Annotated in this window: 58 protein-coding genes, 1 tRNA gene, 1 other RNA gene and 1 pseudogene (1 of these 61 running past the window's edge); 26 read left to right on the forward strand and 35 right to left on the reverse strand. The window is 46.3% G+C overall.

Annotated elements, in window-relative coordinates; all coding sequences use genetic code 11:
• Both D829_RS0113215 and D829_RS0113220 read left to right on the forward strand, forming a co-directional pair.
• Positions 1-55, forward strand: the 3' end of a protein-coding gene (locus D829_RS0113215) for a MerR family transcriptional regulator (RefSeq protein ID WP_017689377.1). Its footprint begins 374 nt before the window's first position; only the last 55 of its 429 coding nucleotides appear in the window; its start codon lies beyond the left edge, outside the window; its stop codon occupies positions 53-55.
• 28 nt (positions 56-83) lie between these two features.
• Positions 84-764: a zinc metallopeptidase gene (locus tag D829_RS0113220; protein WP_017689378.1), complete on the forward strand. Its 681-nt coding sequence runs from the start codon at positions 84-86 to the stop codon at positions 762-764.
• A gap of 38 nt (positions 765-802) precedes the next feature.
• Here D829_RS0113220 and D829_RS0113225 read toward each other — a convergent pair whose 3' ends face one another.
• Together D829_RS0113225 and D829_RS0113230 are read right to left on the reverse strand one after the other, a co-directional pair.
• Positions 803-1,714: a LysR family transcriptional regulator gene (locus D829_RS0113225; RefSeq protein WP_017689379.1), complete on the reverse strand. Its 912-nt coding sequence runs from the start codon at positions 1,712-1,714 to the stop codon at positions 803-805.
• Between the two features lie 69 nt (positions 1,715-1,783).
• Positions 1,784-2,410: a rhomboid family intramembrane serine protease gene (locus tag D829_RS0113230; protein WP_017689380.1), complete on the reverse strand. Its 627-nt coding sequence runs from the start codon at positions 2,408-2,410 to the stop codon at positions 1,784-1,786.
• Positions 2,411-2,558: 148 nt separating this feature from the next.
• On the opposite strand from D829_RS0113230, the gene tpx reads away from it, so the two are divergent.
• Positions 2,559-3,077 (forward strand): thiol peroxidase, encoded by a 519-nt coding sequence (gene tpx / locus D829_RS0113235; protein WP_017689381.1) that lies wholly within the window; start codon positions 2,559-2,561, stop codon positions 3,075-3,077.
• A gap of 72 nt (positions 3,078-3,149) precedes the next feature.
• Here the strand turns inward: tpx and D829_RS0113240 are convergent, their stop codons facing one another.
• From D829_RS0113240 to D829_RS0113250, 4 genes are all read right to left on the reverse strand, one after another.
• Positions 3,150-3,542 carry a DUF1499 domain-containing protein gene (locus D829_RS0113240; RefSeq protein WP_017689382.1) on the reverse strand — a complete coding sequence of 131 codons (393 nt, stop codon included), beginning with the start codon at positions 3,540-3,542 and terminating at the stop codon, positions 3,150-3,152.
• 182 nt (positions 3,543-3,724) lie between these two features.
• Positions 3,725-3,916, reverse strand: a non-coding RNA gene (gene ssrS / locus D829_RS32915) — 6S RNA.
• A 51-nt stretch (positions 3,917-3,967) separates the two neighbouring features.
• Entirely contained in the window at positions 3,968-4,780 is an 813-nt protein-coding gene (locus tag D829_RS0113245) for a DUF624 domain-containing protein (protein ID WP_017689383.1), read from the reverse strand.
• A 218-nt stretch (positions 4,781-4,998) separates the two neighbouring features.
• Entirely contained in the window at positions 4,999-6,603 is a 1,605-nt protein-coding gene (locus tag D829_RS0113250; protein WP_017689384.1) for a DEAD/DEAH box helicase, read from the reverse strand.
• 305 nt (positions 6,604-6,908) lie between these two features.
• Here D829_RS0113250 and D829_RS0113255 point away from each other — a divergent pair, with 305 nt between their 5' ends.
• The 4 genes from D829_RS0113255 to D829_RS0113270 all read left to right on the forward strand — a co-directional run bounded on the left by D829_RS0113255 (position 6,909) and on the right by D829_RS0113270 (position 10,997).
• Complete coding sequence (locus tag D829_RS0113255) at positions 6,909-7,730, forward strand: YitT family protein (protein WP_017689385.1); 822 nt, start codon at positions 6,909-6,911, stop codon at positions 7,728-7,730.
• 174 nt (positions 7,731-7,904) lie between these two features.
• Entirely contained in the window at positions 7,905-8,093 is a 189-nt protein-coding gene (locus tag D829_RS34040; RefSeq protein WP_029880762.1) for a hypothetical protein, read from the forward strand.
• Positions 8,094-8,256: 163 nt separating this feature from the next.
• Positions 8,257-9,438 (forward strand): putative glycoside hydrolase, encoded by a 1,182-nt coding sequence (locus D829_RS0113265; RefSeq protein ID WP_017689387.1) that lies wholly within the window; start codon positions 8,257-8,259, stop codon positions 9,436-9,438.
• 206 nt (positions 9,439-9,644) lie between these two features.
• Complete coding sequence (locus D829_RS0113270; protein ID WP_036660967.1) at positions 9,645-10,997, forward strand: MATE family efflux transporter; 1,353 nt, start codon at positions 9,645-9,647, stop codon at positions 10,995-10,997.
• Positions 10,998-11,080: 83 nt separating this feature from the next.
• On the opposite strand, the gene pfkA is transcribed toward D829_RS0113270, so the two are convergent.
• Together pfkA and D829_RS0113280 are read right to left on the reverse strand one after the other, a co-directional pair.
• Entirely contained in the window at positions 11,081-12,052 is a 972-nt protein-coding gene (gene pfkA / locus D829_RS0113275; RefSeq protein WP_017689389.1) for a 6-phosphofructokinase, read from the reverse strand.
• A 53-nt stretch (positions 12,053-12,105) separates the two neighbouring features.
• Positions 12,106-13,185, reverse strand: a complete 1,080-nt coding sequence (locus D829_RS0113280) for a tetraprenyl-beta-curcumene synthase family protein (protein ID WP_017689390.1) — start codon at positions 13,183-13,185, stop codon at positions 12,106-12,108.
• A 179-nt stretch (positions 13,186-13,364) separates the two neighbouring features.
• Between D829_RS0113280 and D829_RS30990 the strand changes: the two genes are divergently transcribed.
• Positions 13,365-14,705, forward strand: coding sequence for a hypothetical protein (locus tag D829_RS30990; RefSeq protein ID WP_017689392.1), 1,341 nt, complete (start codon positions 13,365-13,367; stop codon positions 14,703-14,705).
• A gap of 40 nt (positions 14,706-14,745) precedes the next feature.
• Complete coding sequence (locus tag D829_RS0113290; protein WP_017689393.1) at positions 14,746-15,918, forward strand: MFS transporter; 1,173 nt, start codon at positions 14,746-14,748, stop codon at positions 15,916-15,918.
• Positions 15,919-16,073: 155 nt separating this feature from the next.
• On the opposite strand, the gene D829_RS0113295 is transcribed toward D829_RS0113290, so the two are convergent.
• Positions 16,074-16,271 (reverse strand): cold shock domain-containing protein, encoded by a 198-nt coding sequence (locus D829_RS0113295; RefSeq protein WP_017689394.1) that lies wholly within the window; start codon positions 16,269-16,271, stop codon positions 16,074-16,076.
• Between the two features lie 162 nt (positions 16,272-16,433).
• Between D829_RS0113295 and D829_RS0113300 the strand changes: the two genes are divergently transcribed.
• The 5 genes from D829_RS0113300 to D829_RS0113320 all read left to right on the forward strand — a co-directional run bounded on the left by D829_RS0113300 (position 16,434) and on the right by D829_RS0113320 (position 20,528).
• Complete coding sequence (locus tag D829_RS0113300; RefSeq protein WP_017689395.1) at positions 16,434-16,667, forward strand: hypothetical protein; 234 nt, start codon at positions 16,434-16,436, stop codon at positions 16,665-16,667.
• 3 nt (positions 16,668-16,670) lie between these two features.
• The gene (locus D829_RS0113305; protein ID WP_017689396.1) at positions 16,671-16,856 is read left to right on the forward strand and encodes a hypothetical protein; all 186 of its coding nucleotides are present in this window, start codon (positions 16,671-16,673) and stop codon (positions 16,854-16,856) included.
• Positions 16,857-17,072: 216 nt separating this feature from the next.
• On the forward strand, positions 17,073-18,863 hold the full coding sequence (pepF, locus tag D829_RS0113310; RefSeq protein ID WP_017689397.1) for an oligoendopeptidase F: 1,791 nt from the start codon (positions 17,073-17,075) through the stop codon (positions 18,861-18,863).
• A 131-nt stretch (positions 18,864-18,994) separates the two neighbouring features.
• Positions 18,995-19,375 (forward strand): lipopolysaccharide assembly protein LapA domain-containing protein, encoded by a 381-nt coding sequence (locus D829_RS30995; RefSeq protein WP_017689398.1) that lies wholly within the window; start codon positions 18,995-18,997, stop codon positions 19,373-19,375.
• Between the two features lie 112 nt (positions 19,376-19,487).
• Positions 19,488-20,528 carry a M42 family metallopeptidase gene (locus D829_RS0113320; RefSeq protein ID WP_017689399.1) on the forward strand — a complete coding sequence of 347 codons (1,041 nt, stop codon included), beginning with the start codon at positions 19,488-19,490 and terminating at the stop codon, positions 20,526-20,528.
• Between the two features lie 119 nt (positions 20,529-20,647).
• Here the strand turns inward: D829_RS0113320 and D829_RS0113325 are convergent, their stop codons facing one another.
• The 4 genes from D829_RS0113325 to D829_RS0113340 form a co-directional block, all read right to left on the reverse strand.
• Positions 20,648-21,586 (reverse strand): hypothetical protein, encoded by a 939-nt coding sequence (locus tag D829_RS0113325; protein ID WP_017689400.1) that lies wholly within the window; start codon positions 21,584-21,586, stop codon positions 20,648-20,650.
• Between the two features lie 162 nt (positions 21,587-21,748).
• Positions 21,749-23,677: an ABC-F family ATP-binding cassette domain-containing protein gene (locus D829_RS0113330; RefSeq protein WP_017689401.1), complete on the reverse strand. Its 1,929-nt coding sequence runs from the start codon at positions 23,675-23,677 to the stop codon at positions 21,749-21,751.
• 60 nt (positions 23,678-23,737) lie between these two features.
• Entirely contained in the window at positions 23,738-24,316 is a 579-nt protein-coding gene (locus D829_RS0113335) for a TetR/AcrR family transcriptional regulator (protein WP_017689402.1), read from the reverse strand.
• A gap of 12 nt (positions 24,317-24,328) precedes the next feature.
• Positions 24,329-25,138: a DUF92 domain-containing protein gene (locus D829_RS0113340; protein WP_017689403.1), complete on the reverse strand. Its 810-nt coding sequence runs from the start codon at positions 25,136-25,138 to the stop codon at positions 24,329-24,331.
• 395 nt (positions 25,139-25,533) lie between these two features.
• Between D829_RS0113340 and D829_RS0113345 the strand changes: the two genes are divergently transcribed.
• Entirely contained in the window at positions 25,534-25,941 is a 408-nt protein-coding gene (locus D829_RS0113345) for a hypothetical protein (protein WP_017689404.1), read from the forward strand.
• Between the two features lie 119 nt (positions 25,942-26,060).
• On the opposite strand, the gene D829_RS0113350 is transcribed toward D829_RS0113345, so the two are convergent.
• From D829_RS0113350 to hemE, 6 genes are all read right to left on the reverse strand, one after another.
• Complete coding sequence (locus D829_RS0113350; protein ID WP_017689405.1) at positions 26,061-26,693, reverse strand: fumarylacetoacetate hydrolase family protein; 633 nt, start codon at positions 26,691-26,693, stop codon at positions 26,061-26,063.
• A 46-nt stretch (positions 26,694-26,739) separates the two neighbouring features.
• On the reverse strand, positions 26,740-27,492 hold the full coding sequence (locus D829_RS0113355; protein WP_017689406.1) for a glycerophosphodiester phosphodiesterase family protein: 753 nt from the start codon (positions 27,490-27,492) through the stop codon (positions 26,740-26,742).
• 24 nt (positions 27,493-27,516) lie between these two features.
• Positions 27,517-28,938 carry a CapA family protein gene (locus tag D829_RS31000; RefSeq protein WP_017689407.1) on the reverse strand — a complete coding sequence of 474 codons (1,422 nt, stop codon included), beginning with the start codon at positions 28,936-28,938 and terminating at the stop codon, positions 27,517-27,519.
• Between the two features lie 185 nt (positions 28,939-29,123).
• Positions 29,124-30,548 (reverse strand): protoporphyrinogen oxidase, encoded by a 1,425-nt coding sequence (gene hemY / locus D829_RS0113365; protein WP_017689408.1) that lies wholly within the window; start codon positions 30,546-30,548, stop codon positions 29,124-29,126.
• A complete protein-coding gene (gene hemH, locus D829_RS0113370) occupies positions 30,548-31,498 on the reverse strand; it encodes a ferrochelatase (protein ID WP_017689409.1) in 951 nt (316 codons plus the stop codon). Before hemH ends, hemY begins: the two co-directional genes overlap by 1 nt.
• Positions 31,491-32,555: a uroporphyrinogen decarboxylase gene (gene hemE, locus D829_RS0113375; protein WP_017689410.1), complete on the reverse strand. Its 1,065-nt coding sequence runs from the start codon at positions 32,553-32,555 to the stop codon at positions 31,491-31,493. The genes hemH and hemE overlap by 8 nt, the downstream gene beginning before the upstream one ends.
• 204 nt (positions 32,556-32,759) lie before the next feature.
• Between hemE and D829_RS0113380 the strand changes: the two genes are divergently transcribed.
• Positions 32,760-33,971: an MFS transporter gene (locus tag D829_RS0113380; RefSeq protein ID WP_017689411.1), complete on the forward strand. Its 1,212-nt coding sequence runs from the start codon at positions 32,760-32,762 to the stop codon at positions 33,969-33,971.
• Between the two features lie 106 nt (positions 33,972-34,077).
• Here D829_RS0113380 and D829_RS0113385 read toward each other — a convergent pair whose 3' ends face one another.
• Entirely contained in the window at positions 34,078-35,280 is a 1,203-nt protein-coding gene (locus D829_RS0113385) for a cytochrome P450 (protein ID WP_017689412.1), read from the reverse strand.
• Between the two features lie 486 nt (positions 35,281-35,766).
• On the opposite strand from D829_RS0113385, the gene D829_RS0113390 reads away from it, so the two are divergent.
• On the forward strand, positions 35,767-36,978 hold the full coding sequence (locus tag D829_RS0113390; protein WP_017689413.1) for an asparaginase: 1,212 nt from the start codon (positions 35,767-35,769) through the stop codon (positions 36,976-36,978).
• 187 nt (positions 36,979-37,165) lie between these two features.
• On the opposite strand, the gene D829_RS0113395 is transcribed toward D829_RS0113390, so the two are convergent.
• The gene (locus D829_RS0113395) at positions 37,166-37,798 is read right to left on the reverse strand and encodes an O-methyltransferase (RefSeq protein ID WP_036660971.1); all 633 of its coding nucleotides are present in this window, start codon (positions 37,796-37,798) and stop codon (positions 37,166-37,168) included.
• Positions 37,799-38,037: 239 nt separating this feature from the next.
• Here D829_RS0113395 and D829_RS0113400 point away from each other — a divergent pair, with 239 nt between their 5' ends.
• The 4 genes from D829_RS0113400 (at position 38,038) to D829_RS0113415 (ending at position 42,717) form a co-directional block, all read left to right on the forward strand.
• Entirely contained in the window at positions 38,038-39,192 is a 1,155-nt protein-coding gene (locus D829_RS0113400; RefSeq protein WP_017689415.1) for a class I SAM-dependent RNA methyltransferase, read from the forward strand.
• 213 nt (positions 39,193-39,405) lie between these two features.
• A complete protein-coding gene (locus tag D829_RS0113405) occupies positions 39,406-41,406 on the forward strand; it encodes an LTA synthase family protein (protein WP_017689416.1) in 2,001 nt (666 codons plus the stop codon).
• Positions 41,407-41,481: 75 nt separating this feature from the next.
• Positions 41,482-41,910 (forward strand): cytidine deaminase, encoded by a 429-nt coding sequence (locus tag D829_RS0113410; protein ID WP_017689417.1) that lies wholly within the window; start codon positions 41,482-41,484, stop codon positions 41,908-41,910.
• Between the two features lie 81 nt (positions 41,911-41,991).
• On the forward strand, positions 41,992-42,717 hold the full coding sequence (locus tag D829_RS0113415) for a DsbA family oxidoreductase (RefSeq protein WP_017689418.1): 726 nt from the start codon (positions 41,992-41,994) through the stop codon (positions 42,715-42,717).
• Between the two features lie 299 nt (positions 42,718-43,016).
• Here D829_RS0113415 and D829_RS0113420 read toward each other — a convergent pair whose 3' ends face one another.
• The gene (locus D829_RS0113420; RefSeq protein WP_017689419.1) at positions 43,017-43,847 is read right to left on the reverse strand and encodes an aldo/keto reductase; all 831 of its coding nucleotides are present in this window, start codon (positions 43,845-43,847) and stop codon (positions 43,017-43,019) included.
• A 164-nt stretch (positions 43,848-44,011) separates the two neighbouring features.
• Here D829_RS0113420 and D829_RS0113425 point away from each other — a divergent pair, with 164 nt between their 5' ends.
• A complete protein-coding gene (locus D829_RS0113425) occupies positions 44,012-44,410 on the forward strand; it encodes a hypothetical protein (protein WP_152417025.1) in 399 nt (132 codons plus the stop codon).
• A 100-nt stretch (positions 44,411-44,510) separates the two neighbouring features.
• On the opposite strand, the gene D829_RS0113430 is transcribed toward D829_RS0113425, so the two are convergent.
• From D829_RS0113430 to D829_RS31010, 10 genes and pseudogenes are all read right to left on the reverse strand, one after another.
• Complete coding sequence (locus tag D829_RS0113430) at positions 44,511-44,732, reverse strand: DUF1450 domain-containing protein (RefSeq protein ID WP_017689421.1); 222 nt, start codon at positions 44,730-44,732, stop codon at positions 44,511-44,513.
• A gap of 21 nt (positions 44,733-44,753) precedes the next feature.
• Positions 44,754-45,056: a heme biosynthesis protein HemY gene (locus tag D829_RS0113435; protein ID WP_017689422.1), complete on the reverse strand. Its 303-nt coding sequence runs from the start codon at positions 45,054-45,056 to the stop codon at positions 44,754-44,756.
• Positions 45,057-45,198: 142 nt separating this feature from the next.
• Positions 45,199-45,456 (reverse strand): hypothetical protein, encoded by a 258-nt coding sequence (locus tag D829_RS0113440; RefSeq protein ID WP_017689423.1) that lies wholly within the window; start codon positions 45,454-45,456, stop codon positions 45,199-45,201.
• A gap of 197 nt (positions 45,457-45,653) precedes the next feature.
• The gene (locus D829_RS0113445) at positions 45,654-46,859 is read right to left on the reverse strand and encodes a M14 family metallopeptidase (protein ID WP_026081160.1); all 1,206 of its coding nucleotides are present in this window, start codon (positions 46,857-46,859) and stop codon (positions 45,654-45,656) included.
• A gap of 234 nt (positions 46,860-47,093) precedes the next feature.
• On the reverse strand, positions 47,094-47,903 hold the full coding sequence (gene racE / locus D829_RS0113450; protein WP_026081161.1) for a glutamate racemase: 810 nt from the start codon (positions 47,901-47,903) through the stop codon (positions 47,094-47,096).
• 219 nt (positions 47,904-48,122) lie between these two features.
• Positions 48,123-48,500, reverse strand: coding sequence for a YtxH domain-containing protein (locus D829_RS31005; protein ID WP_017689426.1), 378 nt, complete (start codon positions 48,498-48,500; stop codon positions 48,123-48,125).
• 185 nt (positions 48,501-48,685) lie between these two features.
• Complete coding sequence (locus D829_RS0113460; RefSeq protein WP_017689427.1) at positions 48,686-49,600, reverse strand: DUF4261 domain-containing protein; 915 nt, start codon at positions 49,598-49,600, stop codon at positions 48,686-48,688.
• Between the two features lie 10 nt (positions 49,601-49,610).
• Positions 49,611-50,072, reverse strand: a complete 462-nt coding sequence (locus D829_RS0113465; protein WP_017689428.1) for a HepT-like ribonuclease domain-containing protein — start codon at positions 50,070-50,072, stop codon at positions 49,611-49,613.
• A gap of 173 nt (positions 50,073-50,245) precedes the next feature.
• Positions 50,246-50,533: a Dabb family protein gene (locus tag D829_RS0113470; RefSeq protein ID WP_017689429.1), complete on the reverse strand. Its 288-nt coding sequence runs from the start codon at positions 50,531-50,533 to the stop codon at positions 50,246-50,248.
• A 282-nt stretch (positions 50,534-50,815) separates the two neighbouring features.
• Positions 50,816-51,202: pseudogene (locus tag D829_RS31010) on the reverse strand (phage holin family protein); the annotation flags it as partial.
• A gap of 447 nt (positions 51,203-51,649) precedes the next feature.
• Between D829_RS31010 and D829_RS0113480 the strand changes: the two are divergent.
• Positions 51,650-52,246, forward strand: coding sequence for a helix-turn-helix transcriptional regulator (locus D829_RS0113480; RefSeq protein ID WP_017689431.1), 597 nt, complete (start codon positions 51,650-51,652; stop codon positions 52,244-52,246).
• A 222-nt stretch (positions 52,247-52,468) separates the two neighbouring features.
• On the opposite strand, the gene D829_RS0113485 is transcribed toward D829_RS0113480, so the two are convergent.
• On the reverse strand, positions 52,469-53,623 hold the full coding sequence (locus D829_RS0113485; RefSeq protein WP_017689432.1) for a sn-glycerol-1-phosphate dehydrogenase: 1,155 nt from the start codon (positions 53,621-53,623) through the stop codon (positions 52,469-52,471).
• A 158-nt stretch (positions 53,624-53,781) separates the two neighbouring features.
• Here D829_RS0113485 and D829_RS0113490 point away from each other — a divergent pair, with 158 nt between their 5' ends.
• Entirely contained in the window at positions 53,782-53,967 is a 186-nt protein-coding gene (locus D829_RS0113490) for a hypothetical protein (RefSeq protein WP_017689433.1), read from the forward strand.
• A gap of 113 nt (positions 53,968-54,080) precedes the next feature.
• Here D829_RS0113490 and D829_RS0113495 read toward each other — a convergent pair.
• Positions 54,081-54,164 (reverse strand) — tRNA-Leu (locus D829_RS0113495).
• Between the two features lie 225 nt (positions 54,165-54,389).
• On the opposite strand from D829_RS0113495, the gene D829_RS0113500 reads away from it, so the two are divergent.
• Together D829_RS0113500 and D829_RS0113505 are read left to right on the forward strand one after the other, a co-directional pair.
• Complete coding sequence (locus tag D829_RS0113500) at positions 54,390-55,382, forward strand: Gfo/Idh/MocA family oxidoreductase (protein ID WP_017689434.1); 993 nt, start codon at positions 54,390-54,392, stop codon at positions 55,380-55,382.
• Positions 55,383-55,605: 223 nt separating this feature from the next.
• Positions 55,606-55,968 (forward strand): helix-turn-helix domain-containing protein, encoded by a 363-nt coding sequence (locus D829_RS0113505; RefSeq protein WP_017689435.1) that lies wholly within the window; start codon positions 55,606-55,608, stop codon positions 55,966-55,968.
• 50 nt (positions 55,969-56,018) lie between these two features.
• Here D829_RS0113505 and D829_RS0113510 read toward each other — a convergent pair whose 3' ends face one another.
• Positions 56,019-57,635, reverse strand: coding sequence for a sensor domain-containing diguanylate cyclase (locus D829_RS0113510; protein ID WP_017689436.1), 1,617 nt, complete (start codon positions 57,633-57,635; stop codon positions 56,019-56,021).
• Positions 57,636-57,671 lie beyond the last annotated feature (36 nt).

Below are 57,671 nucleotides of genomic sequence, written 5' to 3' on the forward strand. Positions count from 1 at the left end.
AAGTGCCGGTACAATGGAGGCACTTAAAATCTTGCTTGAGAACACCATGATGTAGCTTATTTTCAGAAAGCGGAGGAATGAATATGAGTTTTAATAACGGTATGTTCGTATTGATCATTATCGCCTTTTTGCTCTCTTTATGGGCGCAATTTCGCGTTAAAGGTACGTTTAGACGTTGGTCGGAGGTACCGAACCAGAACGGAATGACTGGTTACGATGCCGCTCGCCAGATGCTTGATGCTAACGGGCTGCATGATGTTCCAATTGAACCTGTACGTGGTACACTCTCTGATCACTATGATCCGATCAATCGGGTTGTACGTTTATCTGAACCAGTATATTACGAAAACTCAATCTCAGCTGTTTCGGTAGCGTGTCACGAAGTTGGCCACGCCATTCAGCATAAAGAAAATTATCCGATGCTGGCACTGCGTCACCGGATCTTCCCAATTGTGAACTTTGCATCCGGATTAGCTCCATTCCTGTTAATTGCAGGATTCATCTTCAATGCCATGAACCTTGTAGGTATCGGTATCATCTTCTTCTCCGTAACTGTAGCATTCCAACTCATCACTTTACCGGTTGAGTTCAATGCAAGTAATCGAGCCAGAGAGATTATGGTATCCGAAGGGTACATCCGTAATGAAGAAGAAAAAGGTGTTGCAAAAGTTCTGAATGCCGCAGCCTTGACTTACGTTGCTGCAGCGTTGATCTCACTGCTTGAGTTGATTCGTTACATCGGAATCTTCAACAGCCGCGATTAATTGGATACCTGATACAACAACAAAACAATACCCCACCGTTAATCGGATGGGGTATTGTTTTGTTGTAAACCGAAATAATCAAGCAAGAATGAACGAAAGGACTGAGCAACCAGCGGCAGTTTATCATGCGCACGATGAATTAACCCAATGGTCCGTGTTACTTTGGGATGGGAAATGGCCACATGTGCCGGTTGCAACGGATTCGTCTGGAATAACGCCATCTCAGGCAGCAGACTTACCCCCATGCCCGCGGCGACCAATCCACGAATGGTGTCGGTTTCTTCCCCTTCAAAAGCGATCTTAGGTGTAAAACCAGCTTCCAGACAGGCATGCCACACAATAGGACGAAGAGAATAACCTTTGCTGAACAATACAAACTTATCATCCTTAAGTTGTTCAAGCGCGATTGTGTCTTCACCAGCTAACGGATGATTCGGAGGAAGGATGGCATGTAATTCTTCCGTGAGTACAATATCACCATCTACTTGATCATGCTTCTCGGGAAAAGGAGAAATGAATGCCAAGTCTACCTCTCCGGATAACACATCACGAATCAGTGTAGGGAACATCCCCTGCTTGAATCTGAATTTCACGTTGGGGTAGCGCTGACGGAAAGCAGCCACAACGGAAGGAATGAGATGAATCCCCAGGCTATGCGGAAATCCAATTCGAATCTCTCCATGCTCCGGGTCCAGAAACTCATGAACTTCCCCAACTGCCTTGTCCAAATCTTTCAAAATGCCTTCAATTCGTTTGCAAAAAAGCTGCCCCACTGCAGTCAACTGCAGGTTTCGTCCCTTTTGCATAAAAAGGTCCACGCCCAGTTCTTCTTCCAGCTGATGAATCTGACGACTCACCGCCGACTGTGCCACATGCAACTCTTCAGCAGCCTGTGTTACATGTTCCTTCTGTGCCACTTTCAAAAAGTAATGCAACTGTCTTAATTCCACTCCCCTGATCGCTCCAATCTGTTATACCCTACTTATCCTTGATTACATTCCATCTTGAGAACGTTCTGACTACCGCTTTAAGCTACGGGGTTTCCACAATCTAATCAACAGTCCGTAAATAAAGAATCCACCCAACAATCCTCCGAGGTGTGCCATCCAATTGATGCCCGACATGGCGAAGGAGAATATGATCCCGAACAAAAGCAGAGTGTACATCGTTTTGCGCGAAGCCTCGTCCATCATCGTTCGCTGGAACAGCGCTACGTACAGGAATGCACCATAGACGGCATAGATCGCTCCTGATGCACCTACCGAGATGGTAATACTCCCAATCGAGTTGTACCATGCAACAGCAAGAATATTACCCAATACGCCGCCACCCAGGTACAATACACCATACCTTAACGACCCGAGCAACCGCTCCATCGGTGGCGCAAATACGATTAACGCAAAGCTGTTAAACAATAAATGACTGAAGCCCGCATGCAGGAAGATGGATGTGATGTAACGCCACCATTCCTGTGCGAACAGTTCATGATTCGTAAGTGCCCCAAATTTCAGCAGCACCATATTGTTCGTTGAGCCACCGTTCACCGTTAACACAATAAACATCACAACATTGGCAATTAAAAAAAGCGACGTCAAAGGGAAATACTTCAAATAACCTTTCCAGTTCTCATAGCGAATAAATATCATAAATTTCTTCTTTCACTCCACCCTGTTCAGATCGGACTAACATCTCTGATCCATCGTAATGGTACATGTCCGAATTGGACAATGCCTTTCATAAAAGATTATAATGGATTTTGGCACGGATCACCAATTTATAAGGAGGAACATTATTATGACACAAGAACGTACAGGCGCAGCCACATTTAAAGGCAACCCTATTACATTGATCGGACCCGAACTGAAAGTGGGCGATCAAGCACCTGATTTTACACTGAGCAAAAACCTGGTTGAAGATGCATCATTGAAAGACTTCGCAGGCAAAATCAAATTAATCAGCGTTGTTCCTTCCCTGGATACTGGCGTATGCGATGCGCAAACTCGTCGTTTCAACGTTGAAGCCGGAGAGCTGGGAGACAATGTTGTTGTCTTAACAGTAAGCGTTGACCTTCCGTTCGCTCAAGCCCGTTGGTGTGGAGCAGCTGGTGTTGACCGCGTAGTTACATTGTCAGACTACAAAACACGTTCTTTCGGTGAAGACTACGGCGTTCTGATCAAAGAATTCCAACTCGACATGCGCTCCATTTTTGTTGTGGATGCCGAAGACCGGATTACATATGTGGAGTATTTGCCTGAAATGACAGACTCCCCTAACTTCGAACAAGCGATTGCTGCTGTAAAAGCTTTGCTGTAGAAGTTACCACACGTTCAGAACAAAAGCGAGGAAGGTTAACCTTCACTCGCTTTTTGTTATTTATCTTCTATTTCAATCATTCGCTTTATACTTGCTTAGCTTCTTATCCAGTACAGAGAATAAGTTCATAATCGTGCGATAATTGGAACCCAAGTCTCCAAGTGAACCACGTGAAGCTGAATACATATCGACCGCACTGCGAACAGGACTTACTGAGATAATGGAAACTGTAATATCCATCGTCCGTCCAAAAGTAGTCCGCTTCTCCAGAATAACTTCTCCAACAGAAGGTACTTCATGCAGCACTTTATAACCCGGAATCTTTTTGAGTGTCGAAGAGACCTCTTCCCAGGCTCTGTCTTTGGATAAGTTATAATACCGTGTTTTTAATTTGGGATCCTTGGCTCGATCGCTGGTCCCCTCCATGCTGCGGATGATACCGACGAGCGTTCTCTTTAAGGTCAAGACCCTTCCTCCTTTGAATGTAACCGTTCCATTTATGTATCTTAGTGTAACATTGTTCAAGTAGTAACAAAAGGGCAAGCATCATATTTATCGTAAAACCAATCAAAAACATTAATGACAACTTAAAAACACCCTGAAATTCCTTCTGAAGAGGAAAAGTCAGGGTGCTGTACATGAAGATTTAGGAACCCGCCTATGCCGTCCGGCTACATTGTCTTATGAACCTGCTTGGCAGGTGGGTGACCGCAAAAATGCTTTTTGAAGTCCCCATGTCGTATAGACAGGGCTTTTCAGCAACATTCTGTGTTGATCTCCCGAAGACATCATCATTGGTTCAAAACAACGAATAACCGAAACGTACATCGCAGGATGTACAATTATTATATCCCTAACTGTGTAAAAAGTAAATGGCGATCCATCATGTTTTATTTTTGCAATGTAATGTTTTTGTCGTCTGATGGCTCAGATGTTTCACCATTCTCTGCTGATTGTTCAGCCAGCGCAGCAGCTTCCTCTTCTTCCTTCTTGAGTTGCATCTTCTCCATCTGCTCCTGCATCTTGTTGAAGGTTGCGTAGAAGTTAAAGAACGCGAACCAAGCAATGATGCTGATAATGAAGAAAACGAACAAGACTGGATAACGGAAACCGATGTAGAACAGCAATCCACTTCCCAGCAATGTGGAAAATACACGGAATGGTCTGATCAGCGTAAGCAATACCGCGTTTTTGATAATGAGTCCGATGGACATATGATAGTGTACAACCATCGAGAAAAAGTTAAAGAGTGATACAAATAACAAGAGAAGCAGTACTAGCATGATGATTCCCACGAGCTGCATATTGCGGAACTGCGTCATGTACACTGTATAATCCAGATACATAATCGCGAACAGCAGTGTGTAAAAAATGCCCCCAATTAAACTTTGCTTGTAGTTTTCCTTGTAACCTACAAAGAAAGTACGGAAGATCGGTACATCTGTATCGCCCATATTCCATTTACGAACAACCGTAAACAGCGCCGAAGTCGCCGGGAACAGTGTAAGCGGTGCCACAATAGCTATAGCCCAGTTCATTTGCAATGATTCGTTTGCGAGGTTCTGCTGCATCACGAGCAGTTTCATAATCAAGAAAAACAAGAACGGAGACGAACAAATAGCCCACAACAGATTGGTTGCGGCCAGTCTCGTAATCCACTCTGTAAGCCGGTAGATCCCACCCATAGCTCCTTTAAATTCCAAACATTTCTCCTCCTCTGCAGCCTTGCGAATTACCTGAAGTCTAATATTAATATACCTTATTATAGATAGGAAAAGCCAGTACTTCCCGAAAAGAGATCGTCATTGTCCTTAACTAGCGCTTCTGGCCGCTTCTGGCAGTGAAATAAAATGACACAGTCACTTTGAAAATAAAAAAATGGAGCAGTTGCCCGCTCCATTTTTCAGATCATACGTTTATATTACTCGAAAGAAGAATCTTTCGCTGGACGACGTCCTTCGTTGCTGCTTGGACGCGGTTTGCGGTCACGGTTGTAACCACCTTCTCTGCTTCCACCACTAGTGCTGCTGCTACCGCTGCTGCTGTTACGATCACGGTTGTAGCCACCACGTCCGCCACCACTGCTGTTACGATCGCGGTTGTAACCACCACCACTGCCGCCGCTACCACTTGTGCGGTTACCGCTGTAACCCGATGGTTTACGTCCGCCAGAGCGAACATCCGGTTTACGACGTTTTGCACGGATTGGATCTTCAGGAGTCAGATCAACTTGAGCATCTTTCTTGTCACCTGTCAGGAGCTTCAGTGCAGCCGACAACAGTTGAACAGAATCATATTGCTCAAGCATTTGAATCGCAATACCTTTGTATTCGTTCAGTTCGCCTGATTGTACGATTTCCAGCAAACGCTCAGCTGTCAAACGTTGTTTGCCTTCAACCGCTTCTGCCATTGTTGGAAGTGGTTTACGTGGAATACGGTGACGTGTTACACGCTCGATGAAGTGCAAGTGATCAATCTCACGCGGTGTAACGAAGGACCAAGCAGCACCCTCTTTACCCGCACGACCTGTACGACCGATACGGTGAACATAGCTCTCCGGATCTTGCGGAAGGTCAAAGTTAACAACGTGAGTTACGCCAGATACGTCGAGACCACGTGCAGCCACGTCTGTTGCAACGAGTACGTCAATGCTGCCGTCACGGAACTTACGCATTACCGCATCACGTTGATTCTGGGACAAGTCACCATGAAGACCGTCTGCAGAATATCCACGTTTTTGCAAAGCTTCAGCCAATTCGTCAACACGACGTTTTGTACGTCCGAATACGATCGCCAGTTCAGGAGATTCCATATCCAGCAAACGGCTCAACGCTTCGAATTTTTGACGCTCAGGTACTTCGATATAGGATTGGTCAATCAATGGTGCACTAACATGCTTCGGAATCACAGAAATGTGCTCAGGATTGTTCAAGAATTGTTGTGCCAATTTTTGAATGTTAGGAGGCATTGTTGCTGAGAACAGCATCGTTTGGCGCTCGTCTGGAACTTGTTTCAGGATGGATTGAATATCCTCCATGAAACCCATGTCGAGCATTTCATCCGCTTCATCTAATACAACAGTTTGTACATCATCAAGTTTGATTGTTTTACGGTTGATGTGGTCAAGGAGACGTCCAGGTGTACCAATGATGATCTGTGGTTTTCTTTTCAGTGCACGGATTTGACGAACGATATCTTGTCCGCCGTAGATTGGCAGGGAGCGCAGACCTTTGAAGCGAGTGAGTTTTTCGATCTCTTCAGCAACTTGAATTGCAAGTTCACGTGTAGGTGCCATAATAAGGGCGCGGATTTTCTCGTCACTTTTAGAGATTTTGCTGATCAACGGAATACCGAATGCAGCTGTTTTACCCGTACCTGTTTGAGCTTGGCCGATCAAATCTCTGCCTTCGAGTGCCAAAGGAATCGCTTTGGATTGGATCGGTGTTGCTTCTTCAAACCCGAGCTCAGTGATGGCTTGCAGCACCAGTGGTTCAAGATTGAAATCTGAGAAATTTAAATTTGTCAAAATTATTCATGCTCCTTTTATATGGTGGACATGGTGGACAATCCACTTTGTTGTCTGTATTCTTAAGTAGCGTTAATATTTATAGGGTATCCCAACAGGGCAAATTATTTTCACTAACGAATATAATTCCATGAATGGGTCCCCAACATAAGACTAAAACTACATACATGTGTTTGAAACATTTCAAAATTTTATTGCTCCATTTAGGAAAAGTTTCCTACTCAAGAATATCCACAAATTATTATATCACAAAACAATTCAAGATTACCAGCAATCTGGTTTTAAATATAAATGAGGTGATTAAATTGCCCAAAATAATTTGGCACTCTTTAGTGATCATTTTGGGTGCTGCAGCTATTGCCTGCGGCTTCAACTGGTTTTTGGTCCCCCATCAGCTTTTAAGCGGCGGGGTGTCCGGTATTTCAATGCTTCTGGGTTATTTTACAACGTTGAATCTTAGTATAATGTATTTTGTTCTTAACATTCCCCTGCTCATTGCAGGTTGGTTTATTCTTGGACGACGCTTCATTACATTAAGTATTCTCTCGGTAGCAGCCACTTCCTGGTTCATTGCGCTTCTGCCTGATTTTGCTGTGGCTACAGACCCTTTACTTAGTTCTGTATTTGGCGGTGTGCTTATTGGAATGGGCACTGGCGTTTCCTTCAGAGTCGGCGGCTCCACAGGAGGACTCGACATTGTTGGGTCCATTTTCACGCGTAAACGAGACTTTCCGATTGGTACAGTGATGGCCGGCATGAACGGTTCGATCATTATGCTTGCAGGATACCTGAGTGACAATTGGAATACAGCCTTGGCCTCCATGGTATCCATCTACATTACAGGCAAAGTGCTTGATCTGATCCATATCAGTCACGTCAAAGTAACACTGTACATTATTACAAACGAAACCGAAGCCATGTTAAAAAAATTACTTGTTCGGCCTCGTGGAGTTACCAAAATTAAGACTCAAGGGGCATACACGGATATTGAGAAGGACATGCTCATGACCGTTACCACCCGCTACGAGTTGGTTGAAATTAAACGTATTATCAAGGATACAGATCCAAACGCTTTTGTTAACATTGTGGAAACGGTTGGTGTTATGGGTTCATTTCGCAGAAGTTGAGACACCTGTACGGTTAACAATTCACAACATTGTGGTATAATAACGGTGTACGGCTCCTAAATATGTTGTATAGCAGGTTCAACCCTTCAATTTCACAGGCCATATGCTTTCCCGAATCGCGCCGAATGACTTACCATTTTGGAATTCGAGTAGGAAAGGGTGATTATTGTGGATATGGAAACGGTAAAACTGTTTGAGATTGTCAACAGATGGTGCCCGGAAATGCTCCCTTTCTTGAAACCGAATGAACTCGACTCACTGATTGTCCTCCGGGATGGGCTGGGCATCCTGGAACAGGGAGACGCAATGGAAATCATTCAGTACAGTATTTGTGAGCATCAAAATGAGATTTACATTCAATAATTTTTTTCAGATTGATTACGCCGCTTCTTGCAGGGGATTTCCTCAGCAGGAAGCGGTTTTCATTTTTTCCATGTGTTTCATTACTTGATTAATATGGTTAAAAGCCCAGAGGCTTTAATGTATAATTCATACATGGAATGCACACATAAGGGAGTGGAAATGAATGAACATGTTTTGGGCTTTACTGGCTATGGCCTTTGGAAGCTTTGGTGGTGCCCCCGCAGTGGCGGACCAGGGAAACCCTCAATTCCAATCGTTAACCAACAGTTTTAACACCGCAATTATCCAATCTCAAAAAGATCAGGTCGTTATTGATGCCGATAACCCACCTGCCAAAATTGATCCTCAACCTGATGCACCTGTGGTCAAAGGTATTTATGTAACGGCCTACAGCGCCGGCGGCGCACGTATGAAAGAACTGCTGGAACTGACAGACAGTACAGAACTGAATGCCATGGTCATTGATATCAAAGACGATCTCGGATACATAACTTATCCCACAGAAAACAAAGCGCTTCAGAAAATGGGTAAATCCCAACCTTTTATTCGGGATATCGATGCCTTGATGAAACGATTGCAAAAACATGAGGTCTACCCTATTGCACGTGTCGTTGTATTCAAAGATACGATTCTTGCCAAGAAAAATCCGGAGCTCTCCTTCCGCAATAAGGATGGTTCTGTTTGGGCGAATGGCAAAGGCGACAGCTTCGTGAATCCTTACAGCAAGGAAGTATGGGACTATAACATTGAGATAGCCAAGGAAGCAGCCAAGCTTGGATTCAAAGAGATTCAATTTGACTACGTTCGTTTCCCGGAAGGTTTCGAAACTCGAGCCCATGTACTGAAATATACCAAATCTGACAAGTCCCGAGTTGATATTGTGGCTGAATTCGTACAATATGCACGCAAGGAGCTGGCACCTCTCGGTGTTCGTGTCTCGGTAGATATCTTCGGTTATGCGGCTTCTGTACCTGCGGCTGAAGGTATTGGACAGGATTTTGTTAAAATATCCGAAAATGTGGATGTGATCTCACCCATGGTATACCCGAGTCACTATTCAACTGGCTGGTATGGGGTGAAGGACCCTGACAAAGATCCTTACACGACCATCAAAGGCTCGATGGAAGACACACACAAGAAACTGGACCCTACCAAGGAGCTCAAACCCGTCATTCGTCCGTGGATTCAGGACTTCACAGCAAGCTGGCTGGGAAGTGGGCACTATATCAAGTATGGCAAGAAACAAGTGGAAGACCAGATCAGGGCGATGAAAGACATGGATGTGCATGAATATCTGCTCTGGAATGCGTCCAACCGATACACTTCAGGTGTAGATTATAAGTAATCCGGCCTCTTTCATATTTCTATATTTCACTCAACCTCGTTCTGTTTGAAGCAGAACGAGGTTTTTTGGTGTTCATTTTTCTTAGTACGCCCACCCCAGCGCTTCTGTCCCTATTCAAAACGGACAAAATCCACTAGAATGAATAGCTGTCCATATATGACACTTGGATGATAACTCTTTAGAATAGTGAGGCACTGCCAGTGAACATGAACACAACAAGTTTTTCTCAAAAAGTGAAGCAATTCCTGATTATATTTTTGCCCATCTTCACCACTCAAATCGCCCTCTCTGCCATGTCGTTCTTCGACACGAATATGTCAGGCAAGTTCTCCCCCGCCGATCTGGCAGGAGTCGCCATCGGCACAAGTCTGTGGTTGCCCGTGCAAACTGGACTGAGCGGCATTCTGATCGGAATTACACCTATCGTTTCCCATCTGTTAGGTTCCAGACGGAATGATCAGATCGGGTATAACGTCATCCAGGCGTTGTATCTCGGGATTGCAGTCAGTCTCGTCGTTATCGGAGCCGGGGCGCTGTTACTTGTCCCTATACTGAACGGAATGCCCCTGGAGCCCCGGGTTGCCCAAGTCGCCTTATATTTTTTGTGCGCACTAGCTTTTGGCATTATCCCGCTCTTCGGATATACCGTGCTGCGCAGCTTCATGGATGCACTAGGCCAGACGCGAACTACAATGTTCATTACGCTGGTCTCTCTGCCCGTTAATATCTTGCTGAATTATCTGCTAATATTCGGCCGCTGGGGCTTTCCACAATTGGGCGGTGTTGGTGCTGGTGTTGCTACAGCATGTACATACTGGCTGATCTTTCTGATTAGTCTCTTTTTTGTCCATCGGGTAGAACCTTTCGCCCAGTATGGCATTTTCCGTCAATGGACCCGTGTATCATTGTCCAAATGGAAAGAGTTACTCAAGATTGGAGTGCCCATCGGATTCGCGACTTTTTTCGAAACGTCCATCTTCGCTGCTGTGACTTTAATGATGAGCCGTTTCGATACCACAACAATTGCTGCCCACCAGGCGGCGCTGAACTTCGCTTCTACGCTCTACATGTTGCCTGTGAGCATATGTATGGCTCTTACGATCCTTGTGGGCTATGAGGCAGGTGCGGGGCGTCTGAGAGATGCCAGACAATACAGTCTGCTTGGAATTGGTGGAGCCATCGGGCTCTCCCTGCTGACAGCCATCGTGTTGATTGTGTTCGGCGAACAGATTGCAGGCGTGTATTCAAACGATCGAGAGGTCATTGCACTTACGCAGCATTTCCTCATCTACGCCATTTTCTTTCAGATCTCGGATGCGATTGCTACACCGACCCAAGGAGCATTGCGTGGCTACAAAGATGTTAATCCGGCACTAATCATTACGTTCGTAGCGTATTGGATTATTGGCTTGCCTGTAGGTTATCTAACTGCTATGTATACTACACTCGGTGCCTTCGGATACTGGATTGGACTCATTGCCGGCCTTGCTGTAGGAGCAACAGCGCTTCTCTGGAGACTCTTCCTGGTACAAAAACAAGCCGCACTCCGCAAGGCGTAACATTGATGTACTCACTCCGTGAAACAACAAAAAGAGCACAATCCACGTTAAAGCGGGATTGTGCTCTTTGCGTATGAATCGAATTATTGGGACAAACGTTGTGCAAGCTCGTAAGTCACCATATCGAAATCTTTTTTTGTGTTAACCACTTTATCAATATCCGTCAGGGTAAGTTCACCCTTGATAATGCCACAACCTTTGTCTGTCTCGCCTGCGATCAGGCTACGAACAGCGAAGTCACCTAAACGGCTTGCCAGGTTACGGTCGAAAGGTGTTGGCGTACCTCCACGCTGAATGTGACCCAGAACGGTTACACGCGGCTCATATGTCGGGCAACGTTCCATCAGTTCTTTTGCTACATCCTCACCCTTGCCCACGCCTTCAGCAACGATGATAATACTGTGGCGTTTGCCGTGTGCAAAGTTAGCTTTCATGCGATCTGCTACTTCGTCCATGTCAAACGGAACTTCCGGCACAAGAATCGTCTCAGCACCCGAAGCAAGTCCGGAATGCAGAGCGATATCCCCACAGTGACGACCCATAACTTCAACGATGGAAGAACGTTCGTGTGAAGACATCGTATCACGCAATTTGTTTACTGCATCAACCACTATGCTTACAGCTGTATCGAATCCGATGGTATAGTCGGTGAATGAAACATCGTTATCAATCGTTCCTGGCAGACCCATGGTGTTAATGCCCAGCTTGCTCAGTTTGTTCGCTCCGTTGTAGGAACCATCCCCACCGATAACAACCAGACCGTCAATGCCACGCGCACGCAGAATGTCCGCACCTTTTTGCTGACCTTCAGCGGTATAGAACTCCTTGCAACGTGCCGATTGAAGAACCGTCCCCCCCCGTTGGATGATATCCCCTACACTCCGCAAATCCATTGGGAAAATGTCATTATTCAAAAGACCCTGGTATCCACGTTGAACTCCATATACTTCGAGACCGTGAAACAGTCCGCTGCGAACAACCGCACGAACAGCCGCGTTCATCCCCTGTGAATCACCACCGCTCGTTAATACTGCGATTTTCTTTACTGCTGTCATGATGTTTCTTCCTCCTCTAGTTTCACTTCAGGCTCCGCAATATCACACCTGACTTACATATTTTTCCGAATCCAGCGACTGAAAATGAAGAAAAATATTCTTGTAATCGGACTATTTTTCAGCAGACGTTTGGATACGACGCGAACTTCCTGCTGTTCGCTGACTTTGGGATCAGACAGGTAAATGGCAATCAGTCCTTCGATGATCATCCGGTGAAAGGAGCTTCCCGGAATCTTCTGCACATCGCTGCGTGCCATCTCCACAATAAAAGCAATTCGGTCCAGCATTGTCTCCACATTCTCATAATAGTTGCAGAAGTTGAGATCTCCCCCGATGCGGTCCTCATCCTGATCAATTAAATAATCGAGCATAATGTGCAATGCGCATACATGTGGGAAATAGGCCGTGTGGATCGAAGCCGCTTGCTCTTCAGTCAACTGATCGTCACTCGCAGCCAGAAACAGCATGAAAACGCCCAGTGTAGAGCCAGTTGCAGCAGCAAATTCGTTCCAACGAAACTGAGGTGTGCGATGACGATGCTCCGACCACCATTCGAGCAGTGCCGTTTCTCTCAGTTCCGGCTTGATATGCTTATATACCTGCAGGTCCGTGTATAGGCCTGCCAGATCCTGAATTTGGGGCTTGGCGGACGTATAGCCTGGTAACTGACGGGTCAGTTCCTGACATGTGGTCACCAGATTCCGCAGATATCCGCCGTCATCCTGCTCCTCACGGAGGGCATAATAATTGACGGGAATCGCTTCGGGATCTACCGCATCAAGCATAGATTGATGGAGTAGACGAAAGTCATCCGGGTCCATCGATGTGCTGCGGTCGCACAGATTGTCCAAATAATCACTAATAGTTTGATATGAAACGATCAGCGGAATCAGAATGTGTCTGTTGGGCAAGTCAGCTAATGCGTAGACGGTTCCGCCTTCACAGTGAAACTGTTTATCCTTCAGACTGGCAAGTGCCTGTGTACGCAACTCCTCATTCGGAATCGCCTCAGCTTGAGCACGCCATCCATTCAGTGCCTTCCGTGTTTCCGGAATGGTGTATTTGTACACCCCTCTCATCAATGCCAGCGGTCCACGCGGATATTGATGACGTTTTCGATTTGATTGGCTCAAAATAAATGTGCCTCCACTTGGTTGAATACGTATTAGAGCGATTTTTAACCATTCCTATTATAATATGATCCCCTTAATTGTACAAATGATCTGCCGCATATTCCGCATAAAAAATCGCATCCGCACCCAAAGCTTTGTGATATACTAGCCATATTTCATCCATCAAAGGAGTCGTTGACATGTCGTCAAGTGAATCACTTTCGTGGAGACGGTTATTTTCTTTTTTTGTGCCACTTGGCATTTCCGCCTCTCTCGTCACCATTTCTCACGTCATCATAAACAGCACATTAGCACGTTCCGCTCATCCCGAGACGGTTATTGCCAGCTATGCCATCGCCGGTAGCTTGTTAACCCTCACGGAACGCCCCTCCACCCTGCTGCGGCAAACCTGTTCCGCACTGGTTCGCGATCGCCTATCCTTTCAGGCCCTCACGTTTGTGACCAAAATATTTCTTGCCTGTGTGCTTCTCATTGGGTTTCTCATCGTATACTCTCCCGTTGGTACCGGGGTGTTCAAATACCTGTTTGGTGTAAGCCCGGATCTGCTGAACAAAGTCATCGACGTATATGAAATTCTCATGTATGTGAGTATCTTTTCAGTGATCCGCAACATCTATCAGGGGATCATCATTACGAATAACCGCACCAAGTGGTTAACCATCGGCATGGTATTCCGTTTAGCCGGCATGTACGGCCTATCCCTCTATTTCATATACACAGACAGCATTGACAGTGGACGTGTAGGCGCTATCATTTTTGCTGCTGGCATGATGATTGAAGCACTCGTCAGCTTTCTGGAGGGAAACAGCATCAAGCGCAAAATGCCAGCCAAGCTTGAGGATCATCCCGTCGAGAGCAAGGGAGACGTATTTCGCTTTTATAAGCCACTGCTGCTATCCAGCTTTGTAGCGTTGTTCATAGGACCGGTTATTAACATCGTACTTGGCAAAACGACCGGGATTGCACTAGCCATTTCGTCCTTTGCCATAGCAAGCAGTCTGATGCAGTTGATGCTAAGCTTCTTTACATACATCCATCAGATCGTGCTGAATTTCTACCTTGTGGATGCCAAACTGGTACGAAAATTCGCACTTGTCACCGGATTTATTCCGTTTGCAATGATGGTGTCGATTGCCTATACCCCCTTGGGACCATGGGTACTCGAAAATGTCATGAGCGTTCAGGGCGAACTGTTGGAACAAAGTCTGTGGACACTTCGTGCGTTCGTCTTATTTCCACTGATTTTCCCTTTTCTGGATTTCAGCAATGGCCTTATTCTGCTTCGCGGTCAGACGAAAACGATGTTTCGTTCGCAAACGGCGAATGCCATCTGCACGGTAATTGTGCTGCTTATACTTGTTAGCATTTTCCCTGCGTGGAACGGTATGATTGGCGCTGTAGCCCAATCCCTTGGCCTGCTCGCCGAACTTGTTATTGTCTGGCTTGTCATCCGGCGCACGAAGCAAGAACCTACGATGTCCGTGCCGAAAGCCCGTAAATCAACATCCCTGAAAGGGTAATAAAATCATTGAATTGTTATCAAGATTGGAGTCTCTCATCATGAAATTAAGTCACAACGCCCGCCCGGACCAGAACTGGCTGCGGGCTCTCATGTTCACCATCTTTGGTTCCACCGTCCTGGTGGTATCCTACTTCCAGCTTTACTTCAGTCATCTGGGCTTCAGTCGGGCTGAGATTGGATATCTCTACGGAATCGGCCCCCTCATCTCTGTGTTCTCCAATATGTTCTGGAGCATGGCCAGCGACCGCTACCAAACGGTACGCAAAGTGATGATCATTCTGCTTGGTGGTCAATTGATCACAGGGATCATGCTCGCCAATGCAACAACTTTCGGTCAGGTATTTGTACTCGTGACCCTGTTTTACTTTTTCTATTATCCGGTCTATCCACTCTCCGATACGATGGCTATTACAACCGCCAGCAAGTACGGCCGAAATTTCACCTCCATTCGAGTCTTCGGATCGATCGGTTATGCCTTCTTTGCATTAAGTATCGGGTATTTCCTTGGATCTTTTGGTCCAGCATGGACGATTTGGGTCTGCGTTGGTCTTGCTGCCACTACACTATTGATCAGTTTTCAATTGAAGGATCAACCTTCGGGAAGCAGTAGCAAAATGGACCTATCGGGGTTATGGGCTATTTTGAAACGCAGAGATGTGCTCACCTTTTTTGGCTGTGTATTTTTGCTTGCCATGGGACATCGCATGAACGAAGCATTTCTTACCATCACGCTAAAAGATCTGGGTGCCAGCGAGGGGCTAATCGGCTGGTCTTTGCTGATCTCTTCCGTAAGTGAAATCCCCATATTTCTACTGCTCAGCAAGTATGGAAACCGTTATAAAGAACTGCCGCTCATTGCTTTTGCTGCACTGATGTATACGGTTCGTTTGCTTCTCATGTCCATATCCGATACACCTGCAGCTGTTGTTGCGATTCAGACGATGCACAGTGTTACCTTCGGTATTTTCTACGTTACGGCGGTCCGCTATATCATTAGCCTAGTTCCAGACGGCTACAGAGCTACGGGTATTGCTTTGTTCACTATTGTCTGGTCCAGTGCCTCGGGACTTCTTAGTGGAACGTTGGGCGGACTGCTACTGGAACATGCAGGCAGACAAACCTTCTATCTCACCGCTATGGCTTTCTCCCTGGCTGCACTGATCGGTTTCGGATTAAAGTTATGGTCCAGCATGACCAATCGTGTATCCTGAACACACAGGGAACATACACCGTATTCAACCGTTATTTACACTGAAAATTTTAGAATCAAAAAAAGCACAGCCTCCCTTGAGGGGACTGTGCTTGGATTATTATATTTCAGCTATAAATATATTATTTATAAGAAATCCGTTGACCGGAAAAATTCTTACAGTTTGTTTACGTTAGCTGCTTGAGGACCACGGTTTCCATCAGTAATTTCGAATTCTACCGCTTGACCTTCTTCCAATGTTTTGAAGCCGTCTCCTTGGATTGCGGAGAAATGTACGAAAACGTCCTCGCCGCCTTCAACTGAAATAAAGCCATAGCCTTTTTCTGCATTAAACCATTTAACTGTACCTTTCAAATGAAAAACCTCCTAAAAATATCGCCATCTATGGCGAATACCCTTATTATACTGTATGGGCTTCCATTTTGCAATTTATCTTTCCATAAATGTCGAAAAAATTTGCTTTGAATCGTAGGGTACGGTATCATTTTACCAAAACCGTTAGTTTGGAGACTACCTATGATAAAAAAACATGAAATATACAAAACAGACAAGTGGAACATGATGACCGTAGAAGTTCAAGGCAAATATCTCGTGCTGCGAGAAATTTCGGAAGAGTGGGGCGAAGAATGTCACACGTTCCTTAGCCGTCCTGCGTTAATGCACTGGGCTGAACGCCGTTTTCCAAAAGCAGACTTTGAGAACCGTGAGGATGAATGGCGTCAATTGATGGCTGCCTTCAAAGGGGTCTAACCCATGCAACTTGATTCAAGCAATGTCGTTATCTTTATCATCCTTGCTTTTTCCCTTGGAATTGTGCTTATTCTGGGACGTAATTCTATCCCGGATCGTCTGAGACGGGGAATGGCCCTCATTGCTACCCTTCTCATTTGTTTCGCCTTTTTCCTGATCGTTTATTACCTGTATAACATGGGAGCCTGATCACAAGGGCCCCCCTGATGCTCAAATATTTCAACATGCCTCAGGTCATACTATACGAGATTATTCGTATCGTAAGGAGGAAGGCTGTTGAAATTCCAGAAATCGCTGTCCGTTATACTCGTACTTAGTCTGATTCCTTCGTCCCTCTCCGCACAGGCAAGCGGGACGAAGTCAGCTTCGTATATACATTCATCAGATGATCAAAGGAGGATTCCCATGAGTCAATTATTGAAACGTTCCGAGGTGCCAGCTGAGCATAGCTGGAAACTGGAAGATTTATTTGCCGATCAGAAAGCCTGGGATCAGGAATATGAAGAAGTATCGTCTTTGACCAAGAAGGCCTCCGAATTTCAAGGCAAACTGAATCAACCCGATGTACTCAAATCTTGCTTCGAATTCGAAGATGAGATCAGTCTCAAAATAGAACGCCTCTTTGTATACGCACGTATGCATCAAGATGAAGACACAGCGAATCCTACATATCAAAGCCTGTCCCAAAAAGCCCAGAAATTGGGCGTAAGGGTTGGTGAAGCACTTTCATTTGTCACACCAGAGATTCTATCCCTTCCAGATGATGAGCTGGACGCATTCATTGCGAACAAAAAACTATCTGCTTATACGTTTACGCTGGAAGAGATGAAACGTGAAAAGGCTCATGTTCTAAGTCAAGCGGAGGAAGCTCTGCTTGCACAAGTGGGTAACCTTTCACAGGCACCACAGACCATCTTTAGCATGTTGAATAACGCCGATCTTAAGTTTCCCAGAATCAAGGATGAGCACGGTAACGAAGTCGAGCTGACACACGGTAGCTACATTCAGTTCCTGGAGAACCCTAATCGTGAAGTTCGCGAACGTGCCTTCAAAGCCGTATACGAAACCTATGCCAAACAGAAGAACACGATTGCGGCTGCCCTGAATGCAAATGTAACCAAAAATATGTTCTATGCCAATGTTCGCAAGTATCCTTCCGTGATGGAAATGTCCCTCTATGGAGATAACATTCCAACGGATGTGTATACGAATCTGGTAGACACCATTCACGAAAGCCTTCCGTTGTTGCATCGTTATATGGACCTGCGCAAAAAGTTGCTTGGTGTGGATCAATTGCACATGTATGACCTGTTCGCTCCGCTAGTAGATGAATACAAAATGGATATTACCTATGAGGAAGCGAAACAAACAGTCAAAGATGGCCTGACACCACTCGGCAAGGACTATGCAGACGCATTGCAGACTGGATATGATAACCGCTGGATCGATATATATGAGAATGAAAATAAACGTTCTGGCGCATATGCCTGGGGCGCTTACGGCACTCACCCATATGTCTTGTTGAATCACAAAGATAACCTGAACAGCATGTTCACACTCGCACATGAAATGGGTCACGCTCTGCACTCACATTACTCGGACACAACACTTCCGTATCGTGATGCCCAGTACACCATTTTCCTGGCTGAGGTTGCATCCACAACTAACGAAGCGTTGCTGATGGACTACCTGCTTAACAAATCAACAGATCCAAAGGAAAAATTGTATCTGCTTACCTATTATGCCGACCAATTCCGTACAACGGTATTCCGTCAGACCATGTTTGCTGAATTTGAGAAAATCATTCACGAACGTGCGGAACAAGGTGACGCATTAACGCCACAATTGTTATCCGAGATCTATTATGATCTGAACGTTAAATATCACGGTAAAGACATGGTTGTCGACAAAGATATCGAAATGGAATGGGCTCGTATTCCCCACTTCTATAACAGCTTCTACGTTTACAAATATGCTACAGGCTTCTCCGCAGCGACAAGCTTCTCCAAGCAAATCCTGGAAGAGGGCCAACCTGCTGTTGACCGTTATCTTGGCTTCCTGAAGAGCGGTGGCAGTGATTACTCCATCAACATTCTGAAAAAAGCAGGTGTGGATATGTCTACACCACAGCCAATTCGTGAAGCCATGAGTGTGTTCAAGGAATTGATTGAACAGATGGAGCAACTAACCAAATAAGGTTGTCTTTCCATGTGACCTGTATCCCTTGCCCAATTGGGCAGGGGATTTTATAATCAACGCAAGATGCAATATACCCGAATTGGGGTAATGCATACTAGTTCTCAATTGTTTAACAAGGAGGCAACACCATGAAAATGCAATGGGCACTCATAGCAGGTCTTGTTTTTGCACTGCTCACAGGAATCTTTGCGGTTATTAATGTAGATTCCGTACAAGTTAACCTGCTATTTAACACCGTTCAAATCCCGCTGATTTTGCTGATCCTAGGTTGCACCCTGATCGGTGGAATTATTGTAGGTTCATATGGCATCTATCGCCAATACCGACTGCAACGCGAGAACAAGCAATTGAAATTGCGTGTAACTGAATTGGAAAGTTCAGCAACAAGCAACTCTTCGCTCGATTCTTTCAAAACGATGGATTCGCTTGACTCAACTGAACCGGACAGCCTATTGGAGAATGATTCGATCCAGAGTCAGCGCAAAGGAAACCCTACGGGGACATTGTAACCAACAGAATCAGCCTGCTGGCGAGTCAGGAATGGTAGTAACACATTCACTCCCCCAGACAGGCTGTATTTTGTTTCACACCATACCCACGTTCCAAGGAGGAAATTACACAATGAGTTTTACAATTGATGAATCTTACGTTCTGTCTTTTCTGAAAAAATTGCTGGACACACCAAGTCCAAGTGGCTACACCCATCATATTATCGAGATGATTCGCAAGGAAGGAGAATCACTGGGTATCGCTTGTGAGCTGAATAACAAGGGCGGTGCGGTGCTTACATTGCCAGGGCAGGATTCGTCCAAGACGATTGCTTTGAGTGCCCATGTGGATACGCTAGGGGCCATGGTACGCTCCATTACATCTTACGGTACATTGAAACTGACCTCTGTCGGTGGATTTTCCATGCAAAGTATCGAGAATGAGTACTGCAGCATTCATACTCGGGATGGAAAGACATACACAGGCACCATTCTCTCCCTTCATCCGTCTGTCCACGTCTATCCGGATGCACGCACCTTTGAACGGTCCGAGAGCCATATGGAGGTCCGAATCGATGAGGTCGTCTCCTCCAAGGAAGATGTGTTGAAACTCGGGATCTCTGTCGGCGACTTTATCTCCTTCGATGCTCGCGCAGTCATAACGCCGAGTGGTTATATCAAATCACGTCATCTGGACGACAAAGCCAGCGTGGCTGCCCTCTTTGGCATCCTTGAATCTGCACATCGTGAAGGCTGGAAACCATTACATAACGTCTCTCTGCTTATCTCGAACTATGAAGAAGTTGGACATGGCGCATCATATATCCCTGCGGAAATCAGTGAAATGATCGCTGTAGACATGGGAGCTATGGGTGATGACCTGAGCTGTAAAGAAACCGACGTTTCCATATGTGCCAAAGATTCTTCTGGCCCGTATGACTACGATATGACCAGTCGTCTCATTGAACTGGCCAAACAAGATGGAATGGATTACGTCGTCGACATTTATCCCCACTATGGCTCAGATGGCAGTGCAGCATTACGCGGAGGAAACAATATCCGAGCAGCACTGATTGGCCCGGGGGTTCACGCGTCTCATTCCATGGAGCGTACACATAAGGATGCTGTCCTGAATACGGCACGATTGCTCGCAGCTTACATTACAACCAAGTAAAAAGAATTATGTATCGACTAAATTATTGTGGATAACATCCACATGTTCGTCTAAGCAGAAGGCCCCTTCCAAGCACAGCAATTCGGTGTGCTTGGAAGGGGCCTTTATTGTCACATCTCTTAATCTGCCTGTTCGACATATGCATGATATTTACGCTCCAAAATTTCTAACTCTGCCTTATGGTCACGCATTTCATTTCTTAACACATGCATGGTCTTCCGAACCGCGCTCAGTCCATCCTTCACCTGACGTTCGGCTTTGCGAATTTTGTCCTGAACCATCCAATCTACGAAGAGGTTATCGAAGAAATAGTCTGCGAATGAAAGCAGACCTCCCAGATGCAGATCGGCGTGTACTGCCATCTCTACATCCTCCAGTTCCTTCTGAAAACGTCGTAGACGCTTACCTGCATCCATAATGGCGACCTGAGCGTCATCCATTCGTCCTCGCTTGATATGTGTGGAGATGACCCCACCGCCCATCATGTCATATATACCCCAATTACCTGCCGAAGCCAAAGCCTTCTCGGCACGTTCAAGGGCATAGACCAGATATTCCCCTTCCCGGAAAGCTTCATCCAGTTCCTGTAGCTCACTCGCCAGATGTTCCCGATTCTCAGCCATGTGTTGCAATTCCGCATCCTGGTCCAGCAGTCGACCTTCCTTCTTCCCCCACAGAGCGTTGTAGTCACTCTGCCAATACTGATACTGCCGCCCGCCCTCCAACTCCTGCTCCACATGAATTCGTTGCTCCTGTACGTCTTGTAACATGCGACAAGCGGTGTCGTATGCAGCCTTGCTCTCCATCAGTTCCAGCTCTTCCTTCTCCAGCCGTTCTGTCTTCTTGCCAATCAGTTGATAGAAAAATGCTGACAATGTCATACTGTTCAGTCGATCAACATCTTTCTGCTCCTTCTGGAGATGCTCCTGACGACGTTTTACCTTTGCTTCCCAATCGGTTTCTTCCGTTTGAAGCTTTTCCAAACGCTTGGTCCATTTCTCGTAAATTCTCCCCTTTTCCTTGAGCACTGCCAACTGTTCATTAATTTCTTTATACATAAGTGTGGTGTTCTCTCCCTTCTATGGAATTCTTTACTTATACAACGTAATGAATATACTGAACGTTTCACTTTAATGCGAAAATCCACAGACAAAAAAATAGCCCTCTCCACCTATGCGACATTATGTCACTAAGGAGAAAGGGCGATAGTTAATCATAAATCAAGACTTGCTCTGTTCAATCTGCTCTGCAAGTTCGTTCAGAACAGTCCAGCGTTCCATCAATTCGTCCAGATGACGCTCAGCCTCAGCCTGCTCAGCCATCAACTCCTGCAGACGGGCAGAATCACTAAATGACTCTTCCATCTCTTTGTTAATCCGGACAAGATTGGCTTCAGCCTTCTCAATATTTTCATCAATCTGGTCGTATTCACGTTGCTCCTTGAAGCTGAATTTCAACTTCGGTTTGGCCGCTGAGACAGCAGGGGCCGTTTTCTCCGACTGCTTCACCTTCGCTGCCCCTGTGTCACTCTCTTGAGTAGCCCCAGGCGCATTTTTCAGCATCCATTCCGCGTACTCACTGTAGTCGCCCACGTGTACACGTACAGCTCCGTTGCCCTCAAAAGACAGCACTTTATCCACAGTACGATCAAGGAAGTAGCGATCATGGGATACCACAAAAACAACACCCGGGAAATCGTCCAGGTAGTCTTCCAGTACAGCGAGTGTCTGGATATCCAGATCATTCGTTGGCTCATCCAGCAGCAATACATTCGGAGCAGCCATCAGAACACGCAGCAGATACAGGCGACGCTTCTCTCCACCAGACAGACGCGAGATTGGCGTCCACTGGGATGCCGGGGTAAACAGGAACCGCTCCAGCATCTGGGATGCTGTAATCAGAGAGCCATCGGCCGTTTTCACATTCTCGGCCACTTCCTTGATGTATTCTATGACACGCAGAGATTCATCCATCTCCTGATGTTCCTGTGTGAAATAGCCCAGATTGACCGTAGGACCGACGTCAACCACGCCTGCATCGGGTTCCAACATGCCAGATATCATCTGTAACAACGTGGACTTACCACTACCATTCGGCCCGACAATCCCTACCCGATCTCCAGGTACGGCAATATAACTCAGATCTTCGATCAGTTTGCGACCACCGACAGATTTGGAAAGATGCTCGATCTCCAGAATCTTTTTACCCAGACGAGTGGAGCCAACCGATACTTCCAATGAACCCGAGCGCTGGATTCCTTGTTGGTCTTTGAGTTGTTCAAAGCGATCAATTCTCGCTTTTTGTTTCGTCGTCCGTGCCTTGGCACCGCGACGAATCCATGCGAGCTCCGTCCGAAGCAAGTTCTTACGCTTCTGTTCAGAAGAGGCTTCCCGTTCTTCACGCTCCGCCTTCAGTTCCAGAAAACGTGTATAGTTAGCTTCATATCGGAATAAACGTCCATGATCCAATTCCAGCATGACATTCGCCACACGGTCCAGGAAATACCGATCATGCGTAATCATAAGCAGTGCGCCGCGGCGCTTCTGCAAGTACTGCTCAAGCCATACGACCGAATCATTATCAATATGGTTCGTCGGCTCATCCAGAATGAGCAGTTCGCAAGGATGAATCAGAGCAGCAGCAAGAGCTACCCTTTTGCGTTGCCCACCAGACAATGTGCCCATCAGTGCATCGAATTGACGAATTCCCAGTTTGGACAAAATACTCTTCGCTTCACTCTCCATCTGCCAGAGCTGAAGCTGCTCCATTTGCTGATTCAAACGTAATAATCGCTTCTGCAACGCTGGATCGGAGAAATTCAGTTCCAATAATTCCATCGTTTCCGTATATTCACGCACGGTTTTCATTTCCATGCTGTCACCTTCGAATACTTGTTGCAATACCGTATTATCCGCATTGAAGTCCGGGTTTTGTGCCAGGAACTGAATGCGTACGTCATTACCGATGGAGATCTGTCCCGCGTCTGCAGGTTCCATACCAGAGATCACACGCAAAAACGTGGATTTACCGGTTCCATTTACCCCAACGACACCAATCTTGTCCTGATCAGCCATACCAAATGAAGCATCCTTGAACAATATTTTTTCGCCATAACTTTTTGCAATTTGCTCTACCGTCATTATGTTCATTGCTCGTACCCACTTCTCTGTAAAATAAAATTCAATATTACGTACATCAGCACACTCCCTTTAAACTTGCAAAAAAGAACGGCATCCGTCCAGAAACAATGCTGCTGCAAAGGCAATTCGTTTGTTCAGATGTTCCTCATTGAATTCCGGATTCAACATGATATCCATCTTCAGCCGGTCCAGAATTCCAATATAGGCTTCAGCGAGCAATACAGGCTCAGGTACACTCGCGCTCTCCAGTACCTCACACACCATGCTCATGTATTGGTTCATGAATGCCTTCATGAATTTCATCAGATCCGGATCATTATTGGGTGCCATAAAAAAGAGCTTGGTATGATTGCGGCGCTCATAATAATACGTAAGGTGGGTCTTGGCTATTGCTCCAAGTTTATCACCTGTGTTCTCATGCGAGTTCAAAGCATATTCAAGACGACTGATAAAGCTGTTACAGTCCCGCTTGGATACTGCGATAAATAATTGTTCCTTGCTTTTGAAATATAAGTAAATGGTGCCTTTTGCGATGCCGGCTTCGTCTGCAATATCAGACATTTTTGTCTCATAAAAACCTTTCGATCCAAAAATACCATAGGCCGCATCCAAAATAGCCTCCGATTTGTCTCCCTGTACCGTGCTCAAATGTACTCCCCCCTACAACGCCAAAATGTTACCTAAACCTATCGCCACGCATCCTCCGATCACCGAACTAAGCACGTTCACCAGGTCGTTACTCATCCACACCCAGCCACGAGCCCGAACCGTTGGATGCCCGCAATGTTCATGTACCTCAACTTCACGGCCACACACGGTACAACGATACATCTTCTGCACCGTTGCGCCCAGATAGGAATCGGCAAAAGCACCTGCCAACCCGCCTGCAAGACCGACAAAAGTCCAACTAAACAGACTAAGCCCTTCTATCCCGGCGATCCATGAAAACAAGAATGCTCCCGCACCAATCAGAGCCCCGCCTACGGCTGCAGCCACGGTGCCGAGAAGTGAGACACCTCCAGAAGCTCCAGGCGTAAGTACCTTCCAGGTGAGAACAGAGCGCGGCGGCTTACGACTGAGACTCCCAAGTTCGGTTGCCCATGTATCCGATGTAACGGTAGCCATTACTCCAATGAAAGCATATATCCATGCCGGATGTGGAAATATCCAGTATCCCAGACATAGGAACATGCCCATCCCACCATTAGCCATCACTTGTCCGGCATCCCGATTTCCCGACTTGGCATAGGATTTCTCCAGCTCCTGCTTCCGATCTTTACGAAACCTGGAGAGCAACGTTGAAGTAATGAAAAATAACAATAACGTGCCAAACCAGAACAGGTTACCCGCTCCGTAATATATCGTTCCCATCATGATGGCTGCCAGGCAGCCAGACAGGGTTAGCGACTTTTTCGCATAGGCAGCACCTGCCACCATAGAAGCGCATACGGCGCCAATAATCCAATCCATAATGTCTCCTGCATGCAGCGTATGTACAGCCCGCATGACGTTTATTGTATTTTTGAAATTCAATTATACCACGGTTTGATCCCAATGCCGAAACTCCTTACGCCAGCACACAAAAAACCTGTTTCGGCCTCGTGTAGAAGTGCCATAACAGGTTAATGATCAAACGTTAAAACAAGATAAAATCCCTTTTACGTAACGTCTGTAATTCAAGTGTTCCTTACGTTAGTGATATTTTTTTTACGGTCATTCTCTGCCGGGTTGAAATTACTTATCCTGTTTTAAGTTTCACTTCAGGTTTCCCGTTTACACTATTCTCAGATCGATACATCAACGAATACACCTACAACAGGCTACGATTCAGTTCGTACTCAACTACAGAAATGAGGAATATCCATATGAACATGAAAAGAGTTATTATTATAGGCACAATGATTGTCACCCTGTCCTTTGCCGGAACAGCATGGGGCCAATCCGCCATCTCTCCCATACCTACTGCTAAATGGTCCATCGTTGACTTGGACACTCGTGAGGGAAGCAGCGACGAGCTGCTCAGCGCTCTGAATCAGCCTTCAGAAGCGGATCTGTATCAGGAGCTGTACAACGGCAAATCACTGAGAACGATTACGGAAGAAAACAACGGGAATTTGGATGAAGTGATTGCTATACAAGTAAGACAGCTCAGAGAGCAGTTGGATGAACGGCTCGCAAGCGGAAGTATCAGTTCAGAGCAACATGCTGCTCAACAAGCTGAACTGGAAGAGTTGGTCACGCGGAGTGCAAACACAGCGTACAATTTGGCGTAATCAGTGACTAATTAGTACGCTGAAAATATGAAGTTTCCACTAATAACATGGCAAAAAGGAGCGTGTGCACGCCCCTTTCTTGTACCCTATTCATCTCAAGCAGGTATGATGTGTAATCCTTATTGCGCTGTCCCAATCGTGCATGCACCCAAGGATTCGCCGTCCCATGCCAGTTCGAGCACATCTCCTGCTTGTGTTGGTCCAACACCTTCGGGTGTTCCTGTAAAAATGACATCTCCCGGCCCCAGGCCGTAATGGTGACCTACATAATCCACAATATCTTGTAAACTGAAGATCATGTTACGAATGTTACCACGCTGGACTTCCTCACCATTTTTAGTCAACGTAAAGTCTTTCTCCAGCAGTGTTTTAGCCCCCGGGAATGCCTGAAATGCAGTAACCGGAGCGGAATTTTTGAACCCTTTGGCCGCTGTCCACGGGTGGCCCTTTTTCTTAATCACGGCCTGTACATCACGTAACGTAAAATCAATACCAAACGCATACGCATCCACCAGCTCATCTACCGCCATACCTGGGTCATAGCTCCGGCCGATCTGAACGACCAGTTCAACTTCATAGTGAACTTCACCCTTGGTAGCAGGCAATTCAAGCGTTTCACCATTCAGGGGTACGACTGCATGAGAAGGTTTCATAAAGATCATTGGCTCATCCGGAACCGCGTTACCCAATTCTTCCGCATGAAGTTTATAATTGCGTCCTACACAGTATACATTGCGAATGTTAGTCAACATGGGTATATTACCACCTTTATTGGATTCAATAGTGCATTTAAGATAATTACGGTCTGAAAAATCGGCTGCTCGTCTCCTGAAATGCCAGCTCCCATACGTCAGGACGGTTCGTACATAACATGAGTTCTGGATCAACTGCCGCCAGTTTCTTCATAATGGTCTTGTCATCCACTGTCCAAGCCATCACCCGAATGCCTGCACTCCGCATCTCGTTCATTAAGGATTTGTCTACATTGGTGTATCCAATCGAGAGGAATGTACAATTCATCTGCCGCAGCGCGGTTAACAGATCACCTGGTCGTGCATCGATAATCAGCCCCGTATGGATCTCCGGTGCAAGTTTCTTCACTTCGATCAGAGCGGCTGGTTCAAATGAGGTGATCACAACATCATTTTGCATATGTCTTTTTCTCACTTCATGTATAACAGCCGCAGGCAGACCCGGGTACAAGTCTCCCTGCGTTTTCAGTTCAATGTTCAAACGTACTCTGCCGCACGAGCGATCTAACAATTCACTTAGGGTGGGAATCCGTTCGCCTTTGTAAGACTTGTTTTTCCATGCTCCGGCATCCAGACGTTGCAGATCAGCCCAATCTGTTTCCCGAACCAGACCCTTGCCATTCGTCGTGCGATCTACTGTAAAATCATGAATGATCACTGGCACACCATCACGCGACAACTGCACATCCAGCTCCATCCACTGAACTTCAGGCCGCTCCATGGCCATCAGGAATGCAGCCATCGTATTCTCTGGTGCAATAGAAGAAAATCCACGGTGCGCTACACAAAGGTTGTTCATTCGATTCCCTCCTCAAAAAGGTTTTTAATTAGGTGAAGCGACTCCATTCCCATCATAACGAATGCCTGGGGAGAGCTTTGCCATCTGTTCCAATAGCAGTTTGTTCGCCTCATCGATCATCGGAATGGCCTGACCAAGCCCGGCCTCATAAGGGATAACTTTCATGCTGCAAGCTGCATCGCGACTACAGCGAGCCTGAAATACCGCCGTTTTCCATGTCTCTTCAGTTGTTGATCTGGAGAAAATGAAATTGCCCGTACTGTATGCAATCCACTTCCCCTTATAGTACTCCAACCCTTGCAACACATGAGGATGACCACCTATAACCAGATCCGCGCCAGCATCTACAAACTCATGAGCCAATCGGGTCTGGTCACTGTTCGGAGTACTTACACGTTCCTCTCCCCAGTGTGCAACCACGATCACCAGGTCAGCCTTCTCACGGGCCTCCTGGATCGCTTTGACCGCTCCTGTGGAATCATAGGCTTCAGCCACGCCAGCCCGATTGCCTTCCGCCTTCCAACTTGTTTCCGGTACAACTCGGGAGAACCCAAGCAATGCAATCTTCATCCCTTTGCGTTCCAGATACGCTGGTGCATAGGCTTCATCCCTGTTCATGCCAGCCCCGGTGTGAGCTATGCCATATTCCTTGAGATAGGTTAACGTATCTACCAAACCCTCTACACCCTGATCCAGAATATGATTGTTAGCCAAATTGACAGCATCAAAACCCGCAGAGGCCATTGCCGCCAATGCTTTGGGCGAAGATTTGTATACATATGTTTTGTTAGCCGCACCAGTACCACCCAGGGTTATCGGTGTCTCCAGGTTGCCGATGGTAAGATCATCATCCTTGAATAATCTGCCGAGTTTGGCAAAGGGATAATCATAACCGTTTTTATCCAGCAGTTCAGCAACTTTGCCCGAGAACTGGATATCGCCAACAAAGTTAATGGTGACATCCTTCGCTGAATCGGAGGGTTTCGACACCCCTGATTCGGTATCCACACCTGCATTTCCCTTGGTGCCGGACGGTGTCGAATCTGCCGCAGGTTTTTTCGTTCCGGATTCTACTTTCTCACTATTGGTATTGCCAGAAGTGTCAGGTGTCGCTACTCCAGATGTCTTATCGGCATCCGCTGTTGTCTCTTCACCCGTAGCTTTAGGATCTTCTTCCGAAGTCTCATCGGATTCCGAGTCTGGAGAAGTTACTTGATCGCCGCCTTTGGCATCCTCACTAATGGAAGACTCATCCTGATCGACTATTTCTTGCTTCACCGGCTGGTCTGCCTGTTGCTGACGTGAATTAATGACATAAAAAATGCCCACCAGACCAATTGCAATGATCAATACAATATTAACTGTCCAGATGATTGTGATTGTATTGCGGGTGCGTTTACTACCATTTTTCTTCTTTACACTTCGCTCTGATCTTGGGGGATACATAAGCAACTCCTCTTCTTCTTCACAGCCATACATACCATTATATCAGGCATATTCTGGATTTCCATCATTCCTTGGAACTGTATCGATTGGATGAGTATCAACTCGTTTAACTTCCAGAAATTCATGTAAAAAAAGCCGTCTCTTCTGTAGATAAATCTACGTTCGAGACAGCTCTCTTGCTGCACTTATTCTAGCGAAAACTCTTTAGTAGCCTGGACAGACATTTCCTTCGCTTGTCTGATGCAATCAGGCAAACCTACACCCTCATAACCTGCACCTGCAATGTACACGCCCGGTAATTTGCTGCCAAGCTCCTCACGAAGGGCCGCAATATGTTCGAGGTGTCCCACCGGATACTGTGGCATCGATTTGCGAAGCCGTGTAATCTCGGAGAAGATCGGTACAGCATCAATACCCATCGTCTCTCTCAGATCCTTGAGAACCAGATCGGTCAGCGCTTCATCCGGAAGCTCTACGTTCTGTTCGTCACCGGAGCGACCAACATAACAGCGGAGCAGTACTTTATCATCCGGGCTGGTATGCAGCCATTTCGTCGATGTCCACGTGCAAGCCGTAATATTGCGACCCTCTTTCCGCGGAACGAGGAAACCCGACCCGTCGAATACATGCTCCACCTCTTTTTTCTCAAAAGCGAGCACTACATTGGCTACAGATACATAGTTAATCGCATCCAGTGCCGCTGTGTCCACGTGAGGCTTCAACAGCTCCGACGCAACATACGTTGGCACAGTAACCACTACATCATCGGCTTCAAGCATTTCGCCATTCCCCAGTTCAACACGGTATCTGGTCTGCGCTCCATCAAGACGTTGCAGCGACTTCACTGCGGTGTTCAGACGCTGATCCACGTCCTGCAGTTCATGTACGAGGGCGTGAACAAGGCTCTGAAGTCCCTGACGAAAGTTCAGAAAAGCGCTTCGTTTCGTTCCGGTATGCGTCTCAGCCGGTTTCCGGCCCGTCATCATGCCCCGAATCAAGCTGCCGTAATCGCGCTCTACTTCTCCGAACTGCGGAAAGGTAGCCTGGAGGCTCAATCGCCGCATATCACCCGCATAGATTCCTGCGAGCAGCGGTTCCGTCAAGTTCTCCAGCACTTCTGCTCCAAGACGACGTTCAATCATATAACCGAGCGATTCATCCTCTGTTGTACGACGCGGCGGGATGACAAAATCCATCAACGCCCGCAGTTTGCCTGCCGGAGAAACCAAACCACTTCTCAGGAACGGTCTTAGTTCTGTCGGGATACCAAGAACAAGTCCTGCTGGCATAGGATGAAGCTTGCCACGCTGCATGATATACGTTTTCTTCGACTCCGGATTCTGACTGACCAATTCATGATCAATCTCCAATTCTTTGGCAAGATCAATCATTGCTGTTTTGCGAGCCAGGAAAGAATCGGGCCCTTTTTCAATCACAAATCCATCCCGGTGCAGCGTCTCAATCATGCCTCCCATGGACGAGCTTTTCTCGACCAAAGTAATCACGGGTTCAACGCCCGCTTCCCGGTAATGCTTGCGGATATAAAATGCCGCGCTGAGGCCGGTAAGGCCACCGCCGACGACAACAACACGGCGTTTCTTATCACCCATTACTCATCCGACCCTTGCTGCCATCGGCTTATAATAACGTCGCTTAACGTCTCCATGTATAGAGGATCGCTATTGAGAGAATCAATACGCATCAGGCGCATGTCGATCTCTTTGGCAATCGATTTGGCCTCAATATCGAGATCATAGAGCACTTCGAGATGATCCGAGACGAACCCGATTGGTGCCACAAGCACATCCTCTACCTGTTCACGAGAAAGCTCCTGTAACGTATCCAGAATATCCGGTCCAAGCCAAGGCTCAGCTGTTCGTCCGGCACTCTGCCACGTAAATTGCCAATTGGTTATGCCTACACGTGATGCAATCACTTCCGAAGTCTCCAGCAATTGTTGCGGGTATGGATCACCCATCTCCACAATACGTGCCGGCAGACTGTGCGCACTAAACAACACCTTCACATCTCCGCGTTTTGCTCCAGCTTCTTCGAACGCATCCAACTTGGCACTGACACGTGTGGACAACGCCTGAATTATCTTCGGATGCAGATGATAACTCTCAATAAAGGACATATGAACGCCCAGCTCTTCTGCTTTTTCACGCGCACGTTTGATATAACTGCCTACACTCATCGTGGAAAAATGAGGAGCCAGTACAATACCAATCGCTGTCTGAATTCCATCCTTCGCCATCTGCTCTACGCCATCCTCAATAAACGGATAGGCATGCTTCAGTCCTTGATAACAACGGAATTCCACATCAGTGCCACGCTCATCGCGGTTTAGTGTCTCTTGAAGGGCCTTGACCTGATTGTCTGTGTTCTCCCGAAGTGGGAAAACACCGCCAACAATGGCTTCATAACGATCCGTCAGTTCTTTCAATTGCTCTGGTTCAGGCGGACGTCCTCTGCGGATATGTGTGTAATACGCTTCAACACTCTCCATATTTTCTGGTGTGCCATACGACATCACCAGTACACCTACAGTATTAGTCATTCGTTACCGTCACCCCAGTCTTCATTGCTTCGGCAGAATATTCATGAATATACGCCGTTAGTTCTCTGAGCTTCTCTAGCGATGCTTCAGGAAATAATCCGTGTCCCAGGTTGAAAATATAACCCGGCTCCTTGATTCCTTCGTCAATAATCACTTTGGCTTGCTCCTTGATCAGTTCCATCGGTGCAGTCAGCAGATAAGGGTCCAAGTTACCCTGCACGGCGAATTTGCCGCCAAGTCGCTCACGACCTTCCGAAATCGAGACTCTCCAGTCCAATCCAATCACATCGGCTTGCAGATTATGCAGCGCTGGCAACAATTCGCCTGATGCGACACCAGGGAAATAGATCTTCGGTACATTCAAATCCGATAATTCGGTAAAGATACGAGTAATCGTAGGCAACACATATGTTCTGAAGTCTTTGGGAGAAAGTGCTCCAACCCAGCTGTCAAACAACTGGAATGCCTTACCGCCATTCGCAATATGCGCACGGACATATGTAATAACCATATCACCAAGCTTCTGCATCAGCTTATGCCACACCTCAGGCTCGCTGTACATCATCGTTTTGGTGCGGATATAACCTTTCGAAGGTCGCCCTTCAATCAGATAACTCGCAATCGTGAATGGTGCGCCCGCAAACGTAATAAGAGGCACATCAAGCTCCTTATCCAGAATTCGAATGGTTTCCAGAATATGTGACAGATCTCCTTCTACGTCGATGGGACGCAGCCGATCCACATCTGCAGCAGACCGAATAGGATTATCGATTACCGGTCCAATATTTTTTACAATGTCAAAATCAATGCCCAGAGAGGCAACCGGATTCATAATATCGGAATACAAAATAGCCGCATCTACACCAAGTTTGCGTACCGGCATGAGTGTAACTTCAGCCGCCAGCTCGGGTTGTTTGCAGATTTCTAGCAAGGAGTACTTTTCTTTAATTTTGCGATATTCAGGATCATAACGTCCAGCTTGACGCATGTACCACACCGGGACACGGTCTACCTGTTGTTTGAAACTTGCCCGAATCAGTCGATCATTATAGCTCATGTAAGAAGCCTCCAATAGTTTTTGGACTCATAATTACCATTATGCCCTTTTTAAACAGCCGTAACAACCACATGCAGATGCGTTCTACGTGACAATACTATGACATTCCTTACACCCATCCCTCATATGCCAATTATGTTATAATGAAAGAATGGTGTTTTTTTGAGAATTACAGAAATATCTTTGAAAGGAAGTGAAAGCACTTTGAAAACGTGGAAAGTAAACCTCATTGTGCTTTGGTTCGGACAATTTTTGGTCAATTCGGGCATGACCATGATTACCCCATTTTTGTCTCTTTATCTCGCAAGAGATCTGGGCGTTGTTGGCGAACATGAAATTGGCATTTGGGCGGGATTTATTTTTGCAGCCAATTTCCTCACCTCATTTTTGTTCCAACCACTCTGGGGCAAGTTATCGGACAAGTATGGCCGTAAAGTTATGCTGTTGCGTTCGGGATTCGGGATGGCCATCGTAATTGCCCTTATGGGTCTGGCACAGAATCCTTGGCAGCTTCTCTTATTGCGTTTGCTTAACGGTACCATCTCCGGTTTTAATCCTGCAGCTGTTGCGTTGATATCGGGTACCACTCCGAAAGACCGCATGGGTTTTGCCATGGGAATCAGTCAGTCCGGGCAGGTTGCCGGCACAATCCTGGGTCCACTTATTGGTGGCTTGTTAGCGGATGCGGTAGGCTTCCGCCCCATTTTCTACATTACAGGTGGACTGATCTTTGTCGCTTCCATGCTCGCCATGTTCCTGGTCAGAGAGAAGTTTGACCGTCAAGAAGCAGCCAAACTGCCGGCACAATCCGTATTGTCCGGTCTGAAGGAGCTGAACAAGTCACCTCAACTACCTGCACTGTTTGCTGTGACGTTTCTATTGCAGTTTGCGATGATTAGCCCCATGTCACTCTTGCCGCTGTATGTACAAAAATTGCATGGTTCGGATGTAAATGTGGCCTTCTGGGCAGGACTTGTCGGTGCAGTTACGGGACTATCCAACATGGCTATGTCTCCGATTCTCGGGAAGCTGAGTGACCGGATTGGTCCTCACAAGGTGCTGACGTTCTCCCTCATAGGAACAGGACTCATGCTTATTCCGCAGGCATTTGTTCAGACCGTGTGGCAGCTCATTCTTGTTCGTTTCATGATGGGTGTGTTCATGGGTGGCCTTCTTCCGAGCGTTAATGCCCTGATCCGTTCCTATACATCCGATAGCATGATCAGCCGTGCATTCAGTTTTAATACGAGTACTCTGGCGCTGGGCAACATGCTTGGAGCGATCATTGGAGGATTTATGGCAGGATTCATCGGGATCGAAGGTCTGTTTATCGTCTCTGGCGGACTGTTGCTTCTTAATATGGTTTGGGTCCGATTCAAATTGTATAACAAACCTGCTTCTATTCGGGAATCCTGATTCCCTATCCAATTCTTAATGAGTCCATCTTACTGTTTCATTTGAAAAAGCCGCTTCCAGCGCCTAATTGGCCTGAGAGCGGCTTTTGTCATTCATGTGCCATTCATCATTTATTTATTAGATTGAATTCTATCGGATAATGTTTCACACCAAACACAAAGGCACTTTGTATCGGTTGCAGAACCGTTCCCGGAACAAGCTGAACGTGCTCCATGTGCTGAAGCAATGTATGAAGAACTACCCTTGCCTCCAAACGAGCGAGTGGTGCACCCAAACAAAAATGAATGCCAAAACCAAAGCCCATATGTCTGTTCGGCTTGCGATCAGAGATGAAATCTTCCGGGTGTTCAAATTGGGCACTGTCCCGATTGGCTGCTCCAACCCAGGAAATTACCTGCTCTCCAGCTTGAATCGTCTGGCCATTCAACTCTACAGTTTCCTTGGCGACCCGCCCAATCGCGACAATTGGCGGATAATATCTCAGCGTCTCTTCAATCGCAGAAGTAATCCGTTCAGGATGTTCGCGCAACTCCTGTTGTAGCTCGGGTTGTTCTGACAGAATACGAACCGCATTGGTAATCAGGTTGGTTGTTGTTTCATTACCGGCAGCAAGCAAGAGAATACAGAAGCCCACCACTTCATCTGAAGTCAATTGCTGACCATCAATCTCCGCAGCAAGCAGTAATGAGATCAGATCATCCTTTGGCTGCAACCGACGTTCTTCCATAATGTCAGTGAAATAGATATGCAACTCCTGCATATTTCTTTTTTTCTCCTCCAATAACTCCTGGAAGGCCTGCTCACTATCATCACGTGCGCCTTTCACCAATACATCAGACCAGTCTTTGAACTTTTGACGATCCGCCACAGGGACTCCGATCAATTCCGCAATGACAATGACGGGCAATGGTGTTGCGAGATCTTCGATAAGTTCCATATGTCCTTCTGACAGGTGTGGAGTAATTAACTCATCTGTGATTTCCTGAATACGCGGAGCCAACGCTTCAATTGCCTTGGGTGTAAACGCCTGGTTCACCAGATCACGCAGCTGTTTGTGTTTGGGAGGGTCTGTCGTCAACATGCTCGTATTGGCACGATCACGTGCAGAAGAGAACAGTTTCGGATTTTTCAGAACGTACTTCACATCTTCATACCCGAAAACATCCCAACATTCTCGATGTTCATCATATCGGACTGGAGTGTTATCACGAAGTTCTGCATACACCTTGAAAGGAGATAACCTCTCTTCCAAAGTCTCCAGTTCCCGAATAGGAATGTAATTTGCATACTTTCTCGGTGCCTGTTTCATCGTTTCTCCTCCAATCAATATTATATATTTATTTACATATGTTGATCACCCCTATTATAAACATAACTCTATAACGAAACCAATCTTTAGACCATAATTGAGCCCGATTACCTAATATGTGCTACTAACATCCTCTCATTCTGTTACCCACTTCTGATATGAGTCCCAATTCGACATTCTTTTATTAAAATACTTCATTTCATCAGGACAAAAGACTCATTATGTAATATTAACTAACATTAAAAAGACTTATTTTTCTTCAAAACTACTAAAAACAGCTTTTTTATATCTCTATCAAAATAAATAATCTTTCATATTTCCTTATAAACAATCATTTTACTCTCATTATCTATGAATGTAACCGATTACTCTATCACTATATATGTTTGTCATATTATTTAACATGAAATACAATCAATTTGAAATGGTGTACATATTCTTCTTAACAAACTTAACATCACACTTACTTGAAGGAGAGTGCTATTCATGAGAAAAACATCCAATCTTCGTCCCTGGGCCGTATGGAGTACCGCAGCTTTAACAGCACTGACCATCTCGTTGTCTCCCATCGGAACCTACGCTGCGCACGCAGCTACGGTAGAGGTGAAAGGCACAACAGGCGCTGTTCAGACAGCAACCACTACTCCGGCTCGCAATACTTCTATCCCTGCAATACCAGACTCTTCCAAACAATCTGCACTTCCTAATGTATTGGTGATCGGAACTGGCGGAACGATTGCCGGTCAATCCGAGGATGCCACCAGCTTCCAGAATTACAAGGCAGGCACACTTCCGATTGGAGAGATGGTAGACGCCTTACCGGATAAACAGAAGATTGCTGATGTTAGCACACTCCAATTCGGAAACTCAGGCTCAGGTTCCTATAGCATGTCCGACCTCTATGACTTGTCGCAGACGGTAGACAAAGCTCTGGCAATGTATGACAGCGTTGTCGTTACCACAGGTACAGATACAATGGAGGAAATCGCCTATTTCCTCGATATGACGGTTCAGAGTGACAAACCGGTCGTGATCACAGGCTCCATGCGTCCATGGACTGTCATCGGCTCTGACGCTCAAGCCAATCTGTACAACGCAATCAAACTTGCAGGCAGTGGTCGCACCACTTCATTCGGCACAGTACTCATGTTGAATGACACAATCCAGCTTGCTCGTGGTGTAACCAAGACAAATGATTATCGGACAGATACGTTTGAAACGCCGATGCTCGGCGCTGTAGGATATATTGATGAAGAAAACATTCGAATCTACCGCGCTCCTGCACGTGCCTTGAAACCTGAAGGCACAGCGAAGCCCGTATTTGATCTAAGTAAAATCACAAAGGCAGATCTGGCCAAAGTAGAAATTGCGATCTCGTATCAAGAGGCTGGCGGCGGAGCCATTGAAGGATTCGTGAGCAGCGGTGCCAAAGGAATCGTGACTTCCGGTACCGGAGCTGGCGGTATCTCCAGAGCTATGGGACAAGCTCGTACCAAAGCCATTGAAGAAGGTGTCATCTTCGTGACCACCACTCGGACGGGTTCAGGAAGTGTATACGGCGGCGGCAAAGGTATCATTGCAGGCGACAACCTGAGTCCACAACAAGCTCGTGTATTATTGATGCTGGGTTTGTCCTTCAGTGATGATTTTGACACCATCAAAAAATGGTTTGAAACGTACGGAACACCTGAAGTATAAATAGAACTGCTGCAACGATATCTGAAAACACAAAGAAAGAGACGACACATTTTCGGTCATTCAAAATGTTGTCATCTCTTTCTTTGTGTGTTTTAGAAAACTCCGTACAGAATCACGATCCCCCTCACAAACATAAAAGCGTGAGATCGTGTTTCATCGGAGTTTTATCTTTAGGAAATATCCACTTTTACTTCACCCAGGCAAGTACGAGTCCATCATAATCCGGCAACATCGTCGTCACCAGACGCGGGTCACTTGCCATCTGTTCATTGAAGCGACGAACAGCAAGCACGGCCGGGCCCTGCTTGTCCGGATTCAGTGTACGACCACGCAGGAAACAGTTATCACCAACAATAACAGCACCTGGCCGAGCCAGCTTGATGGCATAATCGAGATATACCGGATAATTCTCCTTATCTGCATCAATAAAGAAGAAATCAAATGTGCGACCTTCCTGCTCCAACTGCTCCAGGCTGTCTGCCGCCGGGCCAATGCGATACTCTACCTTTTCGCCAAAACCGCCTTCTTCCAGATGACCACGCGCCATTGCCGCATATCCCTCTTTCAGTTCGAGCGAAGTCAGGGTTCCACTCTCACGCAAACCGCGCGCAATGCAGATCCCACTGTAACCGCCCAGCACGCCGATTTCGAGCGCAGCTTCTGCTTTGGATGTCTTCGCTAGAAACGTGAGCAATCGTCCATATGCCGCAGCAACCGAAACTTCCGGCATGCCGTTCGAACGGATGGCCTCTTTCACTTTTAGCAACAGGTCATCCTCTTGAAATAATTGATTTACATATTCATCAGGGGTCAGATTCACCACTAAAATCCTCCTTGGACACTTGGACTGCTTTCCATATGGATGCCAATGTTCTATAATAAATGTTTGTTGTCAAAACAGGCGGTTGACTGGTGCATCACCTCGAAAGAGGCGTGCATACGTTCACCGCATTTCTCATTGTAAGTTTTTTCACGGAAAGCGGCAAGGCCGCACCGTCACTATATAGCAGAGAGAAGGATTTCCCTTCTCCAGCTTGAAATGGAGTTGAAATGAATCACATGGCTCAATTGCAATTGATTGCAACCTCGGCGATGGGACTCGAGGCTGTTGTTGCCCGGGAACTGAAACAACTGGGGTATGAAGATGTTACGATCGACAACGGCCGGGTTTTCTTTACAGGAGATTATATTGATATATGCCGTTGTAATCTGTGGCTGAGAAGTTCGGATCGTGTATTGGTGAAAATGGGTGAATTCCCTGCCACGACTTTCGACGAATTGTTTGAAGGCACCAAAGCACTTCCTTGGGAAGAGTGGATTCCAGCCGACGGCGAATTCCCTGTAGAGGGTCGTTCTCAAAAATCCCAGTTAAGCAGTGTGCCTGCATCACAAGGGATCGTGAAAAAAGCAATCGTAGAGAAACTGAAGCTGACTTATGACACAGAGTGGTTCCCAGAGGATGGGTCTCGCTATGTGATTGAGGTTATTCTGCTGAACGATCGCGCCCTGCTTACTTTAGATACGACGGGGCCAGGTCTGCATAAACGGGGTTATCGTAAACTCGTCACCGAAGCGCCACTCAAAGAAACACTTGCTGCAGCTCTTATTCAGCTCAGCCGCTGGAATGTATCCCGTCCATTCTATGACCCATGCTGTGGATCAGGCACAATGCTGATCGAAGCCGCTATGATCGGCTGGAACATTGCACCAGGACTTCGTCGGACCTTCAACTCTGAGGACTGGGCTGTCATTCCTGAAGAATTATGGGAACAGGCGCGCGAAGAAGCATTCGATGCTGTTCGTGACGATATCCCGTTACAGATTTCAGGTAGCGATATTGATCCGGAAGCGATTGAAGTTGCTATGGCAGCGATCAAAAGTGCTGGGTTCGCCAAAGATATTGAAGTCAGCGTCCTGCCCGCTCATCGCGCAAGACCACAGGGTGAATATGGTGTTATCATTACCAATCCCCCATATGGTGAACGTTTGAGTGAAGAAAAAGAAGTTCAGAAGTTGCTCCGCTCATTAGGGCGCAGTTACCTCGACATGCCAACATGGTCCTTTTTTGCAATCACGTCGACCAAAGCTTTCGAGGAGTATTTCGGTCATAAGGCAGACAAACGTCGCAAGTTGTTCAACGGACGAATTGAAACCCAGTACTATCAGTATTTGGGCCCACTGCCCCCACGAAATAAAGCACCACAATCTTCATAATTGTAACGAATCTAAAGTGCTCCTGCCATCCATGGCTTGGGCACTTTTTTGTGCGCTTTTCTGGTCATATGAATTCTCCGTCATCGGCCTTCGCTTCTGCAGAAATCAATTCTCCCTGAGGCATAGTTGAAAACACATGAGGCCACGCTATAATGGATGGAGCCCTATTTTACATTCCGATAACAAAACAACAAAAGCAAGGGGGACATACATATGGTTGTCACTCGGCCTACGCGCAGCTCCATGCCACGCGGGCTTCTAAATCATCCATTAACATTGTATCTTATTTTTCTTATGTTCATGCTGCTCAAACTCATGTGGCTCCATCACAATCTTCATGCCTATAACATTACGATGGGACTGCTGGATAAAGTCATTGCCATTGGATCTTTACTACTCTTGTCCTTCTGGACCTGGTTGCTGCCACGTAGAGGTATGATCGTGTCCCTCGCCATGCTTAACTTGCTGCTTACCGCACTAATCTACGCCGATATGGTGTATTATCGCTATTTCCAGGATTTCTTGACCATCCCGGTATTGTTGCAGGCGAGACAAGTTGACGCATTGGGTGACAGTATCGCTACATTGATCTACGCAAGTGATCTCTGGTTCTTTGCCGACTGGCTTGTCGTCATTCCGTTCGCAGCTATCGTACTGTTCAGCAGACGTTACCGTTCGAAGCACTCCAGTACATCTGTTACTGGTTACGGGAGTTATTCATATAACGATGGCAAGGCACGGTTGCACCGCCGTCTCACGGCTGGCAGCATCGCCCTTGTGCTGGGACTTGGCCTCGCTGTAGGCCCGATTTATTTTTATAGCAAAACATGGGCCAAAGGCCTGTTCGATAACAACTGGTGGAATGTATCCATGTACAATGTGACTGGACTGCTCGCTTTTCACGGTTATGATCTGTACAACTATGCCAAAGACCACATCGGCTCCGGGCCGCAGGCTGAACCCGCTGATGTTGAGCAAGCAAAAGCGTTCTTCGCTGAAAGGCAAGGAACTGCCCCGCAGAACGATGCCTTGTTTGGCAAATATAAAGACAGCAATGTCATCATTGTTCAGGGTGAGGCTTTTATGAACTTCATGATTGGCCAGAGCATTGGTGGTCAGGAGATCACACCGCATTTTAATGAACTGATGAAGGAAAGTCAGTATTATAGCCACTTTTACCACCAGACCGGTCAGGGCAGAACGTCAGATGCCGATTTTGGAGCAAACATTTCCCTGCATCCACTGCCGGTTGGTTCAGCGTTTGTACGATATGCAGACCATACGTATGATTCCCTTCCTTCCATTCTGAAGGATAACGGGTACAGCACCAACGTATTTCATGCTTATGAGAGCGGCTTCTGGAATCGGTATACGATGTATCAGAACATGAAGTACGACAAGTTTTATAGTAAAAATGATTTTGCACAGGATGACCCGCTTGGCTGGTCTCTGTCTGATGAATCCTTTTTCCGCCAATCCGTTGAGAAAATGAGTAGTGAGGTGACCGAACCGTTCTATTCCTTCCTCGTTACACTTAGCAGTCACCATCCATACGCCCTGCCTAAAGAGAAACAGCAGTTGGATGTAGGCGAATTCGAGGGAACAATGTTGGGTAACTATCTGCAATCCGTTCATTACGTGGATTCAGCACTCGGTAAGATGGTCGAAGATCTGAAAAATCGGGGATTATGGGAAAATACCATTTTTATGTTCTACGGGGACCACGACAACTCCATCAAGGAACAATCACAATACGAACAGTTCCTGGGACGTTCGCTGAACGAACTGGATATGGCACAGATCATGAACGAGGTTCCCCTGCTCGTGCATTTACCGGACGGAGCAGCTGCCGGAACCATCGACGAACCTTCGGGACAACTGGACATCACGCCATCCGTATTGCATCTGCTCGGCGTGTCCGACCAGTCCTATTATCATATGGGTAACGACGTATATGACGGGTCTGGGCGTACGGTTGTGCTGCGTAATGGTACATTCTCGGATGGTTCTGTATTCTATATTCCATCGGATGATTATATCTATGAGAGCGGTGCTTGTTATGAACTGTCCACACGCGACAAAACGGACATCAATGCTTGCCGCCCCGGTCATGATGAAGCAACCAAGCGATTGCAAGTCTCGGACACGGTCATTACTTATGATTTGATTCAGCACTTTCGAGAGGAAGACAATTCAACAGCAACATCACAATGAGCAATATCATAATGACAAGCTAAACAAATACACGAAATGAATTGAATTGGATTTAAAAAGGAGAACTTGCATTACATGACATCACACACTGAACCACTCAATATTGAACAGCAATTGTTCGATACAACCGCAAAATTTGTGAAGCAACGTTATCCTCAGGGATGGGGAGGTGCGGGTGCCGTCTATACCGAAGCTGGCTCCCTGCTGATTAGTGTAGCTCCAGAGGTCATCAACGATGCCACGCATCTATGTATGGAAACAGGAGCTTATCTGGAAGCCCACAAATTGAACGAACGCGTCACCCACTCCCTCTGTATCGCTCGTGATGACGAGCATTCAGAATTTAAGGTCCTTACACCTTGCGGTGTATGCCAGGAACGATTATTTTACTGGGGCGAAGAAGTCAAAGCTGCCGTATACGATCCTTCTGGCCAACTGGTCTTCAAGAGACTGGATGAGATTCAACCTTACCATTGGTCCAAGGCATATCGAGATGAAAAGTAATCTCCTTGCGAATTATAGAAAGTGGCTTTATAATTGTAACTATATCAGTTTCAACTAAAAGGATAATGGAGGTTTAACATAATGAATATTGAGATATGGTCTGATTTTCTGTGCCCTTTCTGTTATATCGGTAAACGCCGCCTGGAGAATGTACTGGAACAGTTCCCTCACCGTGATGAAGTGAAGCTGCAATTCAAAAGCTTCGAGCTTGATCCAAACGCTGCATTGAACCCAGGCAAAACCAATACGGAATATCTGGCTTCCAAATATAATATTAGCGTGGAACAGGCCAAAGGTATGAATGCCCAGATGAATGCCAATGCTCGAACGGCAGGACTGGAATACAATATCGATGCCATGATCCCTACGAACTCCTTCTCAGCTCACCGCTTGACACACTGGGCAGATACACAAGGCAAAGCGTTTGAACTGAGTGAACGGATCTTCCAAGCTGTGTTTATTGAAGGTAAACACTCCGGCGACCCTGAAGTGTTGGCTCAGTTAGCAGAGGAAGTCGGTCTGGATCGTGACGCAGCTGCGGCAGTGCTGTCCAGTGATCAATTCACCGACAATGTGCGCGCTGACCAAGCGGAAGGCGAGCAACTCGGCATCCGCGGTGTACCGTTCTTTGTATTCGACCGCAAGTTCGCTGTATCGGGCGCTCAGCCGGACGAGGTATTCCTGGATGCCATTCAAAAAGCATGGGACGACCGTTCCCCATTCACCATGGTTGAATCCAACACAACAGAAACAGACGGCAGTGGCATCTGCACAGATGACGGATGCGAAGTCCCGAAAAAAAATTAAGCCAATTCACAAAAAAAAAGCAGCAGGATCAGGGAGGTAATCCCCTGATCCTGCTGCTTTTTTTATATGCTACACACCACTCAAGCTCATTGTATATACTTGTGTTTGATGAACAGTTACTGTGGAGGGGACGGAATCGATTCTGAAGAAGCGAAGCGTTCGCCTTTGTCTCCGAATTTTATCCTCTGAAAAGAGGAATCAAAAAAATTTGGAGACAACAGCGATCGAAAGAACGATCCGTAGCCGGAACAAACACAAGTAGTTCATCAAACACTTATATTCAATTAGCGTTCACCCACTTAATCCCAAAACAGTTGATCCGGATGTGGACCCGTCCGCTTATCGGAATCCAGTGCATCAATCTGTCTCAACTCATCCGGTGTCAATTCAAAGTCAAAGATGTCCGCATTCTCACGAATACGCTCCGGGGTAACCGACTTCGGAATCGTCACAATCTGATTCTGAATGTCCCAGCGCAGAATGATCTGTGCTGGTGTTTTCCCATATTTCTGGGCCAGCGCTTTGAGGGTAGACTCTTGGCTCAGCTTGCCTTTCATAATAGGACTCCATGCCTCTAACTGAATTCCCTGCGCCCCGCAGAAATCCTGCAGTTCCTGCTGGATCAGACCCGGATGTAGCTCTACCTGATTAACCGCAGGTACCGTTCCGCCCTCATCTATGATATCTTGCAAATGATGTACTTGAAAATTACTCACACCAATCGCACGGATGCTTCCTTCGCTATATAGACGTTCGAATGCTCTCCACGTCTCCTTGTACTGATCTCTGCCAGGCCAGTGAATTAAATAAAGATCAATCACATTCAGTCCAAGTGCCTTCTGACTGGCTTCAAATGCTCTCAACGTTGAATCAAATCCCTGATCCTCATTCCAGAGCTTGGTCGTCACAAACAGTTCGTTACGGGCAACACCACTGCTTGCAATAGCTTGTCCCACTTCTTCTTCATTGCCATAGATGGACGCGGTATCAATACTGCGATATCCAACCTCCAAAGCGGTCTCAACCGCCTGTTGTACTTCCTTACCTTTTGCTTTATATGTTCCAAATCCTAGCCATGGCATCGTTACTCCGTTGTTCAGAATCGTACAATCTGTAATATGTTTTGTCATTCTGTACCTCCCGTATGGAATTTTGCCTGCTCTTGTTCTATTAACCTTCTCACAGAATTTTAAGCGACCATTCGACACGATTCATCCTTCTCATATTTTTATCGTAACTTTAACCCGTACCATTGCGTTTATTAGGTAATCATCCCGAATCAGGAGGAATTCATTTGAGGAAAATATTACTGACACTTTGCATGTTGCCCTTGCTCATTTGGGTACAAGGCTGCGCTCCAGCTACATATGAGATTGCAGGTTACACTGGCTCATCCATTAACCCAGACATCCCGGTTCCAACCAATGCAAAACTTATTGAAAACATAGCTTATTCCGATCATCCCACTCTTAAAGAAGGTGTTAAGTATGAGCTGAAACATATTGGGGGTGAGCAAGGACTCTACCCGCCAATGGATTATTTTCAGAAGCTAGCGGATACAGGATGGGTGGAATTAGAGGAAGAACAGCTAGGACATGTACATTTTCTGAAAAAGGATACTACCGTCATTGCCATTGAAATTCGAGAAGATACCTTCCAAATTACTGAGTTGGTCAAAGGTGCTATGGAGTAACACACCCTTTCACCGCTACCCAAACGCAAAAAAAGGAGAGGCACGTAGCCTCTCCTTTCTGATGTGTGGACAGTTTTCTCCACTCACCTTGTTATATCTATTACTTCACGAACTTTGCGACTTTGGCGAGCACTTCTTCTTCTGTCGGCGCACTGATATACCGACCGTTGATAAAGACAAATGCACGTTTTGCGCAAGGACCGCAATAGGATTTGCACCCAATCTTGATCTCCGTGTCCGGAGCCATTTTTTGCAACTTGGGCACAATCGATTTCAGTCGGACATGATTACACTTTTCGCATACGCGGATATCGTTAGCCATGAGTTCCCCTTCTTCGCGCCCTTAGTGGTCGCCGTGATTACCTTGGGACGGATTCGTAATAACAAATCCCTCTTCCGGGAAGTAGAGGTAGTCAATTTTAACACCGTTCAACAAAGGCTGGTCATTCGCGAGAATGACATCAATCTCTTTATCGGTAGATACAACCGTATCATTTTCTTTTGGTGTGTCGATATCAAGGCCGTAGTGAGCATGGTCGCCATGTGCATGTGTAATGACAACGCGCAGGTTTTTCCCTTCGTTCTCCGGCTTGTCCAATTCAAGCTTCAATACTTTAGCAGCATTACGCGTAATTTTGCAGTTCATTCTCTTCATCTCCTATATTGTAATTGCAGGTTTCAACAATTTCAGCATTCTTAAACTACAGCATCTATTGTAAAGAAAGTTACCGCTCTTCGCAATAACATTGATGCGAATTCAATGTTAAAATGATCCATTGGGCCGCAAATTAAGAAGGTGCCCCCTCCTGAAGCACAGGATATTTGCGTTCCGCACGGCTTACAAACCAGTTCATCAGGATCAAAGTCACCCCGATATCATCGATGGGCATAAACGGCATTACGTCAGGAAGTACCCAGTATAACAGCGCCGGAATAATAAACAATAGCTTTTCTCCCAAAGGAATCTGCGGAGCCCGGAGCAGCCGGGGGAGCCTTTTGAAAACTTGTGTCCATCGTTTGAACGACAGCAGTCTTCTCCACTTCATTTGAATCCCTCCGTATAATAAATATATGTCGCCTAAACGGCACGTTCATCATTACCCGTTCGAAAACCATTCAGAACGAATGACGTAGTATGTCATTATAAAAAATAATAAAAACGGAACGTCGCTCATGGCGTCCGTTCCTGTTATACGAATGATCTACTGTTAAGTTTCACACCTTCATAATTCGGGGTCTTGCCTCATTGTCCATTGGATAAAAGTTCAGCCAGCAACATTCCCACTTCGATACAAATATCATCAAACTGTTCTACGGGAAGCGGATTAACACCCAATCCAACTTCTACCGTGAAGCCCGGTCTACCGAAATCTTGAATAAACCAGTCCTTGTATCCGGCATCACTACCACCGAGCTTCACCGCCTTGTAGCCGGAAGCTTTGGCGAGTCTACGCGACAGCGGTCCACTCTCTCTGGGTTCCAGATCACGGTAGTTCCAATAGATCTCCTGTCCCTGACTATGCAGGGATACAACCGCATCAAATGTGTGTTGCTGCGTCCACTGCGCAAGCGCCTGTGCCTCCGGTTCTGTCAATGGCGCTGTCCCTGCATAATCCCTGGGGCCAGGTGAGGTCACACCTCTTCTCGCTGCCTCTTCATCCCAATGGGCTGGAAATTGATCATTCAGATCCACCCCTCTGATGTTGGCCTTCCAATGGGTGAAATGTGATCTGCCGGCATTCCAGGCTAACAACTGCTGCGCATGTGGATTCTGATTGACCACACCTTCCTGAACCAGTTCGACCCCGTCCGGATTAACCATCGGCACGGCCCAGAGTGTCGTCTCTTGCATCCAGCGTTCTGTCTGGTATTGATGCCATGTCCTATGCGCACTATACGCCTCGGCATACTCTTCGATAAACTTCATCAGAACTGCTGTTGTCAACCACTCATTCGCATGAACGGAAGCGTTAACATGGATATGTCTCGATCCTTGCCCAATACGCAAATAAGGCAGCGACTTCCCCATGACACTTGTTCCAATGGACCCCATCTCCATAAACGGGTATTGATTCTCCAGCTTGTCTATATCCCTGATTAATTCTCGATAACCATACTCTCCCTGAATCTTTACAATAGTTTTTCCATTCGAAGCCGGAATATGAATACAGCGACCAACCCAGTCGGCTATGTTGGTAATTTCGGGATTGGCCTGGCGCAACACCTCTTCGTCCAGACCAAATCTCCCCGCAATCTCCCCTACACTTTCTCCAGGCGGTACAGCGTATCTGCGACCTGTCCCGGGCACAATACGCAGCATCTGACCTGCCAGCAAGTATGGCTGGGAAGCCACTTCCGGGTTCAGTGCAGCAAGGAACTCTTTGGTCATATGGTGTGCTGATGCAATTCGCGGCAACGTATCTCCCCGCTGAACGATAATCCACTGCAGATCCATGTTGTTCTCCTTTCCACAGGAAAAGACAGGTCTCCTGTCCAGTTCTGACCAATTTCGTGTCTGTAACATATGTATGCAGGTCGGGTTGTCCGTCATGTGACATGAATCATGTTCATCTCCTGTTAATGCATAATGACGACAAAAAATCCCGGAACTTCACAGTTCCGGGATAGTCCACAACCAAAATACATTAATTAGAAGTCTTATTCATGCATATTTTGAGTATAACTATGATAATTGCGTAACCTGCCAGACAACAGGGGTCTTGGAGATCTGCTCCCCCAACCATCGACGGGTGATATTCTGGAACATACGCGGGTCACCCGTGCAGAAAAATTGATGCACCGGAGTCTCATCCCCACTGGCCAGCTTTCGTTTATCATATAAAATCGTACTGATTTCACGTGCCGTTTCATCTGCTGAACTGATTAACTTCACTTCCTGTCCCATAACTTCCTGAATCGTGTCCATGAGAAAGGGATAATGCGTACAACCCAGAATAAGACAATCAATTGGCTGCTGTTTGATCTCGCCCAATGATTGTTCCACCGTATGTGTCGTGTGCTCGGAACGAAATTCACCTTGTTCCACCAACGGCACCAGCGCCGGACAAGCCTGACTGACTACATCAATATAGGGGGACAACTGCTTGAGTGCCGATGTATAAGCCCCACTACCAATGGTACCCGTGGTACCAATCACACCAATACGTCCTGTACGTGTCGCTGTGATTGCGGCCCGCGCACCCGGATGTATAACACCAATGACAGGCATATTCACCTTGGAACGGATATACTCCAACGCTGCTGCTGTTGCTGTGTTACAGGCGATAACGATAACCTTCGGATCGAATTGGATCAAGAAATCAACGATTTGTTCCGTAAATTGTTTTACTTGTTCGGACGAACGGGGTCCGTACGGTGTCCGGGCAGTATCCCCAAAATAAATGATCTTTTCCCGCGGGAGCTGACGCATCACTTCCTTGGCGACGGTCAATCCCCCCACACCGGAGTCTAATATAGCGATTGCTTGCTGCACGAACACACCGCTTCCTTCTTCATTGAATTAATTCTCAAAACGATTGTTTCTCAGAGCTTTCTTCCTACCGTATGAACATTCCGGCAAAAAGGTACCTACATCTTACCCGATTTCATCGCAGGGTTCAAATTAAATCCACGCGCTACGTCATCTATGTGTAGACACGCAACAAAGCAGGCTCTCCTCTAAATAGAGGAAAGCCTGCTTATCAAGCTTTGCTTAGTTGTCGTCCTTGGACTCATCCGCAGGAAGCTTCGCTACGATGTCAATTCCGGGTTCATCCACTGTTTTATCGATATCATTATCAACAATGGCTGCCGATATGCGAATTTCTTTCCCTTCAGCGCAATTGCGCCAGGATTGAATATCCTGAATCACGACATCTGCGGTCTCTTTAACTTTGGATACGATCTGTGAACTTTGTTCTCCCACGATACCAGCCAGTTCCTGACCTTTCTCCGATACCTGACGAGCACCTTCTGTAATATCCTGACGAAGTTCACGTCCCGATTTCGGCGCCAGCAATAATGCCGTTACTGAACCAACCACGGAGCCAATAAGAGCTCCCCACAACAAACTTTTGTTAGAATCCTTCACGTCACATCTCTCCCTTTACTATTGTTTAAGTACCGGATCAGAAGCAACGGTCTGTCGCTCAGCCATCCGGGCGAATGCCTACTCTGTTGATGCATTATAAGCAGCACAGGCTTGACTTGACACTCCAGATGTTAAAAATAATGTGAACGCCCTTTTTGAATGGATGCAAATGACTCGGCTTAAACTCAGTTCTGTCGAGCCGGCTCGAGATCAGCCGCGGCATGCTCATCCCCCGGGTCCAGATCAATGACATATCGTCCAGGTGCAATCAATGCCGCCTGATGTTCACAACGCCAGCGACGTCCACCTGAAGAACCCAGCGTCTGTCCATCTTGCAGAACATCCCCCTGATCAAATATGTAATACGCTGCACCCAGTAAGGTCTGAGCCACCGTATCGGGATCAAGACCGACGAAGTGACACTGGACATCAGGTACACCCAGCGCAGATAATCCCACGGTATCCATGACCAACCCGCGCTGTTCCTCTGTACCTCCGGCTTGATACATTCGAACGTTCATGGCTGCATACAGATGTTCCTCACGTTCCTGAGCTTGCGTATATGCTTCCGGTTCAACCAGCTTATCACTGCCATACCAATACAGCGCATCACAGGTCAAACTTTCCATGATTGCCAGTACAGTCTTCTGAAACAGCTCTAGGCGCTGCTTACGAGGCATGGCAGCCGTGAACATATCATGTATCCGGATGGAATACCGCGAAGCTTCTACAACCTGTCCCACTTCCGGCCAATGCCATGCTTGTTGCAGAGCACCGCCAAAACGTGCACGATCTGCGATTTCATTCACAGGAAGCATGCAAGTCTGAGCAGGGATATCCCCTTCCTGAAAGGATACCTTATGGTCCAGATGATAGAAGACGAGCATCTCATGCTTTTGCCCTCCGCTCTCTTGTTTCACATCCAGTCGGACTTGTCCTGTATGACGAATCATAGCTTCCTGCAAACGCAAGCGATCCACCTCTGGACGTTCCCGGAACAAGAGTTCCACCATATACACCGGATGGAATCCGGAAGGTGTTTCATTCGTTTCGTTACTTTCAGTATTCACTTCATTGAATTCTTTTGATTCATTTGTCATGCGATTTCCCTCATTCCTTACGCTGTCCCTCGGCCTGTGCCGTATTGAAAGGACCAAGTTCAGTTTCCACGTAGGCGCTAACCTGAGTAGTGAAATGTTCAAGTATACTCGGCAACTCTACGCTAAGCGGATGGAGCTCAGACCGCTCCCAAGTGTAATAATCCTGCACCAGTGGCTTGCGTAACGTGACAAGCTGACGCAATATCTCATAGGTCGGATTATCAAAAACCTTTTCTTCATAATTAATCTGAATAATATCATCATAGCTGCTCGCATCTCTCATGATGAAGCCGTCGATCAGATAACTTCCCACATCGGTAACAATTTCGATCGCCAGGTGAAGACAACGTTCCTGTACCATCCCGAGCATGAGACTGCCATCCCAAGCCTCTGCTGCCCCGCGAAGCCCTTCAGCTACTTCCGGTACAGCAGCAAGCCGGCGGGCAATCTGTTCTCTGTTCACATAATACATTCGTTCACTTCCCGTTCAATAAGTTATCGGTTCCGTTTCCCTCTTCGCTTAAGCCAGAATATCATCACAGGACAAGCGATTAGAAACACAACAAAGATATATAGAAATTCCATAACGTCTCTTAAATCGCTCATGCAGAGTCCCCTTTATCTCAACGTAGTTTGAATGACAGATCAGATTTCGTAGTCCACTGCAATTGACTGTTCTCTGACTTCGTTCATGTACTTGATAACTTCCTGATGAAGCGGGTGTACCTGATACGCCTGGAGATCCTCCAGTGACGCAAACTCCGCCGTGAGTGAAATGTCGAACGATCTCTCCGAGCGAAGCACATCAATCCCGATTTCAAGTGAAACCAGGACATCAATCTTACCTTCCAGATTACGAAGCACCTGGGCTGCAGCTTCAATACTTTCTGCTGAGCGATCTTTCATTTTGAACAGGACAATATGTTTTATCATCTGGGCAAACACCTCGTTTAATATAATAGTAGAAATGAATGAATTTTCATGTATCCAAAATATATCATAACGTTCTCTATTACGAAAGGATACTTGGAAACGTTCTCTTGATAAGAAAAAGGAATCCGAACCGTTTTATTTCGATTCGGATTCCTTTTGAGATCCATCCTCCTTCTGTTTCGCGGATTCATCCTGCAGAGTTTGTCCTGTTTCAGCCTGCTGCTTGATGTTGTCCGGGGTTGGCTGCGGTTTGGACCATTCACGATTCATAAGATACTCCTGATTTTCCTGTTTCTTCAACACTGCAATGGCCTGTCTGAGCTTTGCAGGCAATGGAAGACCGATTCTGGCATAATTCTCAGTAATCGAAATGAGTTCATTCACCAGATAGAAATAAATAGCTCCACCTTTGATAAAATCGGTTCCCATGATCAGATCAATTCGGTGAGCAAGCAAAACAACCGTCAGCATGAGCCCTTTGCGAGCAATCCCCCAGAATCCAATGTTGCTATTCAACCCTGTCCCCGTTCTTACTGCCGCCGCCAAACCTGTGATATAATCCACAGCCATCGCGACCGCGAGCAGGCTCAGCAATTGATCCCATCCGCCAAAAGCAAACGTAACAAACGCTCCCGAGATGACAGCAAAGGTATTCACAGATAGATTCACGTTCCTCACCTCTCCCTTACACTTGAGTATCATACAATATATGTAAAAGTAAGAGATTTGACAGGTCACATGTCATGCTGAACATGCGGATTTATAATTTCAGATTTGTGCACATCCTCTTCGCAACAGGGGAACGAAAATCACATGCTTTTGGGGAATTCAGGGAAATAAACCGCATCATATCAACAAAAAACAGATAAAAGTTCTTTAGACCTAATAATGAGTAATTAGAACTATATTATTTATATTCCTGTTCAATTTCTCCCCTCATTTTTAGTGAAACATTGTAATCTAGGAATATACTAGGATGTGAATTGCGCATGGTCTAGTTCGTAATTCCCTCTTTATCGTGAATTGACGCATTGACGCATTTGTAACCAGTAAACCCGGCACTTGAAAGTACCCCGTTGTTTATTGTAGTATTTGGTTAAAAAAATCGGAGGAAATATGCCTAATCAACCAGAACAACATTCCATCCAGGCGTGGTCTCTGATCAACCGTAAATACTTGGGAAAAGGCGTCCGTGTTAAACGATTCCGAAAACCGACACGCTGTCAAATCCGTAATCGTGTTCTTCTTGCCGTACTGATGGCCAATGATATCAAGTTGTCCCAGCTCGCTGAAGACCTCTCCATCTCTTCACGCAGTGTCAGTGCGTGGGTATATGAAGGACGGATACCCGGCAGTACCAATTTGGACAAGACTTGCCAATTACTCGGCTACCCGCGTCATATTCTTTTCAATGAAGAAGTTGTGCGTAATAGCCCTGTCATATGTCAACCCGAGTCATCTCGCTTCATGAAGCGTACGGTGACCCGTTCTCCGGTTAGCAACCGTATTTTGACAGGCTTGTGTATGGTCCATGATCTGTCGGTGACAGATGTCAGCCACTGGATCGGGGTTCATCCCGGCACTTTCCGCAAATGGCTGCATCAGGGAACACTGCCTTCTGCTGCATTTCAGGAACAAGCGGAGCAATTTTTCCGTATCCCGAAAACTATTTTGTTCGCAGATGTCATCTTGAAAGATCGTCGCAACAACTAAATAAGCGAACAGCCAAAAGGCTCTGATCTCCCCATAGGGAGGCCAGAGCCTTTTTTAAAATAAATGCATGCCTTCTCTCTCGGACTTGAAGCACTGTTCTGGCCATTCCATCAGAAATGTCAGATAACCTACCCTTTTTCGCCTTTTGCTCCCAAGGAGAGCCATCACAGCCCGCTACATGCTAAGTTAATGCATTTCATCATGACCATTCTCTCTAAAAGGTCATCCTAACCTTGTGTTCAACACTTCATTGATATATCTCAATCCGGTATATCGAGGACGAAGCGTATGCGCTGTGTTGAATGCATGTTCCACCATCTCCGGGGTTACACCGAGTTGCTCAGTAGTCACAGGTCCACCTACTTGTTCCAACCATGCGATGAGCTGAGAAGCCTCCGGCAATTGGTCATATATCCCAAACACCGGTTCACCCGATGTCTGTGCAAGCTCTTTATATTTCACCGTAAGCAATGCACATGCTACGCCAACTTTGGCACCATGCAGAACCGGCCTTTCTCCCGCTTGCATCAGATCCATCTCCAAAATGTGGGACAGATGATGCTCACCTCCGGATGCCGGACGGGAATGGTCAATGATCAGCATGGAGATACCGGAAACAATTAAGGCGTCCATTAATACAGCTACTCCCTCTGCTCGCCCCTCCGCAATAGCTTGTACATGATCTATGCAGGTATTCAGCGCTTCTTCTGTCATCCGATAAGCAACTGGACAGAACGGTTCCCCGCCCAGTTCACGAGAAACAATCCAGTCTGCAAGTGAAGTATATTTACCAAGCATATCTCCGAATCCGGCAGCAGTCATCACTTGGGGGGCTTGCTCCAGAATATCCAGATCGGCAAAGATAGCCTCCGGCGGAACAGCCTGAAATGTTTGTTTGACGCCGCTTACAATTAAGGGTGCACCCGCAGAAGTAAACCCATCTACTGAAGCCGCTGTCGGTATCGACAAAAAGGGCTTGTTCATTTTGGAACAAACAAATCTCACCAGATCATGAATGGTACCTGAACCCACCGCAATTACAGCCTGACTTTCGAGTCTCACACCCAACATAACCTGCACAATAGCTGCTTCATCCGCAATGATATCCCCCGTGCGATTCTCCGGTAGAGCGATCTCATCCACATGCATTCCCGCTTCGCGAATACTACTCAGCACATCAGATCCGGCGGCCCGAAACGTATGTCGATCATAAACAACCGTCACCTGACGATATCCTTGCTCAGACAAATAACCCGGTAACCTCTGAATGGCCCCAGCTTCCAGATGAATCAGCATATCCACCACTCGGTGTTGATGACCGCAAGCACACTGCTGTGCTTCCTCATTCCATGCTGCAATTCGTTCGTTCATATTCATTCGCTCTTACCCTCCCATATGAGATATCATGCATAATTAACGGGTTAAAACCACAAGATAAAAAAGGAAATAAAATGTGATGATTTTCCTGATCACACTTTACTGCCTGTACCCAATATTTGCAAATCCATATCTCACATATCCAAGTAGGTGAAGCAATGAAATTAACGAAAGAATTAGGAATTTCGCTCGGATTTCTGGCCGGAACCACCTTTGGCAGTGGTATCGCTTTTTTGTTTCGTCTCCAGTCGGTTGATGTGGTTGCCAGTGTTGCGCTATTTGGTATTGCAGGAGCCATTGCCGGAATCATCATGGCAGTCATTCTACGCCAGCGGCAACATTAGTATTATCATTAGAATGCCCGCAGCTAAATGCCGGATTCACACTAATGATCCACAACATAAAGAAAGGTTCGTGAATTGCCCTAGAGCAACGCACGAACCTTTCTTTGGATAGATGCGGTCGAGAGGACTCGAACCTCCACGGGGGTTAGCCCACACGGACCTGAACCGTGCGCGTCTGCCAATTCCGCCACGACCGCATAATATGTATCTCCTCATCCATCGATGAAAAGCGTTCCGGTGAAGCAATTCCTTGTTTTACCGTAATTCAGAGTATACATGCTCCAAAATAAAAATGCAACTTCTTTTTTATTCATTCATTCATGAATAGGACATATGTCCTTTTTTGTCAACTTCAAACACCCTATCGTAGCATTAAACAAATATAGATCCATACGAATGTAAAAATGAAGGAGAGATCCACCTTGAAAACAACCAATCTGTGCTTTATCGGTGCCGGGTTTCATGCATCCACGAATATTTACCCTTCTGTTGTTGAAGCCGGAGCGCAGATCCAGGCCATTGCCACTCGCAGTATGGAACGCTCTGAAGCAGCTCTGCTGCGATTTGGCAGCAACGGACAAGCGTATGACAATGCTCAGCTTATGTTGCAGCAGGAAATCTGTGACGGAGTCGTTGTGGTCGCCCAGCCTTTAGATCAGACCGCTCTTGTTCTCGAATGCATTCGGGCTGGCAAGAATGTATACGTGGATAAGCCGCTCGGATGGAACGCAGCGGAAGCCGCCACTGTTGCAGACGCTGCCGAGCAAGCTGGCGTCGTTGTCATGGTCGGTTTTATGAAACGTTATGCTCCCGTATACATGAAGCTGAAGGAGCTCATTGATAATGGTTCGCTAGGTAAGGTACGTTCATTCCAGATGAAATTTGCTGTAGACAGTACCCCATTTTGCAAGGATGAGGAACAGTTCATGAAGCTCGCTGCCATTCATATGGTCGATCTGATGTGTTTCCTATTCGGAGAAGCAATACGAGTTACAGGCACAACCGTGAAGGATGGGGAACACATTAATCAAAGCATTTCCCTTGTATTTGAGAATAACGTAGTAGGCAGTGCTTATTTTACCGGCATGAGTGCTTGGTCACGGGAGAGCGAAAGTGTACTCGTCACCTTTGACAACGGATTTGCGTCAGCTGAAGAGATCAACACACTTACTGTTCATCAATCCCGAAGCTCATCTAGCCTTCCCTGGAAATCCCTCGAGGAGCAAGATACCGTATATACGCCTTCCGGTTCTCCCATGTCAGGAGCTTATCGCGACCTTTATCTACGCGGATTTGTTGGTGAAATGGCGCACTTCATCGCGTGTTGCCAGAATCAGACCGTCCCACATTCCAGCGCCAGGGATAATATTGCAACAATGGCTCTATGTGACTCCATTCTATCGTCACTGAAGTAGCGTATATACGCTCATCATCATATTTTATACATCCAGAGAAGAGCCTGAAACCGGGGATCTTTTTTATCTTATAGACATCATCGCATCTGCCTTCGCCTAGAGTTAGGGTTTATAATCTGCATCATAAGTGATATGCTCTTTCATGAACTATACGTACTTTATGTAATGTAACCACCCAAATAGATACCATAGAAAATCACCCTAAAGTGGAGGTGTACTTATAATGAAAAAGGACGCAACCAAGCTATGTCCCGCGCCATACGGCTGTTCCGTGGAAGTTACCCTCAGTGTGATCGGAGGCAAATGGAAAGGTGCCATTTTGTATCATTTATTCTCCGGTCCTCTGAGATTTAACGAGATCCGAAAATTGTTTCCTGACATCACCCAGCGTATGCTCACCCTGCAACTTCGAGAGTTGGAAGGCAGCGGAATTGTTCATCGTGAAATATACCCCCAGATCCCACCTAAAGTGGAGTATTCCCTCACACCATTTGGTGAAACGTTACGGCCGATTATCTTCAGCATGCGAGATTGGGGAGAAACGTATACAAATGAGGTTCTGGCCAGATCCTCACAAGAGGTATAAAACACAAAAGAAGCTGTCCCTAGTTTTTAGGGAACAGCTTCTTTGCTTGTTTATTTAATAACCGTTTGGATCGTAACCGTACGGTTACGTCCCTCTTCCTTCGCTTGATACAATGCATTATCCGCCAAGTGAAACAGTTCTGTGGATGTTGTGGAGTGCTTCGGATATTCAGCAATTCCAGCCGAGATGGTGACGGAACGATCTACAGGCAATATGCTTTCTTCGACCGTTATTCGGATACGTTCAGCAATCTCAAAAGCCACGTTAGACTCGGAATTTCTTAACAAGACTACAAATTCCTCCCCACCAAACCGAGCGCAGACATCTTCTGTGCGAACAGACAATTGAATGATATTGGCAATGTGTTTCAATACTTCATCCCCAGCATGATGCCCGAATGTATCATTAATGGACTTGAAGCGGTCAATATCCAGAACAATAATGGAGAACGGCACCTCATCCTGAATCCATTCCTGAATGACTTCTTCGAAGGTTCTGCGATTGTTCATGCCTGTTAAAACATCTGTTCTGGCATCATAGACAAGCTGGTTTGTCTGTTTCCTAAAGTTCGCCAATGCGCCAACAACTGCTCTTGTTAGAAGGTCTGCCTCTCTATTCCAGTGAGGCTTCATCACCGGTAGATCCACTTGTCCCTTATCGACCTGATTCACCAAATCAGCCAGCATAGCAAAAGGACTGGCCAGCTTGCGTGCAACCCGAACCACAATAAGGGTCAGGATCAGGAAAGGCACTGAGGTGTACAGCAACAACATACGGATATGATGATTCAACTGATCGTACACCGTTTGGGTTGGAGACACGATTACGACGCCCCAGTCTGTTGATGGAACTTTGTAATAACCTGCAAGTGAATCCACACCTGCCAGGTTTTTGTATTGTTCTTTACCGTTCTTGTTTAATAACAGCTTTTGCACCACTTCATTTTTACTGACATTTTCACCAATTCGGTTGGTGTTTGGGTGAAATAACAATGTGCCCTTCTTATCCACAATAAAAAAGTAGGAACCATTACTTGTCTTGAGCTGACTGCCAAAAGACAGACTCAATATATTATTTTCCTGCAAAAAGATATTTCCACCAATCGTTCCTTGGTACGCCCCTGCCGAATCAAAGATCGGTTCACTGACAAATACAATTCTGCGTTTGGTTCTGGGTGTCTGGTACGCTTCGGAGATATACGAAGCCCTCAATTTAACCGCTTCTTTTGCTGCATTGGAACTAACATGGTGACCTACGCTAGCCTGTGAGTAAGGTGAGGTAGACCTGACTACTCCCGCTTTATCTACCAAAGCAACAGAATTGAAAAAATTACTGCTATTGCGAACCAAATCCAATGTGGAATTCAATTCATTTGTATTGGAGTGATCCATATCAGGGAAATATTGGGCTGCATATTTCAAGCTTTCCTGCATGGAGTAAAAAAGCGAATCCAGGTTTTGGCTCATTTGCACAGCGCTTGCATAGTTTAGCGACAGGGTGTTATCAATGAGTGACTGTTTCTGAGATGTATACGATGAGATGACCATGATGGTCAATGTCATTATAACTGAAATAGTGACCAACCCGCCAAGTAAAGCCGTAAGGCTGATCTTCTTGATGTTTTTTATTTTTCTTCGTAATTTGGATCTCTTGATCTGTGCAATCATCGTTTACTTCCCCCGGATTTTCATGAAAAGGCATAT

Source organism: Paenibacillus sp. PAMC 26794, assembly GCF_000316035.1.
Classification (GTDB): domain Bacteria; phylum Bacillota; class Bacilli; order Paenibacillales; family Paenibacillaceae; genus Paenibacillus.

Coding starts and splice junctions, on each gene's coding strand:
- D829_RS0113220 (WP_017689378.1), top strand. CDS start 84: ATGAGTTTTAATAACGGTATGTTCGTATTGATCATTATCGCCTTTTTG.
- D829_RS0113230 (WP_017689380.1), bottom strand. CDS start 2,410: ATGATATTTATTCGCTATGAGAACTGGAAAGGTTATTTGAAGTATTTC.
- tpx (WP_017689381.1), top strand. CDS start 2,559: ATGACACAAGAACGTACAGGCGCAGCCACATTTAAAGGCAACCCTATT.
- D829_RS34040 (WP_029880762.1), top strand. CDS start 7,905: ATGGAAACGGTAAAACTGTTTGAGATTGTCAACAGATGGTGCCCGGAA.
- D829_RS0113265 (WP_017689387.1), top strand. CDS start 8,257: ATGAACATGTTTTGGGCTTTACTGGCTATGGCCTTTGGAAGCTTTGGT.
- D829_RS0113270 (WP_036660967.1), top strand. CDS start 9,645: ATGAACACAACAAGTTTTTCTCAAAAAGTGAAGCAATTCCTGATTATA.
- pfkA (WP_017689389.1), bottom strand. CDS start 12,052: ATGACAGCAGTAAAGAAAATCGCAGTATTAACGAGCGGTGGTGATTCA.
- D829_RS30990 (WP_017689392.1), top strand. CDS start 13,365: ATGTCGTCAAGTGAATCACTTTCGTGGAGACGGTTATTTTCTTTTTTT.
- D829_RS0113290 (WP_017689393.1), top strand. CDS start 14,746: ATGAAATTAAGTCACAACGCCCGCCCGGACCAGAACTGGCTGCGGGCT.
- D829_RS0113300 (WP_017689395.1), top strand. CDS start 16,434: ATGATAAAAAAACATGAAATATACAAAACAGACAAGTGGAACATGATG.
- D829_RS0113305 (WP_017689396.1), top strand. CDS start 16,671: ATGCAACTTGATTCAAGCAATGTCGTTATCTTTATCATCCTTGCTTTT.
- pepF (WP_017689397.1), top strand. CDS start 17,073: ATGAGTCAATTATTGAAACGTTCCGAGGTGCCAGCTGAGCATAGCTGG.
- D829_RS30995 (WP_017689398.1), top strand. CDS start 18,995: ATGAAAATGCAATGGGCACTCATAGCAGGTCTTGTTTTTGCACTGCTC.
- D829_RS0113320 (WP_017689399.1), top strand. CDS start 19,488: ATGAGTTTTACAATTGATGAATCTTACGTTCTGTCTTTTCTGAAAAAA.
- D829_RS0113325 (WP_017689400.1), bottom strand. CDS start 21,586: ATGTATAAAGAAATTAATGAACAGTTGGCAGTGCTCAAGGAAAAGGGG.
- D829_RS0113330 (WP_017689401.1), bottom strand. CDS start 23,677: ATGAACATAATGACGGTAGAGCAAATTGCAAAAAGTTATGGCGAAAAA.
- D829_RS0113340 (WP_017689403.1), bottom strand. CDS start 25,138: ATGGATTGGATTATTGGCGCCGTATGCGCTTCTATGGTGGCAGGTGCT.
- D829_RS0113345 (WP_017689404.1), top strand. CDS start 25,534: ATGAACATGAAAAGAGTTATTATTATAGGCACAATGATTGTCACCCTG.
- D829_RS0113350 (WP_017689405.1), bottom strand. CDS start 26,693: ATGTTGACTAACATTCGCAATGTATACTGTGTAGGACGCAATTATAAA.
- D829_RS0113355 (WP_017689406.1), bottom strand. CDS start 27,492: ATGAACAACCTTTGTGTAGCGCACCGTGGATTTTCTTCTATTGCACCA.
- D829_RS31000 (WP_017689407.1), bottom strand. CDS start 28,938: ATGTATCCCCCAAGATCAGAGCGAAGTGTAAAGAAGAAAAATGGTAGT.
- hemY (WP_017689408.1), bottom strand. CDS start 30,548: ATGGGTGATAAGAAACGCCGTGTTGTTGTCGTCGGCGGTGGCCTTACC.
- hemH (WP_017689409.1), bottom strand. CDS start 31,498: ATGACTAATACTGTAGGTGTACTGGTGATGTCGTATGGCACACCAGAA.
- hemE (WP_017689410.1), bottom strand. CDS start 32,555: ATGAGCTATAATGATCGACTGATTCGGGCAAGTTTCAAACAACAGGTA.
- D829_RS0113385 (WP_017689412.1), bottom strand. CDS start 35,280: ATGAAACAGGCACCGAGAAAGTATGCAAATTACATTCCTATTCGGGAA.
- D829_RS0113390 (WP_017689413.1), top strand. CDS start 35,767: ATGAGAAAAACATCCAATCTTCGTCCCTGGGCCGTATGGAGTACCGCA.
- D829_RS0113400 (WP_017689415.1), top strand. CDS start 38,038: ATGGCTCAATTGCAATTGATTGCAACCTCGGCGATGGGACTCGAGGCT.
- D829_RS0113405 (WP_017689416.1), top strand. CDS start 39,406: ATGGTTGTCACTCGGCCTACGCGCAGCTCCATGCCACGCGGGCTTCTA.
- D829_RS0113410 (WP_017689417.1), top strand. CDS start 41,482: ATGACATCACACACTGAACCACTCAATATTGAACAGCAATTGTTCGAT.
- D829_RS0113415 (WP_017689418.1), top strand. CDS start 41,992: ATGAATATTGAGATATGGTCTGATTTTCTGTGCCCTTTCTGTTATATC.
- D829_RS0113420 (WP_017689419.1), bottom strand. CDS start 43,847: ATGACAAAACATATTACAGATTGTACGATTCTGAACAACGGAGTAACG.
- D829_RS0113430 (WP_017689421.1), bottom strand. CDS start 44,732: ATGGCTAACGATATCCGCGTATGCGAAAAGTGTAATCATGTCCGACTG.
- D829_RS0113435 (WP_017689422.1), bottom strand. CDS start 45,056: ATGAACTGCAAAATTACGCGTAATGCTGCTAAAGTATTGAAGCTTGAA.
- D829_RS0113440 (WP_017689423.1), bottom strand. CDS start 45,456: ATGAAGTGGAGAAGACTGCTGTCGTTCAAACGATGGACACAAGTTTTC.
- D829_RS0113460 (WP_017689427.1), bottom strand. CDS start 49,600: ATGACAAATGAATCAAAAGAATTCAATGAAGTGAATACTGAAAGTAAC.
- D829_RS0113465 (WP_017689428.1), bottom strand. CDS start 50,072: ATGTATTATGTGAACAGAGAACAGATTGCCCGCCGGCTTGCTGCTGTA.
- D829_RS0113470 (WP_017689429.1), bottom strand. CDS start 50,533: ATGATAAAACATATTGTCCTGTTCAAAATGAAAGATCGCTCAGCAGAA.
- D829_RS0113480 (WP_017689431.1), top strand. CDS start 51,650: ATGCCTAATCAACCAGAACAACATTCCATCCAGGCGTGGTCTCTGATC.
- D829_RS0113485 (WP_017689432.1), bottom strand. CDS start 53,623: ATGAATATGAACGAACGAATTGCAGCATGGAATGAGGAAGCACAGCAG.
- D829_RS0113490 (WP_017689433.1), top strand. CDS start 53,782: ATGAAATTAACGAAAGAATTAGGAATTTCGCTCGGATTTCTGGCCGGA.
- D829_RS0113505 (WP_017689435.1), top strand. CDS start 55,606: ATGAAAAAGGACGCAACCAAGCTATGTCCCGCGCCATACGGCTGTTCC.
- D829_RS0113510 (WP_017689436.1), bottom strand. CDS start 57,635: ATGATTGCACAGATCAAGAGATCCAAATTACGAAGAAAAATAAAAAAC.